Annotated in this window: 41 protein-coding genes, 1 tRNA gene and 1 pseudogene; 12 read left to right on the top strand and 31 right to left on the bottom strand. The window is 56.5% G+C overall.

Features of this window, described 5'->3' with window-relative positions:
• Positions 1-177: 177 nt before the first annotated feature.
• Positions 178-444: a short-chain dehydrogenase gene (locus J1G35_RS31085; RefSeq protein WP_262417432.1), complete on the top strand. Its 267-nt coding sequence runs from the start codon at positions 178-180 to the stop codon at positions 442-444.
• A gap of 133 nt (positions 445-577) precedes the next feature.
• Here the strand turns inward: J1G35_RS31085 and J1G35_RS26785 are convergent, their stop codons facing one another.
• Positions 578-1,114 (bottom strand): hypothetical protein, encoded by a 537-nt coding sequence (locus J1G35_RS26785; protein ID WP_223016488.1) that lies wholly within the window; start codon positions 1,112-1,114, stop codon positions 578-580.
• A gap of 114 nt (positions 1,115-1,228) precedes the next feature.
• A complete protein-coding gene (locus tag J1G35_RS26780; protein ID WP_223016487.1) occupies positions 1,229-2,788 on the bottom strand; it encodes a diguanylate cyclase in 1,560 nt (519 codons plus the stop codon).
• 394 nt (positions 2,789-3,182) lie between these two features.
• On the opposite strand from J1G35_RS26780, the gene J1G35_RS26775 reads away from it, so the two are divergent.
• Positions 3,183-4,652 carry a site-specific integrase gene (locus tag J1G35_RS26775; protein ID WP_223016486.1) on the top strand — a complete coding sequence of 490 codons (1,470 nt, stop codon included), beginning with the start codon at positions 3,183-3,185 and terminating at the stop codon, positions 4,650-4,652.
• A 99-nt stretch (positions 4,653-4,751) separates the two neighbouring features.
• On the top strand, positions 4,752-5,555 hold the full coding sequence (locus J1G35_RS26770; RefSeq protein ID WP_223016485.1) for a short-chain dehydrogenase: 804 nt from the start codon (positions 4,752-4,754) through the stop codon (positions 5,553-5,555).
• Positions 5,556-5,782: 227 nt separating this feature from the next.
• Here the strand turns inward: J1G35_RS26770 and J1G35_RS26765 are convergent, their stop codons facing one another.
• From J1G35_RS26765 to J1G35_RS26740, 6 genes are all read right to left on the bottom strand, one after another.
• Complete coding sequence (locus tag J1G35_RS26765; RefSeq protein WP_223016484.1) at positions 5,783-6,478, bottom strand: hypothetical protein; 696 nt, start codon at positions 6,476-6,478, stop codon at positions 5,783-5,785.
• Positions 6,479-7,140: 662 nt separating this feature from the next.
• A complete protein-coding gene (locus J1G35_RS26760; protein ID WP_223016483.1) occupies positions 7,141-7,857 on the bottom strand; it encodes a recombinase family protein in 717 nt (238 codons plus the stop codon).
• A 913-nt stretch (positions 7,858-8,770) separates the two neighbouring features.
• The gene (locus tag J1G35_RS26755; protein WP_223016482.1) at positions 8,771-10,051 is read right to left on the bottom strand and encodes a hypothetical protein; all 1,281 of its coding nucleotides are present in this window, start codon (positions 10,049-10,051) and stop codon (positions 8,771-8,773) included.
• A gap of 183 nt (positions 10,052-10,234) precedes the next feature.
• On the bottom strand, positions 10,235-10,501 hold the full coding sequence (locus J1G35_RS26750) for a hypothetical protein (protein WP_223016481.1): 267 nt from the start codon (positions 10,499-10,501) through the stop codon (positions 10,235-10,237).
• A 12-nt stretch (positions 10,502-10,513) separates the two neighbouring features.
• Entirely contained in the window at positions 10,514-10,708 is a 195-nt protein-coding gene (locus J1G35_RS26745; RefSeq protein ID WP_223016480.1) for a hypothetical protein, read from the bottom strand.
• A 345-nt stretch (positions 10,709-11,053) separates the two neighbouring features.
• Positions 11,054-11,299 (bottom strand): hypothetical protein, encoded by a 246-nt coding sequence (locus tag J1G35_RS26740; protein ID WP_223016479.1) that lies wholly within the window; start codon positions 11,297-11,299, stop codon positions 11,054-11,056.
• A 70-nt stretch (positions 11,300-11,369) separates the two neighbouring features.
• Between J1G35_RS26740 and J1G35_RS26735 the strand changes: the two genes are divergently transcribed.
• Together J1G35_RS26735 and J1G35_RS26730 are read left to right on the top strand one after the other, a co-directional pair.
• Positions 11,370-12,284 (top strand): FRG domain-containing protein, encoded by a 915-nt coding sequence (locus J1G35_RS26735; protein WP_262417431.1) that lies wholly within the window; start codon positions 11,370-11,372, stop codon positions 12,282-12,284.
• A 4-nt stretch (positions 12,285-12,288) separates the two neighbouring features.
• Entirely contained in the window at positions 12,289-12,807 is a 519-nt protein-coding gene (locus tag J1G35_RS26730; protein ID WP_223016478.1) for a hypothetical protein, read from the top strand.
• 198 nt (positions 12,808-13,005) lie between these two features.
• On the opposite strand, the gene J1G35_RS26725 is transcribed toward J1G35_RS26730, so the two are convergent.
• Positions 13,006-13,527: a hypothetical protein gene (locus J1G35_RS26725; RefSeq protein WP_223016477.1), complete on the bottom strand. Its 522-nt coding sequence runs from the start codon at positions 13,525-13,527 to the stop codon at positions 13,006-13,008.
• Between the two features lie 893 nt (positions 13,528-14,420).
• Here J1G35_RS26725 and J1G35_RS26720 point away from each other — a divergent pair.
• Positions 14,421-14,741 (top strand): hypothetical protein, encoded by a 321-nt coding sequence (locus J1G35_RS26720; RefSeq protein WP_262417430.1) that lies wholly within the window; start codon positions 14,421-14,423, stop codon positions 14,739-14,741.
• 88 nt (positions 14,742-14,829) lie between these two features.
• On the opposite strand, the gene J1G35_RS26715 is transcribed toward J1G35_RS26720, so the two are convergent.
• A tRNA-Ser gene (locus J1G35_RS26715) sits at positions 14,830-14,919 on the bottom strand.
• A gap of 336 nt (positions 14,920-15,255) precedes the next feature.
• Between J1G35_RS26715 and J1G35_RS26710 the strand changes: the two genes are divergently transcribed.
• From J1G35_RS26710 to J1G35_RS26700, 3 genes are all read left to right on the top strand, one after another.
• Positions 15,256-15,948, top strand: coding sequence for a crotonase/enoyl-CoA hydratase family protein (locus tag J1G35_RS26710; protein WP_223016476.1), 693 nt, complete (start codon positions 15,256-15,258; stop codon positions 15,946-15,948).
• Between the two features lie 212 nt (positions 15,949-16,160).
• Entirely contained in the window at positions 16,161-16,883 is a 723-nt protein-coding gene (locus J1G35_RS26705) for a 1-acylglycerol-3-phosphate O-acyltransferase (protein ID WP_223016475.1), read from the top strand.
• 144 nt (positions 16,884-17,027) lie between these two features.
• A complete protein-coding gene (locus J1G35_RS26700; RefSeq protein WP_223016474.1) occupies positions 17,028-17,999 on the top strand; it encodes a magnesium and cobalt transport protein CorA in 972 nt (323 codons plus the stop codon).
• On the opposite strand, the gene J1G35_RS26695 is transcribed toward J1G35_RS26700, so the two are convergent.
• The 3 genes from J1G35_RS26695 to J1G35_RS26685 all read right to left on the bottom strand — a co-directional run bounded on the left by J1G35_RS26695 (position 17,996) and on the right by J1G35_RS26685 (position 22,184).
• Positions 17,996-18,721, bottom strand: coding sequence for an amidotransferase (locus tag J1G35_RS26695; protein ID WP_053139437.1), 726 nt, complete (start codon positions 18,719-18,721; stop codon positions 17,996-17,998). The genes J1G35_RS26700 and J1G35_RS26695 overlap by 4 nt on opposite strands.
• Positions 18,722-18,814: 93 nt before the next feature.
• On the bottom strand, positions 18,815-20,962 hold the full coding sequence (locus tag J1G35_RS26690) for a 3-hydroxyacyl-CoA dehydrogenase NAD-binding domain-containing protein (RefSeq protein WP_223016473.1): 2,148 nt from the start codon (positions 20,960-20,962) through the stop codon (positions 18,815-18,817).
• A 16-nt stretch (positions 20,963-20,978) separates the two neighbouring features.
• Complete coding sequence (locus J1G35_RS26685) at positions 20,979-22,184, bottom strand: acetyl-CoA C-acetyltransferase (RefSeq protein ID WP_223016472.1); 1,206 nt, start codon at positions 22,182-22,184, stop codon at positions 20,979-20,981.
• A gap of 640 nt (positions 22,185-22,824) precedes the next feature.
• Between J1G35_RS26685 and J1G35_RS26680 the strand changes: the two genes are divergently transcribed.
• The gene (locus tag J1G35_RS26680) at positions 22,825-23,628 is read left to right on the top strand and encodes a cytochrome c (protein ID WP_223016471.1); all 804 of its coding nucleotides are present in this window, start codon (positions 22,825-22,827) and stop codon (positions 23,626-23,628) included.
• Positions 23,629-23,669: 41 nt separating this feature from the next.
• Here the strand turns inward: J1G35_RS26680 and J1G35_RS26675 are convergent, their stop codons facing one another.
• The 14 genes from J1G35_RS26675 to J1G35_RS26610 all read right to left on the bottom strand — a co-directional run bounded on the left by J1G35_RS26675 (position 23,670) and on the right by J1G35_RS26610 (position 35,320).
• Positions 23,670-24,473, bottom strand: coding sequence for a transglutaminase family protein (locus J1G35_RS26675; protein WP_053139430.1), 804 nt, complete (start codon positions 24,471-24,473; stop codon positions 23,670-23,672).
• Positions 24,470-25,420, bottom strand: a complete 951-nt coding sequence (locus J1G35_RS26670; protein WP_053139428.1) for an alpha-E domain-containing protein — start codon at positions 25,418-25,420, stop codon at positions 24,470-24,472. Before J1G35_RS26670 ends, J1G35_RS26675 begins: the two co-directional genes overlap by 4 nt.
• A 4-nt stretch (positions 25,421-25,424) precedes the next feature.
• On the bottom strand, positions 25,425-26,834 hold the full coding sequence (locus tag J1G35_RS26665; protein ID WP_053139427.1) for a circularly permuted type 2 ATP-grasp protein: 1,410 nt from the start codon (positions 26,832-26,834) through the stop codon (positions 25,425-25,427).
• Between the two features lie 457 nt (positions 26,835-27,291).
• Positions 27,292-27,633, bottom strand: a complete 342-nt coding sequence (locus tag J1G35_RS26660; protein WP_015885395.1) for a ribonuclease E inhibitor RraB — start codon at positions 27,631-27,633, stop codon at positions 27,292-27,294.
• A gap of 213 nt (positions 27,634-27,846) precedes the next feature.
• Complete coding sequence (locus J1G35_RS26655; protein ID WP_053139424.1) at positions 27,847-28,083, bottom strand: hypothetical protein; 237 nt, start codon at positions 28,081-28,083, stop codon at positions 27,847-27,849.
• A gap of 103 nt (positions 28,084-28,186) precedes the next feature.
• Positions 28,187-28,792 (bottom strand): START domain-containing protein, encoded by a 606-nt coding sequence (locus tag J1G35_RS26650; protein WP_223016470.1) that lies wholly within the window; start codon positions 28,790-28,792, stop codon positions 28,187-28,189.
• A gap of 41 nt (positions 28,793-28,833) precedes the next feature.
• A complete protein-coding gene (locus tag J1G35_RS26645) occupies positions 28,834-29,088 on the bottom strand; it encodes a YkgJ family cysteine cluster protein (RefSeq protein ID WP_017527406.1) in 255 nt (84 codons plus the stop codon).
• Between the two features lie 161 nt (positions 29,089-29,249).
• Positions 29,250-29,741, bottom strand: a complete 492-nt coding sequence (locus tag J1G35_RS26640) for a translation initiation factor 2 (protein ID WP_223016469.1) — start codon at positions 29,739-29,741, stop codon at positions 29,250-29,252.
• Positions 29,742-29,845: 104 nt separating this feature from the next.
• Complete coding sequence (locus tag J1G35_RS26635) at positions 29,846-31,285, bottom strand: PLP-dependent aminotransferase family protein (RefSeq protein WP_017527404.1); 1,440 nt, start codon at positions 31,283-31,285, stop codon at positions 29,846-29,848.
• A gap of 270 nt (positions 31,286-31,555) precedes the next feature.
• Positions 31,556-32,371: an OmpA family protein gene (locus J1G35_RS26630; RefSeq protein ID WP_223016468.1), complete on the bottom strand. Its 816-nt coding sequence runs from the start codon at positions 32,369-32,371 to the stop codon at positions 31,556-31,558.
• Complete coding sequence (locus tag J1G35_RS26625; protein WP_223016467.1) at positions 32,368-32,730, bottom strand: DUF4398 domain-containing protein; 363 nt, start codon at positions 32,728-32,730, stop codon at positions 32,368-32,370. The genes J1G35_RS26630 and J1G35_RS26625 overlap by 4 nt, the downstream gene beginning before the upstream one ends.
• 9 nt (positions 32,731-32,739) lie before the next feature.
• Positions 32,740-33,555: a transporter substrate-binding domain-containing protein gene (locus tag J1G35_RS26620; RefSeq protein WP_223016466.1), complete on the bottom strand. Its 816-nt coding sequence runs from the start codon at positions 33,553-33,555 to the stop codon at positions 32,740-32,742.
• Positions 33,556-33,638: 83 nt separating this feature from the next.
• Positions 33,639-34,568: an FAD-binding protein gene (locus J1G35_RS26615; protein WP_223016465.1), complete on the bottom strand. Its 930-nt coding sequence runs from the start codon at positions 34,566-34,568 to the stop codon at positions 33,639-33,641.
• A gap of 2 nt (positions 34,569-34,570) precedes the next feature.
• The gene (locus J1G35_RS26610) at positions 34,571-35,320 is read right to left on the bottom strand and encodes an electron transfer flavoprotein subunit beta/FixA family protein (protein ID WP_024076934.1); all 750 of its coding nucleotides are present in this window, start codon (positions 35,318-35,320) and stop codon (positions 34,571-34,573) included.
• Between the two features lie 553 nt (positions 35,321-35,873).
• Here J1G35_RS26610 and J1G35_RS26605 point away from each other — a divergent pair.
• Positions 35,874-37,538, top strand: a complete 1,665-nt coding sequence (locus J1G35_RS26605; protein WP_223016464.1) for an electron transfer flavoprotein-ubiquinone oxidoreductase — start codon at positions 35,874-35,876, stop codon at positions 37,536-37,538.
• Positions 37,539-37,618: 80 nt separating this feature from the next.
• On the opposite strand, the gene J1G35_RS26600 is transcribed toward J1G35_RS26605, so the two are convergent.
• On the bottom strand, positions 37,619-38,512 hold the full coding sequence (locus tag J1G35_RS26600) for an AraC family transcriptional regulator (RefSeq protein ID WP_053139407.1): 894 nt from the start codon (positions 38,510-38,512) through the stop codon (positions 37,619-37,621).
• A gap of 182 nt (positions 38,513-38,694) precedes the next feature.
• Between J1G35_RS26600 and J1G35_RS26595 the strand changes: the two genes are divergently transcribed.
• Complete coding sequence (locus tag J1G35_RS26595; protein ID WP_053139405.1) at positions 38,695-39,747, top strand: NAD(P)-dependent alcohol dehydrogenase; 1,053 nt, start codon at positions 38,695-38,697, stop codon at positions 39,745-39,747.
• On the opposite strand, the gene J1G35_RS26590 is transcribed toward J1G35_RS26595, so the two are convergent.
• The 3 genes and pseudogenes from J1G35_RS26590 to araG all read right to left on the bottom strand — a co-directional run.
• Entirely contained in the window at positions 39,748-40,551 is an 804-nt protein-coding gene (locus J1G35_RS26590) for an IclR family transcriptional regulator (RefSeq protein WP_053139402.1), read from the bottom strand.
• An 87-nt stretch (positions 40,552-40,638) separates the two neighbouring features.
• Entirely contained in the window at positions 40,639-41,604 is a 966-nt protein-coding gene (araH, locus tag J1G35_RS26585; protein WP_053139400.1) for an L-arabinose ABC transporter permease AraH, read from the bottom strand.
• Between the two features lie 19 nt (positions 41,605-41,623).
• Positions 41,624-41,820: pseudogene (gene araG / locus J1G35_RS26580) on the bottom strand (L-arabinose ABC transporter ATP-binding protein AraG); the annotation flags it as partial.

Below are 41,820 nucleotides of genomic sequence, written 5' to 3'. Positions count from 1 at the left end.
AACCAGGCGCTGATGAGTGCCTGATACACCGTATACGTTTTCATCAGGGGCGCTTCGCACCCCAACGCGGGACAAGCCCGCTCGCCACAGGAATGCGGTCGCCTGAAATTGCTTATACAAGGCTCAAGACTTCAGGATGAAATATTAAATCTTAAAAATCAGTGAGTTATTTTAAGTTTGATAAGCGATGTATTGCACAGCAACGATAGCGCCACTCCTGCTCTTTTTGTCGACACCACCGCGCCTCTGCAGATACTGCTCGATGCCGCGACATATCGACTTCACGCCGTCACCCAAGTCCTGGAGAACCTCGCACTACGCAGTGAAATCAGCTGCGATGCCGTTGTTCTGAGCGATTTTGCATTGCTCTGCTCAATCCCTCTGCGAGACGGATGCGATTTGCTGGATGTCATAGGCCGACGGATGGATGTGGCGGGCGCGTGATTTAATCCTCACAGAATTTTTCAGAATCCGAAAATCACAAAACCCTGGTTTCTTTCGAAATCAGGGGGGTGTTTAAAAATCAAATAAATCTGTGCCCTTTTGCTTTCCTTTTTTGATCAATTCCTATCCGACACTACTGGGCAAATACAAAAACAATAGTGGCACCACCATCACGATTGAATGCCTGGCACTCAATGACAAGGTCCTTTTGCTCGATACTTGCAATCTCTCCAACCCCATTTATCGCCTGCCGACGACACCGCTTTGAAACTTCAACGATATCCGTAGCAGTACGGGGCGAAATGAGACTACCTGCTCGACCTACTAAGTCATAGAACTGTTGGTTTGGGTTTTGACCATCCCATGAAACCATCACGTTCGGCTTATCAAATGGGCAGAACAAGGAAAGCGTGATATTCGGACCGTCGCGATACTCAGTGGTTAGCTTCTCTGGGGTTTGTTTTACCAACGACAGATGGTGATCCTTCTGAAGTGCAGCCAGAACGTATTCACAGGATGCAGCAAAGCAGTTTGTAGAGAGAGCAAGCAGCAGAATCCCCGTGCAGCCCCCCAGCAGCAGATTGGCACTCATGGCGATACCGCTATAAATCATAAAATCAAATAAATCTGGCCCCTTTTTTCTACGCACAGTGCGATGAAACATAGCCATGCGCATTTTCCGGATGTGCATCATCGGCATAGGCATTGAAGCAGGCGTTCACGGAATAAATCCGGATTACCCTATCGGCGGTCGTTCTTATAACCGGATGAGCCTCGCGTCACATCAAGGCTGTTCCACCACCACACGATTACGTCCGCCCTGCTTGGCCTGGTACAACAACTGGTCGGCCCTCTCAAGCACCGCTGAAATCGAGTCGCCAGTGGGATGCCATAAGGCGACGCCGAGCGAGACGGTGATGTGCCCGACAGTCTCTATCTCCGCAGCGGCGATCGACGCTCGCAGTCGCTCGGCGACGTCCGCCGCGATCTGAAGCGAACTGCCGGGCAATAACAACACGAACTCCTCGCCACCCACCCGGCAGGGTAAGTCGTTGGTCCGTGAGTTCTGCTGCATAAGTTGCGCGATGGCCCTCAGCGTCTCATCACCTACGCCATGGCCGAACGTATCGTTGACGCGCTTGAAGTGATCGATGTCCATGGAGACGACGGCAAAGCCTTTTTCAGCTTCCAGCCAGCGCGACAGGACGTCCTGCATCGCGCGACGGTTGGCCAGCCCGGTCAATGCATCGGTTTGTGCCTGCTGGTTCAGCTTGCCAAGCTTTTCCTGCAGCAAGGTGGCGCCCAGCAACAGCGCTCTGCGAATTTGCCAGCTTTCGAAATAGCGCGCGGGAACTGCGCTGATGCGTTCGTAGCTGTCAGGTGTATCCAGGCGCTTGGCGCAATCGGCGAGCCTGGACAGTGGCGCCGAAATCCTCGCCCCCAACCACCAGATCAATACGATGCCGAACAGAGCGAGTGGCGCTATACCCTGCGCAACCTTGACCATGGTCTGTCGCAGGACGGCTTCTATATTGGCGAGTGGCTGCTGCGAGATCACGCCCCAGCCGCTGCTGGGCACCTTGGCGAAACCCGCGAGCATTTCCACGCCATTTTCATCCGGCGCTTCCAAGGTACCCACGTCTTGGCTGAGTGCCGCTTCAGCGATCAACCCCTTGCCCATAATGCTGCCGATCTGCGCCGGATAACTGTGATAGAGCACCCGCCGGGAGCTGTCGATCAGATAAACATGCGCACCATCCTTACGGACATTGGTGTCCATCAGGGCCTGAAGAGTATTTTTCTGTTCAAGTTGAATACTCCCGCCTACAAGGCCCAGGTACTCGCCTTTTACGTCAAATATGGGGTGAGAGATGAAGACCACCAGATTGCCTGCGATGGACTTGAAGGCGTGGCTGATTTTCGCCGTGCGAAGGCTGAGGGGCTCTTTGTGCTGCAGCGTGCGACCATTGAGATGCAGACTCTCGGGTGCTGACGCAATGATTGTTCCCGCAGCATCGGCGATAAGTACCGAGTTGAAACTGGCGTCCTGCCCAAACAGGCGTTGAACTTCGCCGGCCAAATATGACGTGTCGCCAAAAGCCCTGCCGATGCCAACTGAACCGTACTTCAATTTATCGAGGTCGCTGTTCAGTACTTGCTCGACACTCGTGGCAATTCGAGAGGCGTAGGCTTTGTTGACGTCCAGCGCATTCTCAATCAGCTCCTGCTTCTGAATCTTGAAGGTCACCCAAAAACTGTTGACCAGGGTGGCGACGGCAGAAAGCAGTACAAAAATAAGAATCAGAAAGCGGAGGTTGAGCTTGGGCTTCGGTCGTGTGGTCATTAACGCAATCCGATTGGAGCGAAGAATTACAAACCATTCGATGAAGCAAGACTCGCCTGGGTTTACCACACACTTGAGCACTCAACCCTGGCCGAAAGCAACTATACGATAGACGCAGAACCCTGCCCTGCACCTGCAGAGCCGATGGATTCGGGCACAGCACGCAGAAAACACCGCCAGCCTCGTATTGGCCCTACACAGTCTTTTCAAACGCCCAAAACCACAAACCCCCAGCCTTCTCTAGGAAAACCGGGGGTTTGTGTTTACATAATGTGGCGGTGAAGGAGAGATTCGATTTTTACGATCCTAAAACCATTTATCGCCTGTATTACCTAGCTTTTGTCGGTATTTTACGTACAATTTCTACGTACAATTGACTGCGTTGGAGCTGAGCGTGTCACACAATCTTGAGTTACAGGGCGGCACCTTCCATGTACGTCTGGCCGTTCCCAAGGACGTTCAGAAAGCTTTTGATGGTCGTAAGATTCTTTCCCGGTCACTGGGCACAGGTTCACGAAAGGAGGCGATGGAAAGACGCCTGCCGATCCTCCACACATGGAAAGCCCAAATCAAAGCCGCCCGATCTGGCAACCCCCTCCCTCAAGATTGGCAAGACTCGTTCGCCGCCTCACTTGAAGCGGTAGACACCGTTACCAAGTGGTCGAAAGCGGCTCGCATTGGCGTAGATATCCCACTACCTGCTCGCATCCCCAGTCATGCTGAAATGCAGGAATTCATGAACGAAAATGAAGGATTCGTGCGCGTCATGAAGGGCTTGGTTCAGAAAGCCAGCCAAGTACCAATGGGGCAATTCAAGCTCAGTGATGAGATTGGCGAGGTGTTCAAATCTGCTGTGGCTCAACGGTATGAGACGCGTTATACCCCAACCCCAGAGGAACGCGATGAAATCAAAGCCATTGCGGCTGGTGGCGGCATGCGTAAACCTCGGTCGCCAATCACCACTGCCCGTCTCAAGACGTTCCGGGAGTTTAGGGAGAGCCGTGGCGGCGCTCCAAAACACATCGATCAGCAGGTGGGCAAGATGGAGCGTCTGTCGGAGTTCCTGAAAAAAGACGATTTGGCTCTGAACTTCGATACCGTAGATAGTTGGCTGAAATCCCTAGACCGAGCGCCCGCCACACTGAGTCAGTATCTGATGGCTGGCACGGCGTTCTGGAAGTGGGCGATGAAGTATGACGCCGGGTGGCGTGACCAGTTTAAGGACAAGGTGAATCCGTTTGTTGGGCATGATCTGCCACAGGGTGGTGGTGCGGAGACGGCAGGCAAGGACAGGGAAATCTATACAAAGGCTGACACCTTGAAGCTGCAACGTGCCGCGCTGGACAATGATGACCAACCGCTTGCAGACCTCATCGCTTTGGGCTGGTACACGGGGGCCAGGATCGAAGAGCTTTGCCGACTGACTAAGGACAGCGTAATAACCGTTGATGGTGTTCAGTGCTTTGACTTCCCAAGGAGCAAGAGCAAGGCGAGTAAGCGTGTGGTGCCGATTCATCCAAGCCTGTTATCCACGGTTGATCGTCTGGTCAAGGACAGTACAGACACGTTTCTGATTCCAGCAGAGTCAGCCGACAAGTATGGAAAACGGTCACACGCAATCTCCAAAGCGTTTGGCAGACTGCGTACAGCAGCAGGCTTCAGCAGGCTCCACGTCTTCCACAGTTTCCGTCATACCGTAGTCACCGAGTTGATTAGGGCAGACGTACCAGATGCCTTGGCTAAAGAGCTGGTGGGTCATGAGACTGGGTCAGTGACGCATGACGTGTATTCAAAGGGTGCGAGCGCAGCACAGAAGCTGGCAGCCATCTCCAGACTGCCCGCCCTCACCCCACAGGACGGCTAATCCGCCTTTCCGCTAGCCGGCCCTCTGCTATCCACTGCCCTGCCAGTGGATAGTGTCGATGTGCTACGTTAACCGCCTAGCCATTCAGAGCCAGCCTGTATGACCGTACTCAAAGAGCCGCCGAGCCCACAAGAGTTCTACATCTCATACCCTCTGTACCAAGGATTCACCTTTGCTAAAGAACAGAGTCAAGCGGGATGGGATATTGCGTATTCCCGAGAGCCAATAGACACATACTGCCCTGAATGTAATGCACACAGTATTTTCCGCCAGTACATCAGTGGGACCATCTCTCATAACCCTGAGGCGTGGGTGGGGGATGGGCGTTTTGTTGTCGTGCTCAAATGTTCTAGGAATGCTGGTCACGAGTTGTTCTTCCTGTTCAAGGTGGAAGGCAGGACGATGCAGAAAATTGGACAGCACCCATCTCTAGCGAACCTGAATACCTACGATGTACGCCAATACGCTGCTGTGTTGGGTAAAGATGATTTCAAAGAGCTCAACAAAGCCATCGGCTTGGCTGCGCACGGTGTAGGGGTAGGCTCATTTGTGTACCTGAGACGAATTTTCGAGAATCTTGTCGATGCTGCTTATCAGACCGCGAAAAGCGATGACGGTTGGGATGAGGAGGCGTACCGCAAAGGTCGCATGGCTGAACGGATACAACTGCTAGCAGGGCACCTACCCGACTTCCTTGTGGAGAACCATTTGATGTACAAGATTCTAAGTCAGGGTCTGCACGAACTGACAGAGAACGAGTGTCTAGCGGCGTTTCCTGTCGTAAAAATGGGAATTGAAATGGTCCTAGACGAAAAAATAGCGGCAGCGGCAAAGCAGCAAAAACTGGAGCAGGCAAGGAAGGCTATCCACAGTCTTATCAGTAAAGCGAGTGCAGGTAAGTAGTCCGAAGTTGAGCGCTGTCCGAGTGGGCGTAATGTTGCGAAAAGCCACGCCCACCGCCAGACAGGAACCACTTTAAGTGGGTGAGTTGAAATGTCGTCCCGCTGGACGATTTCAGACGTGACTACCAAATTCCCGCCGTGGGAATCAGCCTCCTTAATTGGGGGCTTCTTTTTTGTCTGGCATCAATGAGGGCGCCTCAGCTAACCAGTGAGGGCGCCCGATTTGCATCACTCAAGTTTAGGTACTTCTCCATCATGCCCGATCATGGGATTGTCAGCACTGCTAGGGAGCTTTTCTGCACGAGCCTGAGCTTTCCACCCGATCTGGAGAATCTCTGCGATGCGATCAACAAAAGGTTTTGCGTCTTTTCCGAGCTTGCCTACAGCGACTCCAGCGTCACCTATAAGATGGTAGAAATTACTCAGGTCCGAAACTCTTTTGTGTAACTCTTTCTGCAATGCTTCAAGTCTATTCAACAAGCGTCTTTTATGATCGTCATCTAGCGAGCTGTCCGCAGTAAGCAGCGTTCGCAGCTCGTTTATGAGAGTTTGAACACGGTTTACATCTGCTTCAGAGAAATCGTATCCAAAGCCACTCTTTATGATCTGCTTAAAGCGATTCTCTGCCTCTCGCTGGAAGGAAATGGCAGATTCACGCTTTACTATTGCCTCGATTTGGGACTGCACAGTCGCAACGAAGTTATTAGATGTCACCCTATGAATTTTCCCATCTTCAGGGCGAGGAATATCTCCTTGATAATCGAGAAGGCCGCCGTCAATCACTGCGGCCAAGAAAAGGCAGACCTCCAGTTGAGCATCCGAATCTAATTTATTTGCATGGTGGCTTGCCAACTGGCAAACCTCAAGGCATACGCTGATCGGGTCTTCATTGACTCGGTCAAGCAACGCATCAGAAATAATCATCACAAACTCCATTTGAATGTGGCGTAATGATGGCGTATTTCGGTTTAGCTGACCAGCACATCAGTGGGTCTCTAATGAGGCTCAGGCAGTGTCAGGCTGCTGGAGTGTCAGTATCAATCGCTGAATTTCTGTACCGAATCCAAATCCCGCGCCGCGAGAGTCACGTACTTGAGGGCGTTCTTTGATTCAGCTGGGGCAAAAATAATGACTGGGGCGTGGCATCTGGAAGATGGGGTTATCCGCACAGCTTCTTAACGCCAACTCGGCTACCCTGTTTTGAAAGCTGAGCAATTCTAAAATAAGTGACGGGCATCCTATGCACTGCCTGCCTTCTGTAGCCGTCTGGGAGGCTCTTGGAGAGGCGATCTAGAGCGAGTATTGCGGTGATGCTCTGTCGTGTCAGCGTGGCATGTAAGTGTTGTCAGGCGCTCTATGACAGGGTGCAGTTACGACACAGAGCTGAGAGCATGAGAAAGCCCGCTCAATGGCGGGCTATGTGTTAAGTGTCGAAGGTGAATGCTCGTTGCACTCGCCATGTGTTCGCACTCTGGTGTGTATGACGGTGTGAGCTGAACCCCTTACAGGCTGTAGCCTGTGGAGTAGTTACACTTCAATCTTCATTCCGGTATACACCTACCTGAGGGGGGGCGAATGTTTCAAAGCTAGCTCGGGAGAGAAAGATTCAGACGTTCCATAAGGCGCTTCACTGTCATGGGCTGGAATGAGCTTCCCCGCTCAGTCGTGACTCCTTTGTCGTTCAGGCACTTAGCGATAGCGGCCAGGGTCGGTTGACCATCGTATAAGCAAGCCTTTAGCTCAGCTTCCAATGACTTTGCACGGATGTTGGCTTTGACTGCCTTAGCAGCTACAGCGGCACCATTCCCTACAGCCCATGCAGCCCTACGGCCAGCATCCCGGTTGGCAATCTTCTGGCGAGCTTCTGCACCTTTGGGTGTATCCAAGAGTGCGTTCTTCTTCAGTTCCGCTAGTCCGTCCTTGGTGCGTTGGCGAATCTTGATCAACTCTTCTTCAGCCAGCAGGGACTTGATATTGCGCACCAAACCACTGCCATGCACGTCCTCAGCTTCGATGAACTTAAACTTCTTTTGCAGCGTGATGAAGTGTGCGTGATCACGTCCAAGCCGGTCGAGACGGTGAACCACGATTGGGCAATTCAAACCTTTAGCCATAGCGAGAGCCAGACGGCATTGGGGGCGTTCCAAAGGATCAATGGAGCCTGACACACCCTCATCTGTGAACTGGGCAACAATCTCCCAGCCGTTGGCTTCAGCAGCGATCTTGATAGCGGCGAACTGACCAGCAACGGAAAGTGACTGATCGTCAGTACTTACACGTGCATAAGCCACTACCTGTTTCATTGTTCGCCCCCTGTCATCGTTGGTGATGAAATCATCATAACACACTGCTGACGTTCGTCTACAAAACGTTATGATGTTGTTGGTTGGATTTAGATGGGATTACTTCTCACTTGAGAATGGGCGGCCACAGCGTTGACTGAGTTGGCGAGGTGTGGCCTGTGGAGCGATCTGGCGCTGTCCAACCTTCCAAAATGACAAAAAACCAATTCTTCGCGGGAGAGAAAGCAACTCGCTTAGCAATCTGCCCACCATCTAAGACCGCTCAACTGGCGTAAACCTGGAAACAGAAATCTTCACACATGGCTGTGAGCCAATGAACACAGGGGTTACAGGCGAACTATCTGGAGTGGGAACGACTTGAAGGGCGCGTACCGGGCAAGCCTGGCGACTGGAAAGTTGCGAATCAAAATGTACCAAATGGTACAAATTGAAAGGCTTTTCAGGATGTTTTATGAAGTTATACCCACAATAAAATAGGGGTAATACAGTTGACCTAACGGCCAGAGGGGATGTAACTCTATGTCGTAACCGACACGGGGTAATCATTCAAACAACATCAAGAGCAGAAGCTTTTTGTTCTGTGGTGACATGTGTATGTATGGGCGGGGTACCAGGAAGTACAGCGGTGGTGCGAAGATCGATGCTCCGCAGGCGCCATTCCAGTTGGAGCGTACACCGCGTGAGAACACGCAGTGTCCATGAATTCAGCCTTTCTGTCAAGGAGTTTCGATAGCGTCAGACTATCGTTGATGTTCTTGTCGTGCTCTCGCACGGAGGCTGATACATCATGCTCTGGGCAGGCTAATTTGCAGAGTGGGAAACGCTGTAGGCCACGTAACCCGTGGCTCTCAGAGGGGTATCACTTCAATCTTCATTCCAAGATAAGAGCACTTACAGCGACCTTTCCCGGTGCTCAGAACGCAACTTCGCCGTTAAGCAGGATGGACCCGGAAAATGGTACATGACGTCCCTTTGTCAGATTGAGAGTCAACGGCGGCATCATGTACGGGATGAAGCAGTAATCAGCTTGGAAGCCAGAACAGACATCAGCTTCAAGAGCTGCGAATTCCCAAGTCGCTTGACGTTTCTTTAGTGCTGCTGCACGGATTGTTTCTTCGGCGTTAAGTTGGATTTGACGCTGTGCAATTCTTTCAGCTCTGGCGTTTGCTGCGCGTGTTGGAGTTCTCAGGTCGAATTTCAGTTCGTCGGTAACGTCTTCAGATTCAAACTCACCGTGTAGCAGTCTGCTGAGGATGGATTGAGAGTCAACGGACAGGGCGTCGAAGTGGTAGCCGTCATTGGTGTATGCACGGCAGATAGCGGCGTAATCATCCAGTTCTGGCCTGAACGCAGCATGACGAATCAACTCTTGGATCAACATTGCAGATGGCGTTAGCTTCTCGCCACGCATTAGCGGCTTGAACTGCTCCTTGCACTGAATGGCTTCGATTGCAGCTACCAGTTGGGGAGTCGTGGCTTTCTTGTCGGCCAGGAGGGCGATGTATGGGGCGTGAGATTCGTCAGCAGGGTCTACCAAAGCAAAAAGTTTGTTTAACGCCGCTGCACGTTGCGAGGGTGCTAGCTTGGCTTTTTTGCAGAACTCAGCGACGGTATCAACGCCAATGTATGCGATGGCACGTTCCAGAATGTCTTGATCGTTGGAAAGGATGGTGTTCCTGATCTGCATGTCAGAGCGGTACATGAACACGCCTGCTCCATTGATATGAGCGTTGGAGTGGGTACGGTTGAGTTTGGCAGGCAAGACGATCAAGTTTTCCGCACAGAGCATCCCAAGAACGTATTCGTGTCTCACTGGTGCAATGTGACCGGCATGGAACGGGTCTGTACGTTTACCGTCAGCGGAGATAGTTGGCCCAGTTAGAACGTTGGCAACCAAGCGCATGCGAACAACTGTGTAAAGAGCTTCCAAGGCTTCGACACTTCCCACCAGTTGATCCAAAACATGGAGCGTCCCAGCACGTTGCACCTCCTTGGTGATGTACACCATGAAGTGGTTAGTCTTCGGAATCTCGTATGTGGATTTACGCTTGGTGATGATGTGCTTCGCTGCCTGGCAGTCTGGACGGCAATACACCTTGCGGCTATCAGTTGTAGAGAACTTAGATTTGCAGGATGGATTCTTGCAGGTACGGCGATGCTGCTTACTCGATTGTTTTTGTGTTGCTTTGATCATTAGTGTTTGCTCCGACTAGGTTAGCTGTATGGTGTGGTGTATCAAGATGTAGGCGACGGCATGCTCCGCAGCAAAAGGGTTTAACCTTCGTGGCTGCGAATACACGGTCACACTGTTTGCACGTGTTGAGTTTCATAGAGTTTTCTCCATTTGATGAATTGGATGACTTGAGGTAGAACAGCTTTACTTAGCGTACTTCTCTTTCAGAATACGCACTGTGATATCAATGTCAGTTTCTTGTGGTATTTCTGGAATTTGGTTGGCTTCGTTGTACGCTTTTAGAAGCTCTGCCTGTTTCTGTAGGCGGATAAACTCTTTGGCGTAAGCTAGCGAGTCCACATCGCCAACTTGCTTGAGTACGACTTCACGAAAGACTCTTTCCGAGTTTGGGTATATTCTCTGTAGATCGTTGATACGGACGTCTCGGGCTATTTCTTCTATAGCTCTCATTGTTTGCTCTCATTAAATGCTGTACATGGTTTTTGCGTCACGCTTAAACTGGGCTTCACTAACTCCTGCATCAATGCATCTGAGCAGGTGTGGGATCAGATCAGCAAACATATACGGCACATGGTGTCCGTACCAGTCTTCTAAGTAGTGGTATGCGGCTTCGTACTGATCGTATTGCTTGTTAATTTGGTTGTAAGGTAGCTTCATTGCCTGGGTTCTCCTTGTGTATGTAAGTTGCCACTGCACAGAGAGCGGTCGCGCTCTCTCTGGCAGATGACGATTGCCAGTAGTCGCGTAGCTTTAGAAACTTCTCCCACCATATCGAGCACCCTAGTTTGGGAATCAATAATGCGGTTATCTGCGTACTGCCGTGCTTGCGTGATCATAAAGGCAGTGTCTCTGGCTAGGGCTTGTTGTGATTCATATGTGTAGAATGTGAAGATAAGGATTAGCGATAGTGCGGCCACCCTGAAGTAAAGGAAAAACGTTGTCATAGGTCGTCATTCAGTTTCCATTGTTGATGAGTTGAAAGAGGCGCTTATTTACCCTCCGTTATTGTCGTTCGGCCTGCTGCGCCCTTGTTGAACCAAACATGTCAATAACAGTGCCGTTAGCGAGTTCGGGGAGTGTGTAAGAAAGAGTATTAATCTCGCTCCTGACTTGATCCGTAAACTTAGCTGCGTCAGCTTCTGTCGCACTCCCTGCAATAAAGGCATTGATTGTGTTGGTCGCGCTGATCGGAGTATTGAATACTTGGCTTGTTTTTGTAGCGGCTTGAAGGAGGGCATCCGCGCTCATAGGCGTTTGCTGGCAATAATGACAATCGAGTACACTGAAGGTTGTCCAACCTGCACAGGATCAAGGATTGATGACCCCATTCGAACAGCCCTTCAGCACTGCGCGCCAGTTATTCGACTATGTGTCGCCCCTCAATCCAATGTGGGATACAGGGCGATATATCTTTAGGGGGCAGCCCGACGACCGCTACAGACTCACGCCCTCTATATGTCGACGTGGTGCTGGTTCGTTCGCACATGGATCACCAAGAAGGATGTTTGATGCTACAAGCTCTGGGCAGGTGACGCTGGAGCTGGAAATTCTCAAAAGATTCTTGGATGGCTGCGACAAGTCCGGCCTGACTGTTCCAGGTTATACAGAACAACTAAAAAGTAAGTTTCATAATGAAATGAACTCATTTCTAAGTGCTCATACACCTTGGCCTCCTGCTTCTCTTTACGAGATTATGGCGGTTGCACAACATTATGATGTGCCTACACGATTATTAGACTGGACAGAGAGGAGCTTAGTCGCCTGTTACTTTGCTGCTTCATCAGCTAACCTTGAGATAGATAGTATGAATATGCCAAGGATTGCTATCTGGGCACTTGATACATCTCAAGCGAAATACTGGGAGACAGTAAAGGTGATAAGGACTCCGGGAGGGACGAGCAAAAATCAAGCTGCCCAGTCTGGCTTATTTACTACACACAACGTTAGAGATTACAGCTTTAATGATTTCTACCATGTAGAAGCACTTGAAGAGGTTGAAGAAATTTATCTAAAAACTGGTGCTTACAACCCCTTGATCAAGGTTACGCTGCCAGTTTCTGAAGCCCCTGACTTGTTGAATCTTTGCTCCCGATTTGGAGTTGATGGTTCAACGTTGTTTCCGGGTTTCAATGGCGTGGCGAAGAGTGTTAGAGATTGGGCTAATGTTGAAGTAGGCGTCAGAATTTCTAGCTCTCTTCAGGATGAATATAACCAAATGAGCGGGGACGATTGAGCGCATGTCTATCATCATTCGCTATGTTGAAACATCTGATGAATTCAAGGTCAGGTATGCAGAGTACGAACTGTTTGAGGGTTCGAAGTGCTTTGAATTGCTTGGTACTGATACTCTGGCTTATAAAGCGAGGCTAGCAGAGTTAAGGCAGCATTTGAAAGATGGTACATATCGAAGTCTCTCCGTAAAGTGGGGGTTTTGCTGGGCCGAATACATTAACACCTCTGGCTACTCAACTCACACCCCGCTTACGTTCGAAGACTTCTTGCCCAGCGCCTCCAAATGCTTCATGCCAGAACTGGAGCAAGGAGCAAATAGTCTAACGGGCAGCATCATGAGAGACGATCACATACTGAGGAAGCACATACACCACGTTCATCATGAGCCAGAAATACAAGGCACCCTTAGAGAGATTGATGTTAGATTCGGCTCCAAGCTTCCACAAGACTATTATGGCAACTATGACTACAGTAAATATCCGGGCGGATATAGTCCTAGTGCCGCCATCTCGGGAGATTGGTAGCAGTAGCTTTTATGAAAAAAGATTCTTAAAGATTTTGGCTCGCAAAAGCACGGACGGTCTTAAATTTTTCGAGTTTTATGCTTGAGCTGTATGGCGACTGAAGAGTATGGTGGCTAGCCATAACTTTCTCAAGTAGCAGAGCGTTTGATGGCTCTGCTGTAATCCACGTGAAAAAGCAGACTCATAGCTTGCCCATTATCAATGAGCGTGGAGCTGTGTATCGCTCTCTGTGATGAACTGGACACGACCACGATTATCGAATTCTTTGGCAAGATCGGCTTTAAGTTGAGCTAGGCGCTCGTCTTTTCTGCGTTTGACTTCAGATTCAATAAACTCTGCTCGATCTCTCAGCTTTTGGGCTTGCTTGTTGTGGACTTCTACTTCTTTTAGATAGTCCTGTTCTGCACGCTCAGCGATCAGAGGGAGATATGTTTCGAATACGCTTGCTGGGGCGATAGCGGTAAAGGCTAGTGGAGTTTGCGGGGCCACGAGCAGGCAAGTGGAGTTAGAGTCTAATTCCCAGCCTTGAGCAGAAAGCTCAGCCCATCTCTGCATAGCTTCGAAAGGGGAAGTAACGTAGAAAGTTGTTCTGCCTGTAGGATTACGGCTACCTTCATGCTGGGGTAATGCTGTTTTGGCACGTTCGATTGCGAATTGGATATACGCCGCTTGTTCGATTTTCAGGACTTTGCGGAATTGGTCAGGTGCGTATGTGGTCATTTTGATTCTCCAGTTTGGATAAAGTGGGTATTTGGTTTGCGGCTTGTGCAGAACTAACTTGTTCAGCAGCTTTCTTGTCGAGCCTGTAAAGTCTCATGAAACAAGCATGGCTACAGCAGCGGCGCTTGGATCGGTGTTTTACAATCACTGTCTTGCCACAACATGCGCATTTAACAATGACGGATTCTTCTCTTTCAGACATAAATGTCTCCTGTGTATGGTGATGTGAGTTGTGAGGATTCTGAAATACTTAAAAAATAACCAGCACTTGGCTGGTCAAAAGGATGCAAATGATTATTCGGAGGATGCTTCAAGAGCATGTGAAATCTAGGCCAGTTTTCGTAGCAACTAGTGGCGAGAGTTGTCATCAGCTTGCTGTGGGAAGCTTCTACGGGGAGGAATTTGATGAAGCGGAATTAGAGCAGTATTCGTCGCCAAGACTGCTAACTTGTGGAAAGGCATCCTAAGACCTTGCGACTGGGTGCAACCACATCTGCTGTCTGTAAGGAGGACTGAGAAGATGAGGCACGAGGAATTGTAACGGTATTGCCCACACAGACTACCGTTGGAGTCTTGACTCAGGCTTAGTAAGTGCGGGGTAGTTGCATCGCCCATTTGCGGTAATGCGATCAACGTGTGCTTGGTTGTGACAACTGAGGCTAAGCAGCGTGGCAACCGAAGAGGGGAATTACATAAGTGGAAGAGTGCTAAAACTTTTCTTCTCTAGTTATATTATTGTAGCACGTTTCTGCCCCAGGTCAAGCAAAAGTTTCACTTTTAGTTGATTTGTGATGAATTATCTGCTATGCGGGCAGACTGTAGCGAATTCAACTCAAAAGCACAGGCAATCTGCTATACACCAGTGCAGGTACACCAACTGAGCAGGGACAGTTATGACCAAGGACGAGTTGTTCGACAGCGTGTTGACAGAGATGGAACGTGTGTGGGGCGAACCAGGTTTTGGTGGGGAGTTTGAAGCTTATAACTGGCTACTAATCCACTACGGCATCACGGAGGAAGAAGATAATACGTGGATGGACATCTGCGCTCAGTACCGTGGCGAACTCCCAGATGCACTGTCTGATCTGACTGAGCAAGAGCGGACTGAGGTATTGGGGTTTCTGACGGATGACGCTCGTGTGACAGACTTCCTAAAAGGGCTGCTTCAGCGTTACCAGAGTTCAGGCGCGGTGTACCCACATGGGAAGGGCTAAACGGAGGGATTCTTTACGTACAATTGCTACGTACAAACGAAAAAGCCCGCGAACTCTAAGTAACTGAATTCACGGGCTTTTCTAAATGTGGCGGTGAAGGAGAGATTCGAACTCTCGATACAATTTCTTGTATACACACTTTCCAGGCGTGCTCCTTAAGCCACTCGGACACTTCACCGTATCTCGTCAAACCAGTTCAGTCTGTCGAGGCGCGCTAATGTAGTCGAAAGCCTTTCTGATGGCAAAGGTTTTTTTCAGAATTTTCATGCGGTTAGACGGCTATGCCGGTAGTCGCCCGGCGAGGGGTGGTGATTCTGCCATTCTTGGGCATGGGCGGCCTGCGTCTGGGGCGGGTGTTGCGCCCTGCCTCAGGCCTTGCAGCGCTTACTGCACGGGAAAAGTCTGACTGAGCAGTCAGTCACGGCGCTTTACCGGGGCGGGCGTGGTGGGTAACGTCTGCGCATGCGCCTTTATAAACAGCCTCTCTATAACAAATCCTACAAGGAACCGCGTCATGAGTGAGTTGATTGCTTACCACCTCGAAGACGGTATCGCGACCCTGACCCTGAGCAACGGCAAGGTGAATGCCATTTCTCCGGATGTGGTCAGTGCGTTTAATACAGCGCTGGATCAGGCTGAGAAGGACCGCGCGGTGGTGATCATCACCGGCACGCCGGGGATTCTGTCGGGTGGTTATGATTTGAAGGTGATGACGGCCGGCCCTAAAGAAGCCATCAGCCTGGTGACGTCGGGTTCGACGTTGGCGCGTCGCCTGTTGTCGCACCCGTTCCCGGTGATTGTGGCGTGCCCTGGGCATGCGGTGGCCAAGGGGGCTTTCCTGTTGTTGTCGGCCGATTATCGGATTGGTGTCGAAGGCCCGTTCAGCATTGGTCTGAATGAGGTGGCGATTGGCATGACCATGCACCACGCCGGTATCGAGTTGGCGCGTGACCGCCTGCGTAAATCGGCGTTTCATCGGTCGGTGATCAATGCCGAAATGTTTGACCCGCAGGGCGCGTTGCAGGCCGGCTTCCTCGACAAAGTGGTGGCACCTGAAGAGCTGCAGGCGGCAGCGCTGGAAGCGGCACGTCAGTTGAAGAAACTGAATATGAATGCGCATAAGCACACCAAGCTGAAGGTGCGTAAGGCGCTGCTGGAGGCGTTGGATGAGGCAATCATCCAGGATCAGGGCCATATCCTGAGTTAAGTCCTACAACCGAAACATCAAAGCCCGATCTTGCATCGGGCTTTTTCTTACAAATTAATCCGAAACGTACTTAGCCGCTCTAGCCTGCCCATGTTGGCATATGTTGAAACATGCGCTTAAACATCGCCCATCTCCTACCTCTTTAGGGGCAATTGCCGAATTCAGTGCACGTCCGTACACTGCGCCACCTTTTGTCCCGATGGGCCGTGTTGATGCTTTTTCTGTTACGTATGTTGTTGATGGGCCTGCACTTTATGATCGCCGGTGTGCTGGGCGTTCTGCTCGGGGTCTGCCGCCCGTTCAACCCGGACAACAGTCGCCTGTGCGCACGCCTCTATGCGCTGCCGGCCATGTGGATGCTGCGGCTGAAGGTGAAGACCGATGTCGACTCCCTGCGCAACAAGCCCGGCACGTGCGTGATCATCGCCAACCACCAGTCCAACTATGACCTGTTTGTGCTGGGCACCGTGGTGCCCCATCGCACCGTGTGTATCGCCAAAAAGAGCCTGAAATGGGTACCGCTGTTCGGCCAATTGTTCTGGCTGGCGGGCAATGTGCTGATCGACCGCGGCAATGCGCACAAGGCACGTCGCGCGATGCTCACCACCACTCATACGTTGCAGCATCAGGACACCTCGATCTGGGTGTTTCCGGAGGGCACGCGCAATCTGGGCAAAGGCTTGTTGCCGTTCAAGAAAGGCGCGTTTCATATGGCCATCGCCGCCGGCGTGCCCATCGTGCAGGTCTGTGTCAGCAATTACGTCACCCATATGCGGCTTAATCGCTGGAACAGTGGTGATGTGCTCATACGTTCATTGCCGCCCATTCCTACCGTTGGCCTGACGGCAGATGACATCCCGCAGTTGATGCAGACCTGTCAGGTACAGATGGACGAGTGCATCACGGCCATGGACCGCGAATTGCAATCTGCCTGAATACCTTTTGCGGGGCGCGTCGCGGGCCAACGCAAGCAAGCTTGTGCTCGCCACAAAAAGCAGGCGTGCGCAGCAGAAACAACGGAACGTCATTCAGGCTAAGCTGCCCAACACCTGTCCTCCTAATAAGAAGTGATCAGCACCATGGGTAGAGTTGTTGCGGCCGCCGTGTACAGCGCCGGTAAGAAAGTCACTGATATCACCCTTGACGAAGGCGCGGCCTGGGCCGCCAAACCCGATCACTTTGTGTGGATCGGCCTGGAAGAGCCCAACGCCCAGGAGCTGTCCAACCTGCAACGCCAGTTCAACCTGCATGAACTGGCCATCGAAGACGCCCTGGAAAAACACAGCCGGCCCAAGCTGGAAACTTTCGGCGACGCACTATTTATCGTCACCTACTCACCGGTGCGCGAGAACGGCAAGCTGGAGTTTATCGAGACCCATATCTTTGCCGGTAAGGGCTACATCATTACCGCGCGCAATGGTCACTCGGCGTCCTACGGCTTCGTGCGCCAGCGTTGTGAGGCGCGCCCGCTGTTGCTGGAGCATGGGGAAGATTTCGTACTCTATGCGCTGCTGGATTTCGTCACCGAAAACTACCAGCCAGTGAGCGAGGCGATCCACGCCGAGATCGATGAGTTGGAGCGCAACGTGTTGTGCAGCTCGTTGAGCGAGCGCGATATCCAGAAGATCCATGGCCTGCGCCGCGATGTACTGCGGCTCAAGCGCTATGTGGCGCCGATGGTGGAGATCAGCCAAGAGCTGCAGAAGCTGAGCTTCCCGTTTATCGACAAGAACATGCGCCCGTATTTCCGCGATGTGCAGATCCACGTGACGCGGCAGATGGAAGACCTCACCACCCTGCGCGACATCGCCAGCCAGACCATCGAGATCGGTGTGTTGCTTGAGGCCTCGCGCCAGAGCGTGGTGCAGCGCAAGTTTGCTGCATGGGCGGCGATCCTGGCGTTCCCCACCGCAGTGGCGGGGATTTATGGGATGAACTTCCAGAACATGCCCGAGCTGCAATGGCACTATGGCTATTTTGCGGTGCTCGGGTTTATTGCGTTCGGTTGCACGGGCTTGTGGGCCAGTTTCAAGCGCTCGGGCTGGCTTTAAACTCGGGCCTCAGGCTTGTGCGCCACGAAACGCATCATCCATTCCGCCACGGTCACGCCGTGGTGGTCGCGCGCCAGGCTGGCTACGCCGTTTGTGTAGATTTTTTCGCCCAGGGTTGTCTGAAGAATCTCCAGCAACTCGCGGGAATAGTCATGGATAAATTCCGGATGCCCCTGGAAGCACAGCACCTGGTCGCCGATGTGGTAGGCGGCGAACGGGCAAAACTCGCTGGAGGCGATGACTGTGGCATTGTCCGGCAAGGTGGTGACCTGGTCCTGGTGGCTGATCAACAGCGTCAGCTCTGGCACTTCAGGGCTCATCCACGGTGCCTTGGCATCGAGTTTGTAGTCGTGAATGCCCATGCCCCAGCCCTGCCCGGCGCGCTCGGCCTTGCCGCCCAGCAGCAGCGCCAGCAATTGGTGGCCGAAGCAGATGCCCAGCAACTTGTCGCCGCGCTCATAGCGTTCGAGCAGGTAGGTCTTTAGGGTCTGGATCCATGGGTCGGTGCCGAAGGAATCGGCCTTGCTGCCGGTCACCAGGTAGGCATCGAACACTTCGTCGTCCGACGGGTATTCGCCCTGCACCACGTTGTACACCACGAACTCGGCGGCAATCGGCTGTTTGGAGAACAGGCGCTTGAACATCTGCCCATACCCTTGGTACTGATCGATCAAGCCTGGACGCAGGATATCGGTTTCCAGGATACAGACGCGTAGCGACATAAAAAATACCTGACACGGTGATGGGAATAATGCACACCCCAGAGCCTGCCTTGAAATACCCCTCCAAGGCAAGCCCCGCAGGATGCTCTTTGATCACCGAAATACTTCAGCTCGTGCGGCTTTATCGAGCAACAACGCCGGCGGCGAGAACCGCTCGCCATACTGTTCGGCCAGGTAGCGGGCGCGGGCGATAAAGTCGTTGAGGCCGTACTGGTTGATAAACTGCAACGCGCCACCACTCCAGGCGGCAAAGCCAATCCCGAAGATCGACCCCACGTTGGCGTCCGCGGTGGACATCAACACGCCCTCCTCCACGCAGCGCACAGTTTCGATGGCCTGGATAAACAGCAAACGGTCGCGCACATCCTGAGCTGAAATCCGCTGGTCGGCTCGCTCGAAGCGCGCTTTCAACTCAGGCCACAAATGCTTCTGCCCGCCCGCCGGGTACTCGTAGAAACCGCCCCCCGCCGCCTTGCCCGCGCGTTTGTACTCGTTCACCAACAGATCAATCACCACCGTCGCCGGATGGCTCGGCACTGCTTTACCTTCCGCCTGCAGATCCTTGGCAGTCTGCTGTCGGATATGGCTCATCAGGCTGAGGGACACTTCGTCGGACACCGCCAACGGCCCCACCGGCATACCCGCCTTGCGCGCCTCGGTCTCGATCATCGGCGCAGCCACGCCTTCGCCCAACATGGCGATGCCTTCATTGGTGAAGGTGCCGAACACCCGCGAGGTGAAGAACCCACGGCTGTCGTTGACCACGATCGGAGTTTTCTTGATTTGCAGAACGAAATCGAAACCTCGGGCCAGGGTTTCGTCCGAAGTGCGGGCGCCCTTGATAATTTCCACCAGGGGCATCTTGTCCACCGGGCTGAAGAAATGCAGGCCGATGAACTTGCCTTGATCCGGCACCGCCGTGGCCAGGCCGCTGATGGGCAAGGTGGACGTGTTGGAGGCGATCACCGCGTCGGCACCGACCACACTGTGTGCGGCAGCCGAGACCTTGGCCTTGAGTTCACGGTCTTCGAACACGGCCTCGATGATCAGGTCGCAGCCGGCCAGATCAGTATCTGAAGCCGTAGGATGAATCTGCGCGAGGGTGCTTTCGCGCTGCTCGGCGGTCAATTGCCCACGGCTGACCTTCTTGTCCAACAGCGCCGCCGAATGTACCTTGCCCTTCTCGGCGGCTGCCAGGTTGATGTCCTTGAGCACGACTTCGATGCCCGCACAGGCGCTGACATAGGCGATGCCCGCGCCCATCATCCCGGCGCCGAGCACTCCGACCTTACGCGTCACGTAAGGCGCAAAGCCCTGAGGCCGCGAGCTGCCGGCATTGATTTCATTGAGCTGGAACCAGAAGGTGCCGATCATGTTTTTCGCCACCTGCCCGGTGACCAATTCGGTGAAGTAGCGGGTTTCGATCAGGTGTGCGGTGTCGAAATCCACCTGCGCGCCTTCCACGGCGGCGCAGAGGATTTTCTCCGGGGCCGGGAAGCAGCCATGGGTTTTGCTGCGCAAAATCGACGGTGCGATGGCGAGCATTTGCGCAACTTTCGGGCTGGACGGCGTACCGCCGGGAATCTGATAGGTCTTGTTGTCCCACGGCTGCTTTGCCTGCGGATTGGCGAGAATCCAGGCGCGGGACTTGGCTAGCAGCTCCGTGCGATCTGCCGCCAGCTCATCGACCAACCCGGCTTGCAGCGCTTGCTGTGGCCGAACTTTTTTGCCTTCAAGCAAATACGGCAACGCCTTTTCCAAGCCCAGCATGCGCACCATCCTCACCACGCCACCACCGCCTGGCAACAGGCCAAGGGTGACCTCCGGCAAACCGAGTTGTACCGACTTGTCGTCCAGCACGATGCGGTAATGACACGCCAGGCAGATCTCCCAACCACCGCCGAGGGCTGCGCCATTGATCGCGGCCACCACCGGTTTTCCGAGGGTTTCCAGGCTGCGCAGTTGTGCCTTCAACACCAGGACGCTGGCGTAGAAATCCTTGGCGTGGGCCTTGTCGACCTTGATCAGTTCATTGAGGTCGCCGCCGGCGAAAAAGGTCTTCTTCGCCGAGGTGATAACCACACCGGCAATGTCGTCCTTTTCCGCTTGCAGGCGTGCGACGGTGGCCGCCATCGCCTCACGGTACACGGCGTTCATGGTGTTGGCGCTCTGGCCGGGCATGTCGAGGGTCAGCACCACGATCTGGTCCTGGCCTTTTTCGTAACGAATGGCATCGGTCATGACAAATTCCTTGGGCTCAGAGACGTTCGATAATGGTGGCGATGCCCATGCCGCCGCCCACACACAGGGTGGCCAGGCCGTAGCGCTGCTGGCGCGCCTCCAGTTCGTCGAGCAGGGTGCCGAGGATCGCGCAGCCCGTGGCGCCCAGCGGGTGGCCCATGGCGATGGAGCCGCCGTTGACGTTGACGCGCGCGGCGTCGATGCCCGTGTCCTTGATGAATTTGAGCACCACCGAGGCAAAGGCTTCGTTGACCTCGAACAGGTCGATGTCTTCGACGCGCAAACCGGCCTTGGCCAGCGCTTTACGGGTGGCCGGCGCAGGTCCTGTGAGCATGATGGTCGGGTCGGTGCTGGTGACGGCCGTGGCGACGATGCGCGCCCGAGGTTGCAGGCCCAGCTCGCGGCCCTTCGCTTCGGAGCCGATCAACATCAACGCGGCGCCGTCGACGATGCCGGAGCTATTGCCCGGTGTGTGGACGTGATGAATGCGTTCCACATGGCTGTAGACCCGCAATGCGGTGGCGTCGAAGCCCATCTGCCCCATCATTTCGAAGCTGGGCTTGAGCTTGCCGAGGCCTTCGAGGGTGGAATCGGCGCGAATGAATTCATCATGGTCCAGCAGCACAATGCCGTTCTGGTCCTGCACCGCGATCAGCGACTTGTTGAAGGAACCGTCTGCACGCGCCCTGGCCGCTTTCTGCTGGGAGTGTAGGGCAAAGGTATCGACGTCCTCGCGGGTGAAACCTTCCAGGGTAGCGATCAGGTCGGCGCCAATGCCCTGGGGCGTGAAGTGGCTGTGCATATTGGTCTGCGGGTCGAGCACCCAGGCCCCGCCATCGCTGCCCATGGGCACACGGGACATGGACTCCACGCCGCCGACCACCACGAGGTCCTCGAAGCCGGAACGCACTTTCATCGCGCCGAGATTGACCGCTTCCAGGCCCGAGGCGCAGAAGCGGTTGATCTGTACACCGGCGACACTGATGGCCCAGTCCGCCACCAGGGCGGCGGTCTTGGCGATGTCGGCGCCCTGGTCGCCCACCGGCGTGACGCAACCGAGCACGATGTCATCCACCTGGTGGGTGTCGAGGTCGTTGCGTTGCGCCAGCGCCGTGAGCAGGCCGGCCACCAGGTTTACCGGCTTGACGCTGTGCAGGGCGCCATCGGCCTTGCCTTTGCCGCGGGGCGTGCGTATCGCATCAAAGATCAAAGCTTGGGTCATGACGTCCTCGAACCATTGCGCAGTAGTGCCCTTACCTTAGGCCCGATTGACACGGTTTCAATGACGGATGCGCTCATTGCTTTTGACCGCCATGCTCGGACGAACGGTAGGCAACTAAGGTAATTGCTGGATTAATCGTTTTAGCTGTCTAGCCAAGGTATTGGCGCCAAGATGGCGATATGCCTCATGCCTTTTTAAGCTGAAATCCTGATTAAGTAATATGAAATGGATCTAAGCCGCGCAGAACGACGGCTCTAAGGTTCAATCAGTAAGAAGTTGCTGCCGGGTTTTGCTGGAGCAACTGTAAGAAAAGCGACACGTCACCTTGCGATACTGAAATACACCGGCACGCATTTGACGCTCAGGAATAACAACAAAAGGCAGTCAGCCATGTTCAAACATTCGAAAGTACGTCAGGCGGGACTTATTCTGTTCGCCACCACATTGATTCTGATTTTGCCCAACCTGACCAAGATCATTGGGTGAACCCTCTGCACCCCTATTCTGTGCTTCAGAATTACAGCTTTTGGCAGCACCTGCCGGGACTTCGTGCATAGCGATCCTGTTGCAGGGGCTGCCTTTTTACACGCGCTTTTCCGGTATCGTGGGCCCTATCGCCACTTAACACGGGGCCGCCGTCTTGAAACCGATCTTCGCATTCCTTGCCTTGTTGCTCGCCCTGCCCGCCTCGGCGGCGCAATTGACCGTCGAGCTGGATCACTCCCGCAAGACGTGGGAAACCGCCGACCTGCTCAAGCATCCGGAAGCGCAGACGGTGCAGATCGTCGATGACGTTTCCTACAAGCGCAACATGACCTATCGCGCAGTACCGCTGGCAGCGCTCCTAGCGGGTCTTAAGCCCGATGACCATCTGCAAGCCGTTGCCCTGGATGGATTCGCCGCCGAACTGACGGCCGCCCCCTTGCTGCAAAAAAACGGCGCCCGCGCGTGGCTGGCCGTGGAAGACCCGGCCCACCCCTGGCCCCCATTGGCAGACGGCAAGCCGAGTGCCGGGCCGTTCTATCTGGTGTGGACCGATCCTCAGGCCGGGCATATCAGCCCGGAGCAGTGGCCATTCCAGATCTCCGGGATCAAGCAGTTGAAGACGGTGGCTGAACGTTTTCCGGCATTGTTGCCCGACCCGACGTTGGCGGCTGATGATCCGGTCAACCAGGGCTTTGCGCTGTTCCAGAAGAACTGCCTGGCCTGCCATCGCCTTAATGGCGCCGGGGATGCGCAGGTGGGGCCGGACCTGAATGTGCCCTACAACCCTACGGAATATTTCAGCGGCGACTTCCTCAAGCGCTATATCCGCGACCCGCAGAGCCTGAGGCACTGGCCACAGGCGAAGATGCCAGCGTTCGCCGCCAGTGTGTTGCCTGACAGCGAGCTGGAGTTGCTGGTGGGGTATTTGAAGCATATGGCGGGGCGTAAGCAGCCCTGAACCTGAACACGGCTCCTACAGTCGACCGGCTGTGTTCTGAGTCATTGCTGCTGGACCGAGATCACCGGCGTCGGCGCCACGAACACCTTGGCATGCATCTGCTCATGCCCACCGCCACGACGCATACCGCGCACCGGGCAGGCGTCGAGGTAGTCCAGGCCCACGGCGAGTTTCAGATGCCGCTCGGGCCGGGCCAGTTGGTTGGTCACGTCAAAGCTGTACCAGGCGTCATCCAGCCAGGCTTCGGCCCAGGCGTGGCTGGCCAGGTGGGTGCTGTCTTCCGTGTACAAATACCCCGACACATACCGCGCAGGAATGCCCAGGCTGCGCGCGCAGGCCAGGAATGCATGGGCATGGTCCTGGCACACCCCCGCGCGCCCTGCGAAGGCCTGGGCGGCGCAGGTGTCGACTTCGGTGGCACCCGGCGTGTAGACCATCGACTGGTTGAGGGCGTGCATCAGGTCGATCAAGGCCGTGCGATCACGACGTTGGTGGCAATGCTGTTGTGCAAAGGCGCGCAAGGCTTCATCGGCCTCGGTCAGGCGGGTGGAGCGCAGGAACGGAAAAGCTGACTGGCTCTCGTGCTCGGCCTCGCGCAACTCATCGATATCCACCTGGCCACGGGCGCCGATGATGATGGCGTCGTGGGGTTCGTCCAGGGTCAGCACATGCAGGATGTTGCCGAACGGGTCGATCTGCGCGCGCACCGGGCGCGGCAGGTCCAGTTGCCAACTGAGCACATGCTGGCGCTCGCTGTCGTGGGGCGTGAGGCGCAGGTACTGGATGCTGGCGCGGACCTGGTCGTCATAGTGGTAGGTGGTTTCGTGGCTGATGGAGAGTCTCATGCCGCCTCCAGGTAGGAACTGTAGATGGCGTCGCCCAACTGGCGGACCAAGGGGATAAAGTCGGTCAGCCAGGCATGCAGGCCTTCCTCAAGGATTTCATCAATCGCGGTAAACCGCAGCCGCGCGTCCATCTCGGCCGCCAGGCGCTGGGCCGGGCGCCCGTTGATGCCGGGCAGGCTGGCGAGGATCTGGTCGATCTCTTCGCTGCAGGCCCGCAGGGAGCGCGGTACATCGGCGCGCAACAGCAACAGCTCCGCGACTTGTCGGGCTCCGGGGGCGTCGCGGTAGATCTCGGTGTAGGCCTCGAACGACGATAGCGCGCGCAGCAAGGCACTCCATTGATAGTAGGCGTGGGCGGTGCCATCGGTGACGGCGTCGGCCTGGTCGCCGGCCATTTCATAACGCGCGTCCAGCAGGCGCAGGGTGTTGTCAGCGCGTTCGATAAACGTACCCAGTCGAATAAAACGAAAGGCGTCATTGCGCATGATGGTGCCGTAGGTCGCCCCCCGGAACAGATGGGAACGCTCCTTGACCCACTCGCAGAAGCGGCTCATGCCATAGCGACTGAGGCCCTGCTGTGAGATTTCGCGAATATCCAGCCAGGTGGCGTTGATGTTTTCCCACATGTCGGCAGTAATTCGCCCACGCACGGCATGGGCACTGGCCCGCGCGGCGCCCAGGCAGCTGTAAATACTGGCCGGGTTGGCCGCATCCAGGGCGAAGAAATGCAGCAGGCGTTCGGCGTGCAATTCGCCGTGACGTTCGCGGTAATCATCCAGCGTGCCGGTGATCAACAGCGGCATGGCCAGTTCGTGCAAGCCATCACCGCGCCCATCCTGGGGCATCAGCGACAGCGAATAACTGACATCGAGCATGCGCGCGAGGTTTTCAGCGCGCTCCAGGTAGCGCGACATCCAGTACAAATCCGAGGCAGTTCTACTCAACATGGCATCAGTCCTCGACCACCCAGGTGTCTTTGGTGCCGCCACCCTGGGACGAATTGACCACCAGCGAACCTTCACGCAGCGCGACACGGGTTAAGCCGCCGGGTACCACACGGGTTTCCTTGCCGGACAACACAAACGGGCGCAGGTCGATATGGCGCGGTGCAATGCCGTTTTCGACAAAGGTCGGGCAGGTGGATAAACACAGGGTTGGCTGGGCGATATAGGCGTGGGGCTTAGCCTTGATACGCGCGCGGAAGGCTTCGATTTCCGCTGCCGTGGACGCTGGCCCCACCAGCATGCCGTAGCCGCCTGAGCCTTGGGTTTCCTTCACCACCAGGTCTGGCAGGTTGGCCAGCACGTGGGACAATTCGTCGGGCTTACGGCATTGGAAGGTGGGAACGTTCTGCAGGATCGGTTCTTCATCCAGGTAAAAACGGATCATCTCGGTGACGAAGGGGTACACCGACTTGTCATCTGCTACCCCGGTGCCGATGGCATTGGCCAGTACCACATTGCCGGAGCGATACGCCGCCAGCAGGCCGGGCACGCCGAGCATGGAATCCGGGTTGAAGGCCAGCGGGTCGAGAAATGCGTCGTCGAGGCGACGGTAGATCACGTCCACGGCTTTGGGGCCGTCGGTGGTGCGCATGAATACGCGGTCGTCGCGCACGAACAGGTCGGCGCCTTCCACCAGTTCAACGCCCATTTCCCGCGCTAGAAAGGCGTGTTCAAAGAACGCGCTGTTGAAGCGCCCCGGGGTCAGGACCACCACGCTGGGGTTATCCAGGGGGCTGGCGCTTTTCAGGGTATCGAGCAGCAGGTTGGGGTAATGATCGATCGGCGCGATGCGCTGGGCGGCGAACAACTCGGGGAACAGGCGCATCATCATCTTGCGGTCTTCGAGCATGTAGCTCACGCCGCTCGGTGTACGCAGGTTGTCTTCCAGCACGTAGTAGGTGCCGTCGCCATCGCGTACGAGGTCGACTCCGGAGATGTGGGAATACAGGTCGCGGTGCAGGTTCAGTCCCTGCATCGCCAACTGATATTGCTCGTTGGCCAGTACCTGTTCGGCGGGAATGATCCCGGCCTTGATGATGCGCTGTTCGTGATAGAGGTCGGCGAGAAACATGTTCAGCGCCTTGACGCGTTGAATACAGCCACGCTCGACCATCCGCCATTCACTGGCGGGAATGCTGCGCGGGATAGTGTCGAAGGGAATCAGGCGCTCGGTGCCCTGTTCGTCACCGTAAAGCGTGAAGGTGATCCCGGCGCGGTGAAACAGCAAATCGGCTTCGCGCCGGCGCTGGGCCAGCAGTTCAGCAGGGGTTTCGGCCAACCAGCGGGCGAACTCGCGGTAATGGGGACGAACCTGGCCTGCCCCATCGTACATTTCGTCGTAATAAGTGCGGATCATGCCGAACTCCTTGTCACCCGGACGCAAGAACCATCGCAAGGCCCGTGCCAGCGGCATAAACACTTAAAAATCAGTGAGTTAAATATAAGCGAACAGCTGATCGCACCGTCCTGGTGCGCAGAATGCCCACTGCACTGCTGCACGCTTCATGGCGACGCAAGCTTTGGCTATCAACAGCATAGTCAGAGTTGATTTCACTGCCCGTCCAAGCCTGCGGATAATCCCCCTCATCAGCTGAACAGGACGTGTCCTACAGCTTTAACCATCGCGCAATCGGTACCGTAATAGCTCGTGTACCGACCGGCTCCTCCGGTCTTCCCTTTGGGCCACCCTATTCGGGTGGCCTTTTTTTTGGTGCTGGAAAGTGCAGCGCAAGTTCCACAAACTTTCATCCTGCCCAAACAAAATCGGCCGACCCAGAGGTCAGCCGATACGCGGTGTTGCTCATACAGTCGCGCTACATGGGTAACCCACGCACCTCCTGCTTGACGCCCCATCCTTCGATGATCCCGCCCAGCGGCTCGACCACCGCTTCAAAGTCCTGCTCGAAGTCTCCTATGCCGTCGTAGGTTGCGAACATGATCTTGCTCAGTTCCAGGTACCAGGCGCCATCGTCGCGCGCACTGACCTGGGCATTCAGGGACTCGCCACGAAATTCACCCGCGGCCCTGCGCGCACGTTCCTCATCCGGGAAAATGGCGTAGAACTCAATGGGGTGGAAACGTGAAAAGTCGAAACCGCCTTCTTTCATGCGGCGCAGAACGTTGGTGCTGATGTCTTCTTGATAGGCTGTGCTCATGAAACGTCCTCCTAAAACCGATGGATAGACTTTCCGTGCTTCCCAAAGCCCGCGCGCTGAAGACGCGGGTACCACGGCAACAACATCACCACGGGAAAACAAGCATGTAGCTGACAAGACCAGACCTTAGCGATTCATTCGCTGATCTCACTTGCAGAGTAGCGCGAAGCTATCACCTCCACCAGAGGTGCTTGAAGGGCAGAAAGGGAATGTTCAGGCGGCGGGCGAGATGTCGAGGATCTGGATACTGTTCTGGTCTTTGAGGATCTTCACCGTAGGCTCAGGCTTGCGGCCCTCAAGGTCATTGAGGTCGAGTTCGGCGGCCACGGGCACCAACTTGTTGCGAATCATGTGCGCCGCATCTTCGAGGCTGGGCTTCTGCTCGCAGGTGAACTGCTCCACGGACTGTACGCCGTGATCATCAACAAAGGTAATCTGCCACGTTTGCATCGGTGCCTCCTCGATAAAACCCGTGTGTGGGCTTACAACTATCTGGACCTTGAGGGCTGGGCAAACGTTCCACTCAAGTCAGGAGGCACTCGATCAACCGGGTTTATTTTTCAGCGTGTTCCTTCAAGGCTTTCAAGGTGTTGAACGGCGCGTCCACCACGAATTTGTTGGCCAGCCACGATGGCACGCTACCGCCTGGCTCAGTGTGTACCTGATAGGTGACTTCTGTCTCATTGGCGCCTTTGGGTACCAGTTTCCAGAAGCCCTCGACCTGGGCGACACGCACGTAGCCTTTTTCTTCGGGCTTGTAGGTCGGCACGCCCTGCAACTTGCGGGTTACGCTGCCGTCGGCGTCCTTGGTGGTGGTGACATGGATATACGAGTCACGATCGGTCACCGGGAACGGCGCCTTGAACTGGGTATAGGTCCAGGCCTCATCGCCCTTCTTGTCGACCAGTTTCTGGGATTTGCACTCATGAATCCACGAACAGGCGCCGGCCACATCTTCCTGCAGGGCCTGGATCTTGGCGACAGGTGCCTTGATCACGGTCACACCGCGATACGCCTTGTACTTGGAGCCGGCAACTTCGCTCAGGGACACCTTGATACCGTCTTCATCCTTGGCGACTTGCCAATCCTCAGCCTGGGCAGTGGCAGCAAATAACAGCGTAAAACCGCACAGCACAGCCAGTCGTTTCAGCGAACCCATTGTTGTATTCCTTATTGTTGAAGTTCCGATAGTAAAGCCCATCAAGCCGCCGTCATCTGCTCCCACCAGCCGATCAAGCGGATCGCATCGGCCTGGTCGGTGCCGCAGACATCGATATCCGCCTTGAAATCACTGCACACCGCCGGGCGTTCCGGCTGGCCGAACAGTTGGCACAGCTGTTCGACCGAGAGGTGCAGGCAGCGTTCACCCGCCGGTTTGCCATTGGGCATGCCGGGTAAGGGCGAACTGATAGAGGGGGCGATGCAGCAGGCGCCACAACCTTCACGGCAATTCATGACCAGCAGGTCCTCGACGACTCAATAGGGATGGCCGGGCTAGAGTACGCCCTTAAACAGCCGTTTTAAAATGGTCTAACAGGGGTTTTTCGCACAAAACAAAAGTGACCGACCGGTCTGCGACAGATGGTCGATGGTCGGCGTCACTTTGTAGAAATAATTTACTGCTTGAACTCGAATTCCAACGCAGCGCCTTCCACATCACGGCGCTCTTCGTTGCGCAATTGCAGCTTCATCTCATTGCTGAGCAAACGGCCGTTGATTTGGAACGCACTGTTGTCGGTAGGCTTTTCACCGAACATCGGCGGCAACAATGGCACGCTCTTGGGCTTGGGCATTGTACCCAGGGGCTGCAAGTGCCTGATCATGTCCGAAGGCAGGGACAAATCCAACTGTGCCGGTGGCAGTTTGGTCTGCGCTACTTCTTGGGCTGACTTGTTTTTCTTCGCCGTCGACGCACGTTTTTTCGCCGCGGCGGTTGGCTTCTTGGCGGCGGGTGCTTGTTTGGCGGGACTCGGTTTTTTTACCGGGGCATCCTGCTGGGTATTGGCAGCGGACTTGTTTTCAGCCACAGGTGACGCCGCCAGCACTGTACTGACGTTACACAGGCTTAACAGGCCAATCACCAAAGCAGCGCGAACAATCGAGGTCATATTGCCTACAGCATTAACGGCAGAGGGTCATATGCTCGCTTGTTGTGCGCAGCATGACAAGCGTGCTGATTAGCCAACCATCAGACTTGTCCCCATTGCACACCTCAAAAACCGGCTGCGGTTTCCTGGCATAACTGGCTGGCCAGCATCCCCAGGGTCATCAGCGCGCGCTCTGCCTCGCGGTTCCACGGCGTGCCGCAGTTAAGGCGAATGCAGTGGTTGAACTGCTCGGTGTTGCTGAAGATCAACCCGGGCGCAATGCTGATGCCCTGTTGCAGGGCACGCACGTGCAGTTCCTGGGTATTGACCCGTCCAGGCAAACTGACCCACAAGATAAAGCCGCCGGTCGGACGGGTCATCTGAGTGCCTTCGGGGAAATACTGCTGCACCGCCAATTGGAAAGCGCTGAGGTTCTTGCGGTATTCCTGACGGATGTACCGCAGATGCCGGTCGTAGCCGCCGTTCTCCAGATACGCGGCCACCCCCATCTGGGTGACGCTGCATGCCGAGTGCGTGCTGAACATCTGCAGGCGCTGGATTTCCTGCTGGTACTTGCCGGCGATCATCCAGCCGATGCGCACCCCTGGCGACAGGGTCTTGGAAAAACTTGAGCAATAGATCACCCGATCCAGGCGATCGTAGGCCTTCAAAGCCTTGGTGCGGCCGAGTTCGAACATCAGTTCGCCGTAGATATCGTCTTCGACAATCTGGATATCGAAATCCGACGCCAGGCGCAGTAACTGTTTCTGCCGCTCCTCGGGCATGGTGCCGCCCAGGGGGTTGCTCAGGCGCGTGGTCAGCACCAGGGCCTTGATCGACCATTGGTTGGCCGCCAGTTGCAAAGCTTCCAGGCTCATGCCGGTGGACGGGTCGCTGGGGATCTCGATGACCTTGAGGCCCAACAGGTCGGCCAGTTGCAGCAAGCCGTAGTAGGTCGGTGATTCCGCCGCGATCAAGTCGCCGGGACGTGTCAGCACCCGCAGCGACATCTGCAAGGCGTCAACACAGCCGTGGGTAATCACTACTTCGGAGGGGTCCACCACCACGCCGGCGTCACGCATGCGAATCGCCACTTGGCGGCGCAACGGCTCGAAACCGGGGCTGAACATGTAGCTGAAGGCACGAGGGCTCTGGAAGCGCGTGACCTTGGCCAATTGCTGGTGCAGCGCCCGCACCGGCAAGTAGTCGACACTCGGCACGGCGGCGCCCAGCGGAAATACACCTTCGCGACGCGACTCGCCCAATACTTGTTGAATGATGCTGCTGCGGGTGACCAACCCCGGGCGCTCGACCCGCGCGATGTCCGGCGTCGGCGCCGTCAGCGCTGGCGTCTGGTGCACGTAGTAACCGGACTGCGGCCGCGCCCGGATCAGCCCCTGGTCTTCCAGGTTGGCGTAGGCCTGCAATACCGTGGCGTGGCTGACATTGAGCTGGGAGCTCATCTTGCGCACCGAGGGCACGCGCTCGCCAGGTTGATAGACACCGCGACGGATGTCCTCAGCCAGTTGCTGGGCAATACGTTGGTAAAGCAACAGATTGGTCATGACGCAGCACTCGATTTCACGGGTATTTTATTTTTGTGTGAAACTTACCGGCACAGTTTAGAAGTGTACGGGGACAGTTGCCACAATAGTCGAGCGCGGGCGGGAGTGACAGCAAAAACTGTAAGGTGAGTGGAGAGAATACTCAGATGTATACAGAACAATGTGGGAGGGGGCTTGCTCCCGATGACGGAGTGTCAGGCGCCGAAAATAGTGACTGATCCACCGCTTTCGGGGTAAGCCCCCTCCCACACTTTTGATTTGCGCAAGGCTTCAGCGAGCGGCGCCCAACTGGCCCTTCTCGTCGGAGAACACTATTTCCACGCGACGGTTCTGCGCGCGGCCACGTTCGGAGGCGTTGGCTTCCACCGGGTACTGGTCGCCGTAGCCTTCAACCTGGATGCGTTTCTCATCGATCCCCAGGTCCACCAGCACATCGGCCACCGATTGCGCACGATCACGGGACAGTTTGAGGTTTTCCTGCTGACCGCCCGTATTGTCGGCGTACCCCTCGATGCGCACCACACGCTTGGGGTTCAGTTGCAGGAACTGCACGATTTTCAACACGGTGCGGTTGGCCGAGTTTTTCAACTCCGCTTCACCGGTATCGAACAGCACGTCGCCCAGGGTCATCACCAGGCCACGATCGGTCTGGGTGGTGGTCAGGCTGGCGATCTGTTCTTCGAGCCATTTACCCTGTTGTTGCACGCTGATCAGCTTGCTTTCACGCAGAGCCAATTGCAGGCGCTGGCGTTCCAGTTCGAGCTTGGCGGCCCGTTCTTCGTTGAGCGTCTGCTCGGTGTGTTCGCGGGCGATGGCGCTGTAGCGCTGGCTCAGGTAAGCGTAATGCACGACGTCCGGGCCGCTGCCCCAGTAGCTGGACAAGCGATCGGCCCGTGCCAGGGATTCACCGGCGCGAATCACGTCCTTGGGTGCAATACGCAGCACGTTGGCGTCTTCCTTGACCTTCTGGAAATCGCTACCCGCCTGTTGCAAGGCCTGTTCGCCATTGGGGTGGCTGGCACAACCGCCCAGTGCCGCACTGCCCAGCAGCACGGCACAGCTCAAACCACGCATCATCGGGCTCATTGGGCTTCCCCCAGCTGCAATTGCTTGCGCAGGCGCGTGATGCGGGTGTTGAGCACGTTCAGTTGTTCCTGGCTCTTGCGGGTCAGTACCTGGGCTTCGGCCAGGCGCGCGTCCAGCTCAGCCTGTTCGGCCTGCATGCGCGCGTCCTTATAGGATTGCTCGGCGATATCGGCCTTGGCCTGGGCGAATTTGTCTTCGGCCAGTTTCAGTTCGGCGGATTCATCGGCGCTGGCGCCCACGGCGTTGGCTTGTTCCAGGGCTTGCTGGGTGAGGCGAATTTGTTCATTCGGCGCAGGATCGGCTGCACATCCCGCCAGAGCGACAACGGCGAGGGCCGCGAAAAAAGGTCGAAGAGTCACTGAAAATCCCTACTTTGTTGGGGTGCCGACGGGTTGTTGCAATTGCGCTTTCCAACGCTCCAGATTGCGCTGCAGCGCGGCTTCCGTCACACCAGACCCGGGCAATTCTGTCATCTTTTTGGCCAGCTGTCCGCGCAGCCAAGGATCATTGCAGGCGGAGTTGTGGGAAATCGCCAGGTACAGGCCAGGTTGGTCGATGGGAATATCGCGGGCGACCAGGTCGTTGCTCAGGCCCAGTGTCTGGGCCATGGCCATGCCGGAGTAACGCCCGGCCAGCACGTAGTCCACCTCTCCCAGCAGCAGTTTCTGGAAGGCCGGGGTCAACGTGGGCAGGCGTTGCAGGGTCAGTTGCTGGCTGGCGAAGGTTTCAAAGTCGCGGCTCAAGCGTGCCCGCTCCGACACTGCGCCCTTGTGGCCATGCAGGTCGGCAGCCGTGGTGTAGACCAGCGCCGAATCCTTGCGGGTCCAGACCAGATAATCGAGCTGCACCAGCGCCGGGTGGATGTAGTCGAGGGTTTCCAGCTCGCCGAGGTTCAGCGGCGCATCGGCAAGGATATCCATGCGTCCGCTGCGCACTTCGTCCAAGGCCAGGGAACGCTTGCCACCGTAGAGCAGGTCGATTTTCAGACCGAGGTCCTTGGCCACCTGTTGCAATACGTCAGCAGTGGCGCCCATCAGGTGCGTCGGGTCTTGGGGGTCACGCCAAAGCAGAGGTGGTGCGTCCGGGCTGCCGGTGATCACCAGGCGATCACATTTGCCGGCGGCCAGGGCCAGGCTCGGCAGCAGTGTAAGTCCCAGCAGTACGGCCAAAGGGCGCAGTTCCATGGCGGTTTCTCCGGTGTTCAAAAAAGCCCAGGCAAAAAAAACCCGGTCACAAGACCGGGCTCTTTATAAGTGAAGCGACTGGATTAGACCAGCTTCTCCAACTCAGGTACGGCTTCGAACAAGTCCGCGACCAGGCCGTAATCGGCCACCTGGAAGATCGGTGCTTCTTCGTCCTTGTTGATCGCGACGATCACTTTGGAGTCTTTCATACCCGCCAAGTGCTGGATCGCGCCGGAGATACCGACGGCGATGTACAGCTGTGGCGCAACGATCTTGCCGGTCTGGCCGACCTGCATGTCGTTGGGTACGAAGCCTGCGTCAACGGCCGCGCGGGAAGCGCCGACCGCAGCGCCGAGTTTGTCGGCCAGGGCGTACAGGTGCTTGAAGTTGTCACCGTTCTGCATGCCGCGGCCGCCGGAAACGACGATCTTGGCAGCGGTCAGTTCAGGACGATCCGACTTGGCCAACTCTTCGCCAACAAAGCTGGAGGTGCCAGCGTCGTGGGCAGCGGAGACAGCTTCAACGGCAGCCGAACCACCTTCAGCAGCAACCGGATCGAAACCGGTGGCACGCACGGTGATGACTTTGACGGCAGCGGTCGATTGCACGATGGCAATCGCGTTACCGGCGTAGATCGGGCGCTTGAAGGTGTCAGCGCTTTCTACCGAAACGATCTCGGAGATCTGGTCAACGTCCAGCTGTGCGGCAACGCGCGGCAGGATGTTTTTGCCGTTGGAAGTGGCGGCAGCCAGGATGTGGCTGTAGCCAGCGCCGAGCTCTGCTACCAGAGGGGCAACGTTTTCCGGCAATTGGTGAGCGTAAGCGGCGTTGTCGGCCAGCAGTACTTTGCTCACGCCAGCCACTTTGGCTGCGGCTTCAGCCACGGCGCCAGCGCCTTGACCGGCGACCAGTACGTGGATGTCGCCACCGATTTTAGCGGCAGCAGCAACAGTGTTCAGGGTGGCCGGGGCCAGCACCTTATTGTCGTGTTCTGCGATTACCAAGATAGTCATGATTAGATTACCTTCGCTTCGTTTTTCAGTTTCTCAACCAGTTCAGCCACCGACTTGACCTTGATGCCCGCGCTGCGTGCAGCTGGCGCTTCGACTTTTACGGTCTTGTTGGTGGAGGCGGTGGAAACGCCCAAAGCGTCCGGAGTCAGCACTTCGAGAGGCTTCTTCTTGGCTTTCATGATGTTTGGCAGGGACGCGTAGCGCGGCTCGTTCAAACGCAGGTCGGTGGTGACGATGGCCGGCAGTTTCAGGGAAACGGTCTGCGCGCCGCCGTCGATTTCACGGGTCACAGCTACGCTGTCGCCGCTCACTTCGACTTTCGAGGCGAAGGTGCCCTGGCCGTAACCGGTCAGCGCAGCCAGCATCTGGCCAGTCTGGTTGTTGTCGCTGTCGATCGCCTGTTTGCCAAGGATCACCAGCTGAGGCTGTTCCTTGTCGACAACGGCCTTGAGCAACTTGGCCACGGCCAGGGAGGTCAGTTCTTCAGCGGATTCGACGAGGATGGCACGGTCGGCACCCAGCGCCAGGGCGGTACGCAGCTGCTCTTGGGCAGTGGTCGGGCCGATGGAAACCACAACGATTTCAGTCGCTACGCCTTTCTCTTTCAGGCGTACAGCTTCTTCCACGGCGATTTCACAGAATGGGTTCATCGACATCTTGACGTTAGCAAGATCGACGCCGGAATTGTCCGCCTTGACGCGAACTTTCACGTTGTAATCGACAACGCGTTTGACAGCTACAAGAACCTTCATGGATTCCTCGTTACTCTCCGGTGAAAAGAAAGTCGCCTAGGCGAACCTGGCGGTTGATGCTCATCGGCACACAAGGGCACCTCCAAAAACACCGGCAATCGTCGGCAGGGGACCTTGCTCACGGGAGTGATGACCGTTCGTCAGCGGTGACTGAGAGGTCATTCATTATCGTGGCGTGTAAACTGCGCGCCATCGTGGCTCGCGCGTCACCCTTATTTGCCTTCAGCCTGTCTTTCGAGGTGGCCTTGAAACCCACAGTCTGCCTACGGGATGCGCAAAACCGACCGTATATTGACCGGAACACCTATTCCGGTCAATACGGCAAAATGGTCAGTTATAAGCCGCGTCGCTTTGATTTACCTAGCCTGCGGGCAATTCAAACAAACGTTTGTATTGGACGCTGCCAGTGGTCTATATATAATGCGCCACCTAGAGAGAAAGGTGCGTCGTCCCCTGCCCCTTGCATGAGATTTCTGCAGGCAATGTCGGACGGATTACCGAACCTCCACCCATTAGAAAAAAAAGCCGTTGAGCCTTGAGTAGGAGATAGCCTGTGGAACGCGAATACATGGAATTCGACGTGGTCATCGTCGGCGCTGGCCCGGCGGGCCTGTCTGCCGCCTGCCGACTGAAGCAGAAGGCCGCCGAAGCCGGTAAGGAAATCAGCGTCTGCGTGGTCGAGAAAGGCTCCGAAGTGGGCGCCCACATCCTTTCCGGTGCCGTGTTTGAACCACGCGCCCTGAACGAACTGTTCCCGGACTGGAAGGAACTCGGCGCCCCGCTCAACACCCCCGTGGTGCGCGATGACATCTATGTCCTGCGCAGCCCCGACACCTCCACCAAGGTCCCCGACTTCTTTGTGCCCAAGACCATGCACAACGAAGGCAACTACATCATTTCCCTGGGCAACCTGTGCCGCTGGCTGGCCCAGCAGGCCGAGAACCTGGGCGTGGAAGTCTACCCAGGCTTCGCCGCCCAGGAAGCACTGTTCGACGAAAACGGCGTGGTGCGCGGGATCATCACCGGCGACCTCGGCGTCGACCGTGAAGGCCAACCCAAAGAAGGCGTCTACACCCCCGGTATGGAACTGCGCGGCAAGTACACGCTGTTCGCCGAAGGCTGCCGTGGGCATATCGGCAAGCAGTTGATCCAGCGCTTCAACCTGGACAGCGATGCCGACGCCCAGCACTACGGCATCGGTCTCAAGGAAATCTGGGAAATCGACCCGGCCAAGCATCAGCCAGGCCTGGTGGTGCACACCGCCGGTTGGCCGCTGGACATCATGAGCAACGAGAACACCGGTGGCTCGTTCCTCTATCACCTGGAAAACAACCAGGTGGTCGTTGGCCTGATCGTCGACCTGTCCTACAGCAACACCTTCCTGTCGCCGTTCGATGAGTTCCAGCGTCTCAAGCACCACCCGGTGCTGGCCCAGTACCTCGAAGGCGGCAAGCGCATCAGCTACGGCGCACGCGCCCTGGCCAAGGGCGGCATCAACTCGCTGCCGAAGATGGTGTTCAACGGTGGTGCGCTCATCGGCTGCGACCTGGGCACCATGAACGTGGCCAAGATCAAAGGCAGCCACACCGCGATGAAGTCCGGCATGCTCGCTGCCGATGCCGTGGCCGAGCGCCTGTTTGCCGAATCCGAAGGCGGCGATGAGCTGACCAACTACGTCGACAGCTTCAAAGCCAGCTGGCTCTACGAAGAACTGTTCGCCAGCCGCAACTTCGGCCCGGCGATGCACAAGTTCGGCCCGATCATCGGCGCCGGCTTCAACTGGTTCGACCAGAACATCCTCGGCGGCAAGATGCCGTTCACCCTGCACGATACCAAGCCGGACTACGCCTGCCTGAAGCTGGCCAAAGACAGCAAGAAGATTGACTACCCGAAACCCGACGGCAAGCTGAGCTTCGATAAGCTGAGCTCGGTGTTCATCTCCGGTACCAACCACGAAGAAGAGCAGCCGTGCCACTTGAAGTTGAAAGACCCGAGCATCCCGATCGGCACCAACCTGCCGCTCTACGATGAGCCGGCGCAACGCTACTGCCCGGCCGGTGTGTATGAAGTGATCACCAAGGAAGACGGCGAGAAGCGCTTCCAGATCAACGCCCAGAACTGCGTGCACTGCAAGACCTGTGACATCAAGGACCCTTCGCAGAACATCACCTGGGTCACACCGGAAGGCGCGGGCGGGCCGACTTACCCGAATATGTAAGCCAAACGAGGCTCCCAAATGGGAGCCTTTTTTATGGCGTCAAACTCGGTCAACTGTGGGAGGGGGCTTGCCTGAAATGACTATGCAGCCCGCTCTTCGCCAGGGTTGCGCTCGAAGTAGCGCTTGTACTCGCGACTGAACTGCGACGTACTCTGATAGCCCACATTGTGTGCCGCCTGCGCCACGCCCATGCCCTCCACCAGCAGCAACTGCTGAGCCTTGAGCAAGCGCAAACGCTTCAAATACTGCACCGGCGACAACAACGTGCAGCGTTTGAAATGCTCGTGAAACGTCGACGCACTCATATGCGCATACCCCGCCAACGTCTCGATATTCAGCGGCTCGGCGTAATGGGCATGCAGGTGACTCAACGACGTGGCGATTCGCGAGAACTGCCCTTGCTGTTCCACCAACGCGCGCAGCACATCGGCCTGGGGGCCGCGCAAGGCGGTGAACAATAATTCGCGCACCCGTGCCGGGCCCATGATCCGGCTTTCCAGCGGATCGTGCAGGCACTGCAACAGCCGCTCGACACAGCCGCGCATGGTGTCATCCAAGACCACCGAACTCATCGACTCCAGGGTTTGTGCAGTCGGCGGCGGCCCGGCCTGCATGCCCATGGCCATCACCAATTCACCCAGCACCACGCGGTCAATGCCCACGGTCACGCCCAGCAGCGGCGCACCGGGCGCCATGGCGAACGTCTCGCACTCGAACGGCACCGGCATCGCCTGGATCAGGTAGTGCCCGGCGCCATACTCCAGCGTACGCGGGCCCAGGTAGGCGACCTTGCTGCCTTGGGCCACGAACATCAGGCTCGGCTCATAGATCTGCGGGCCGCGCGCTACGTCGCAACTGGCGCGCAGCACTTGTACGCCAGGCAAGTGGGTCGGGGAGAAACCATCGCGGGACGTCAGCCCCTCGATCAGGGAAACCAGCGTCGCGTTGGCATCAAGATGGCGAGTCAACAACATGGCAAAAAACTTCGCGAAAAAGGGATGAGACCATCATCGCAGGTCTGGCGGCCGATGAATCCAAACAAGGGGCACTCCCGGACGAATAGGCATGAGACTCGGAGCAATCGCCATGGCCGCACCAGGGAGTGGCGCGGAGAATGGCCCGCCTCATCTGTCACTGCTTTTGCGAGGTTTTCTCCATGTATACCGCCATCGGTTACGCCGCCCAGTCGGCCACCACTCCCCTCGCCCCCATGTCGTTTGAACGCCGCAGCCCGCGCGCCGATGACGTGGCCATCGAGATTCTCTACTGCGGCGTGTGCCACTCCGACATCCACCAGGCCCGTAACGAATGGGGCATCGCCGTGTACCCGCTGATGCCTGGCCACGAGATCGTCGGCAAGGTCACTGCCGTCGGTGCCAGCGTGACCGCGCATAAAGTCGGCGACCTCGTCGGCGTCGGCTGCATGGTTGATTCGTGCCGCCACTGCGAAGCGTGCAAATCGGACCTGGAGCAATATTGCCTCGAAGGCCCGACCATGACCTACGCCACCCCGGACCGCGTCGACGGCAGCAACACCATGGGCGGTTACTCCGACAGCATCGTGGTCAGCGAGCACTTTGTGGTGAAGATCCCGGCCAAGCTCGACCTGGCCAGCGCTGCGCCGATCCTGTGCGCGGGCATCACCACCTATTCGCCGCTCAAGCACTACGGCGTCAAGGCTGGCGACAAAGTCGGGATTCTCGGCATGGGCGGCCTGGGCCATATGGGCATCAAGTTCGCCAAGGCCATGGGCGCGGAAGTGACGCTGTTCACCCGTTCGGCGAGCAAGGCTGAAGAAGGCCGTCGCCAGGGTGCCGACCATGTGATCGTGTCCACCGATGCCGAACAGATGAAAGCCGCCGCTGGCAGTTTCGACTTCCTGCTCGACACCATCCCGGTGCAGCACGATCTGAACCCCTACCTCGACGTGCTGCGCTTTGATGGCGTGCACATTTTGGTTGGGTTGATTGAGCCAGTGGACCCACCGGTACATGCCGGCAAGCTGGTCATGAGCCGCCGAGTGCTGGCCGGCTCCTTGATAGGCGGCATTGCCGAAACCCAGGAAGTCCTGGATTTCTGCGCCGAGCATGGCATCACCTGCGACATCGAAATGCTCGACATCCGCCAGATCAACGAGGCTTACACCCGCATGATCGCCGGTGATGTGAAGTACCGTTTTGTCATCGACATGGCAACCTTGAAGGTCTGATCAGGCTTTCGCGCCCAACTCCGCCGACAGCCGCGCTGCGACCTGTTTGATCACAGGGATCAGCTCGGCCATTTTCTCCAGCGGCATGTAGGGCACGGTACTGGCGATGCTGATGCCGGCGACGATTCGCCGGCTGGCATCGCGCACCGGTGCGGCCACGCAACGGATCGACGGTTCGTTGTCTTCCAGGTCGAACGCATAACCGCCCACCACATACTCACGCATGCGCTGCTCGAACTGCGCCCAGGACTGTTCTGGATGCTGCGGCCATTGCAGGTTTTTCCCACCCGCCGGCAGGCTGGTCTCGTACAAACGCTGCCACTCTTGCACCGAGTCATCCAGCAGCATCGCCTTGCCCACGCCCGTGCGCGCCAGCGGCATGCGATGACCGACCCGCGAGCGCATTTCCGGGCCGTTGCGGCCAGGGTTCTTGTGCAGGTAAAGCACGTCGTCGTATTCACGAATGGCCAGGTGGATGGTGTCGCCGGTCAGCGCCGACAACTCGTCCAGGTACGGCACCGCCAGGGTCACCAGCGGCAGCTCTTCGCGGGCCTGAAACCCCAGTTCGATCAACTTCGGCCCCAGCAGGTAGCCGACTTGCGGGACCACGCGCAGGTAACGCTCTTCCACCAGGCAACTGGCCAGGCGGTGGGTGGTGCTGCGGGTGGTGCCGATGCGCTTGGCGATCTCTTTCAGATCCCGCGCACCGGCCGCCACCGCTTGCACCACGCCCAGGCCACGCAGCAGGGTCTGGGTACCGGTAGGGGCGGCGTCTTTGGCGGGGGTGTGGGCGTTTTCCTGCATATCGGGCCTATAAGTATGAAAGCGGGGGCATTATGGCAAATACCGCCCCTCAATACAGTGGAGATCCAAAGGTGGGAGGTGTTCGGTCTAGCGCTGCTTCATGCGGTCGATGATGACCGCCAGCAACAGGATCGAGCCGCGGATCACGTACTGGTAGAACGTGTCGATATTCTTCAGGTTCATCGCGTTCTCGATGATCGCCAGGATCAGCACGCCGGCAATCACATGGCGGATCATGCCGATGCCGCCGCTCAACGACACCCCGCCCAGCACACAGGCAGAAATCACCGTCAGCTCGAAGCCTTGGCCGATCATCGGCTGACCCGAGGTCATGCGCGAGGCGAGGATCACCCCGGCCAAGGCGCCGATCAAACCGTGTACGGCAAAGATGATGATCTTGGTGCGATCAACGTTCACCCCGGCGAGCAGCGCCGCTTCCTGGTTGCCCCCGATCGCCATGGTGTTGCGCCCATAGGTGGTGTAGTTCAGCAGCCAGCCAAAAAACACAAAGCACAGCACGGTGATGATGATCGGCACCGGCACGCCCAACAGTTGGCCGTTACCGAACACAAAGAAATCCTCGTTCATCACCCCCACGGCTTTGCCGTTGGAGAAGATGTAGGCCAGGCCGCGCACGATCTGCATGGTCGCCAACGTCGCGATCAAGGCGTTGATGCGCAACTTGGCAATGACGATGCCGTTGATCAGTCCCACTACCAGGCCCATGGCCAATGCGGCCGAGACACCCAACGCCACGCTATCGGTATCGCGAATCACGATCCCTGCCACCACACCGGCGCAGGCAATGACCGAGCCCACCGACAAGTCGAAGTGCCCCGACGCCAGGCAGAACAGCATGGTGCAGGCGGCGATGCCCACCGTGGAAATCGCCAGGCCCAGGCCGCGCATGTTCAACGGCGAGAGGAAGTTGTCGATAAACAGCGCGCTGAGCAAAAAGATGCCCAATGCCGCCAACAGCATCACCCAGTCATCGAGAAACTTGCGCTGGTTGAAACCCGGCCAGAAGCCCTTTGCAGTTTTTACCTGAGACATGCCTACACCCTCTTATTCTTCAAGCCCGCGAACGCGGGAGTGCCAGTTGCAGCAGGCGTGCTTCATCCGCTTGATCGCGGCTCAGTTCGCCGGTCAGCGCGCCTTCGCTCATCACCAGGATGCGATCGGAGATGCCCATCACTTCCATCAGGTCGCTGGACACCACAATCACCGCAATGCCCTGGGCCGCGAGGTTATGGATAATCTGGTAGATCT

The organism is Pseudomonas sp. SH10-3B, from assembly GCF_019891415.1.
Taxonomy (GTDB): Bacteria; Pseudomonadota; Gammaproteobacteria; order Pseudomonadales; family Pseudomonadaceae; genus Aquipseudomonas.
The sequence above is the reverse complement of the archived record's forward strand: the minus strand, read 5'-3'. Positions and strand labels throughout refer to the sequence as shown.

Coding starts and splice junctions, on each gene's coding strand:
- J1G35_RS26785 (WP_223016488.1), bottom strand. CDS start 1,114: ATGGCTATGTTTCATCGCACTGTGCGTAGAAAAAAGGGGCCAGATTTA.
- J1G35_RS26780 (WP_223016487.1), bottom strand. CDS start 2,788: ATGACCACACGACCGAAGCCCAAGCTCAACCTCCGCTTTCTGATTCTT.
- J1G35_RS26770 (WP_223016485.1), top strand. CDS start 4,752: ATGACCGTACTCAAAGAGCCGCCGAGCCCACAAGAGTTCTACATCTCA.
- J1G35_RS26765 (WP_223016484.1), bottom strand. CDS start 6,478: ATGATTATTTCTGATGCGTTGCTTGACCGAGTCAATGAAGACCCGATC.
- J1G35_RS26760 (WP_223016483.1), bottom strand. CDS start 7,857: ATGAAACAGGTAGTGGCTTATGCACGTGTAAGTACTGACGATCAGTCA.
- J1G35_RS26755 (WP_223016482.1), bottom strand. CDS start 10,051: ATGATCAAAGCAACACAAAAACAATCGAGTAAGCAGCATCGCCGTACC.
- J1G35_RS26750 (WP_223016481.1), bottom strand. CDS start 10,501: ATGAGAGCTATAGAAGAAATAGCCCGAGACGTCCGTATCAACGATCTA.
- J1G35_RS26745 (WP_223016480.1), bottom strand. CDS start 10,708: ATGAAGCTACCTTACAACCAAATTAACAAGCAATACGATCAGTACGAA.
- J1G35_RS26740 (WP_223016479.1), bottom strand. CDS start 11,299: ATGAGCGCGGATGCCCTCCTTCAAGCCGCTACAAAAACAAGCCAAGTA.
- J1G35_RS26735 (WP_262417431.1), top strand. CDS start 11,370: ATGACCCCATTCGAACAGCCCTTCAGCACTGCGCGCCAGTTATTCGAC.
- J1G35_RS26730 (WP_223016478.1), top strand. CDS start 12,289: ATGTCTATCATCATTCGCTATGTTGAAACATCTGATGAATTCAAGGTC.
- J1G35_RS26725 (WP_223016477.1), bottom strand. CDS start 13,527: ATGACCACATACGCACCTGACCAATTCCGCAAAGTCCTGAAAATCGAA.
- J1G35_RS26720 (WP_262417430.1), top strand. CDS start 14,421: ATGACCAAGGACGAGTTGTTCGACAGCGTGTTGACAGAGATGGAACGT.
- J1G35_RS26710 (WP_223016476.1), top strand. CDS start 15,256: ATGAGTGAGTTGATTGCTTACCACCTCGAAGACGGTATCGCGACCCTG.
- J1G35_RS26705 (WP_223016475.1), top strand. CDS start 16,161: ATGCTTTTTCTGTTACGTATGTTGTTGATGGGCCTGCACTTTATGATC.
- J1G35_RS26700 (WP_223016474.1), top strand. CDS start 17,028: ATGGGTAGAGTTGTTGCGGCCGCCGTGTACAGCGCCGGTAAGAAAGTC.
- J1G35_RS26695 (WP_053139437.1), bottom strand. CDS start 18,721: ATGTCGCTACGCGTCTGTATCCTGGAAACCGATATCCTGCGTCCAGGC.
- J1G35_RS26690 (WP_223016473.1), bottom strand. CDS start 20,962: ATGACCGATGCCATTCGTTACGAAAAAGGCCAGGACCAGATCGTGGTG.
- J1G35_RS26685 (WP_223016472.1), bottom strand. CDS start 22,184: ATGACCCAAGCTTTGATCTTTGATGCGATACGCACGCCCCGCGGCAAA.
- J1G35_RS26675 (WP_053139430.1), bottom strand. CDS start 24,473: ATGAGACTCTCCATCAGCCACGAAACCACCTACCACTATGACGACCAG.
- J1G35_RS26670 (WP_053139428.1), bottom strand. CDS start 25,420: ATGTTGAGTAGAACTGCCTCGGATTTGTACTGGATGTCGCGCTACCTG.
- J1G35_RS26665 (WP_053139427.1), bottom strand. CDS start 26,834: ATGATCCGCACTTATTACGACGAAATGTACGATGGGGCAGGCCAGGTT.
- J1G35_RS26660 (WP_015885395.1), bottom strand. CDS start 27,633: ATGAGCACAGCCTATCAAGAAGACATCAGCACCAACGTTCTGCGCCGC.
- J1G35_RS26655 (WP_053139424.1), bottom strand. CDS start 28,083: ATGCAAACGTGGCAGATTACCTTTGTTGATGATCACGGCGTACAGTCC.
- J1G35_RS26650 (WP_223016470.1), bottom strand. CDS start 28,792: ATGGGTTCGCTGAAACGACTGGCTGTGCTGTGCGGTTTTACGCTGTTA.
- J1G35_RS26645 (WP_017527406.1), bottom strand. CDS start 29,088: ATGAATTGCCGTGAAGGTTGTGGCGCCTGCTGCATCGCCCCCTCTATC.
- J1G35_RS26640 (WP_223016469.1), bottom strand. CDS start 29,741: ATGACCTCGATTGTTCGCGCTGCTTTGGTGATTGGCCTGTTAAGCCTG.
- J1G35_RS26635 (WP_017527404.1), bottom strand. CDS start 31,285: ATGACCAATCTGTTGCTTTACCAACGTATTGCCCAGCAACTGGCTGAG.
- J1G35_RS26630 (WP_223016468.1), bottom strand. CDS start 32,371: ATGAGCCCGATGATGCGTGGTTTGAGCTGTGCCGTGCTGCTGGGCAGT.
- J1G35_RS26620 (WP_223016466.1), bottom strand. CDS start 33,555: ATGGAACTGCGCCCTTTGGCCGTACTGCTGGGACTTACACTGCTGCCG.
- J1G35_RS26615 (WP_223016465.1), bottom strand. CDS start 34,568: ATGACTATCTTGGTAATCGCAGAACACGACAATAAGGTGCTGGCCCCG.
- J1G35_RS26610 (WP_024076934.1), bottom strand. CDS start 35,320: ATGAAGGTTCTTGTAGCTGTCAAACGCGTTGTCGATTACAACGTGAAA.
- J1G35_RS26600 (WP_053139407.1), bottom strand. CDS start 38,512: ATGTTGTTGACTCGCCATCTTGATGCCAACGCGACGCTGGTTTCCCTG.
- J1G35_RS26595 (WP_053139405.1), top strand. CDS start 38,695: ATGTATACCGCCATCGGTTACGCCGCCCAGTCGGCCACCACTCCCCTC.
- J1G35_RS26590 (WP_053139402.1), bottom strand. CDS start 40,551: ATGCAGGAAAACGCCCACACCCCCGCCAAAGACGCCGCCCCTACCGGT.
- araH (WP_053139400.1), bottom strand. CDS start 41,604: ATGTCTCAGGTAAAAACTGCAAAGGGCTTCTGGCCGGGTTTCAACCAG.